General features: G+C 40.6%; 32 protein-coding genes. 11 read left to right on the top strand and 21 right to left on the bottom strand.

Annotation, left to right across the window (positions count from 1 at the left end):
- Both VK664_RS18840 and VK664_RS18835 read left to right on the top strand, forming a co-directional pair.
- Window positions 1–958, top strand: a 958-nt coding sequence (locus tag VK664_RS18840) for a M1 family aminopeptidase (RefSeq protein ID WP_461400245.1), incomplete at its 5' end; no start/stop codon positions are given.
- A gap of 209 nt (window positions 959–1,167) precedes the next feature.
- Complete coding sequence (locus VK664_RS18835) at window positions 1,168–2,709, top strand: YifB family Mg chelatase-like AAA ATPase (protein ID WP_461400244.1); 1,542 nt, start codon at window positions 1,168–1,170, stop codon at window positions 2,707–2,709.
- Here the strand turns inward: VK664_RS18835 and VK664_RS18830 are convergent, their stop codons facing one another.
- The 3 genes from VK664_RS18830 to VK664_RS18820 form a co-directional block, all read right to left on the bottom strand.
- On the bottom strand, window positions 2,710–3,444 hold the full coding sequence (locus VK664_RS18830; protein ID WP_461400243.1) for a sugar transferase: 735 nt from the start codon (window positions 3,442–3,444) through the stop codon (window positions 2,710–2,712).
- Window positions 3,445–3,648: 204 nt separating this feature from the next.
- Window positions 3,649–4,926, bottom strand: coding sequence for an O-antigen ligase family protein (locus VK664_RS18825; RefSeq protein ID WP_461400242.1), 1,278 nt, complete (start codon window positions 4,924–4,926; stop codon window positions 3,649–3,651).
- Between the two features lie 40 nt (window positions 4,927–4,966).
- Entirely contained in the window at window positions 4,967–5,812 is an 846-nt protein-coding gene (locus VK664_RS18820) for a Wzz/FepE/Etk N-terminal domain-containing protein (protein ID WP_461400241.1), read from the bottom strand.
- Window positions 5,813–6,138: 326 nt separating this feature from the next.
- Here VK664_RS18820 and VK664_RS18815 point away from each other — a divergent pair, with 326 nt between their 5' ends.
- The 3 genes from VK664_RS18815 to VK664_RS18805 are packed head-to-tail and all read left to right on the top strand — an operon-like array spanning window position 6,139 to window position 9,484.
- Window positions 6,139–7,095, top strand: coding sequence for a glycosyltransferase family 2 protein (locus VK664_RS18815; RefSeq protein ID WP_461400240.1), 957 nt, complete (start codon window positions 6,139–6,141; stop codon window positions 7,093–7,095).
- On the top strand, window positions 7,082–8,299 hold the full coding sequence (locus tag VK664_RS18810) for a hypothetical protein (protein WP_461400239.1): 1,218 nt from the start codon (window positions 7,082–7,084) through the stop codon (window positions 8,297–8,299). Before VK664_RS18815 ends, VK664_RS18810 begins: the two co-directional genes overlap by 14 nt.
- A gap of 54 nt (window positions 8,300–8,353) precedes the next feature.
- Window positions 8,354–9,484: a glycosyltransferase family 4 protein gene (locus VK664_RS18805; protein ID WP_461400238.1), complete on the top strand. Its 1,131-nt coding sequence runs from the start codon at window positions 8,354–8,356 to the stop codon at window positions 9,482–9,484.
- 1 nt (window position 9,485) lies between these two features.
- Here VK664_RS18805 and VK664_RS18800 read toward each other — a convergent pair whose 3' ends face one another.
- Window positions 9,486–10,595, bottom strand: coding sequence for a DUF1972 domain-containing protein (locus tag VK664_RS18800; RefSeq protein WP_461400237.1), 1,110 nt, complete (start codon window positions 10,593–10,595; stop codon window positions 9,486–9,488).
- Between the two features lie 177 nt (window positions 10,596–10,772).
- Between VK664_RS18800 and VK664_RS18795 the strand changes: the two genes are divergently transcribed.
- From VK664_RS18795 to VK664_RS18785, 3 genes are all read left to right on the top strand, one after another.
- Window positions 10,773–12,578, top strand: a complete 1,806-nt coding sequence (locus tag VK664_RS18795; RefSeq protein ID WP_461400236.1) for an ABC transporter ATP-binding protein — start codon at window positions 10,773–10,775, stop codon at window positions 12,576–12,578.
- 39 nt (window positions 12,579–12,617) lie between these two features.
- Complete coding sequence (locus VK664_RS18790; RefSeq protein ID WP_461400235.1) at window positions 12,618–13,388, top strand: glycosyltransferase family 2 protein; 771 nt, start codon at window positions 12,618–12,620, stop codon at window positions 13,386–13,388.
- Window positions 13,389–13,452: 64 nt separating this feature from the next.
- Window positions 13,453–13,917, top strand: a complete 465-nt coding sequence (locus VK664_RS18785; RefSeq protein ID WP_461400234.1) for a DUF983 domain-containing protein — start codon at window positions 13,453–13,455, stop codon at window positions 13,915–13,917.
- 692 nt (window positions 13,918–14,609) lie between these two features.
- Here VK664_RS18785 and VK664_RS18780 read toward each other — a convergent pair.
- From VK664_RS18780 to VK664_RS18710, 15 genes are all read right to left on the bottom strand, one after another.
- Complete coding sequence (locus VK664_RS18780) at window positions 14,610–15,257, bottom strand: CatB-related O-acetyltransferase (RefSeq protein WP_461400233.1); 648 nt, start codon at window positions 15,255–15,257, stop codon at window positions 14,610–14,612.
- 2 nt (window positions 15,258–15,259) lie between these two features.
- A complete protein-coding gene (gene wzx, locus VK664_RS18775; RefSeq protein WP_461400232.1) occupies window positions 15,260–16,642 on the bottom strand; it encodes an O-unit flippase-like protein in 1,383 nt (460 codons plus the stop codon).
- A gap of 592 nt (window positions 16,643–17,234) precedes the next feature.
- Complete coding sequence (locus tag VK664_RS18770) at window positions 17,235–17,555, bottom strand: hypothetical protein (protein WP_461400231.1); 321 nt, start codon at window positions 17,553–17,555, stop codon at window positions 17,235–17,237.
- A gap of 37 nt (window positions 17,556–17,592) precedes the next feature.
- Complete coding sequence (locus VK664_RS18765; protein WP_461400230.1) at window positions 17,593–18,531, bottom strand: glycosyltransferase family 2 protein; 939 nt, start codon at window positions 18,529–18,531, stop codon at window positions 17,593–17,595.
- A gap of 56 nt (window positions 18,532–18,587) precedes the next feature.
- Complete coding sequence (locus VK664_RS18760; protein ID WP_461400229.1) at window positions 18,588–19,250, bottom strand: class I SAM-dependent methyltransferase; 663 nt, start codon at window positions 19,248–19,250, stop codon at window positions 18,588–18,590.
- 638 nt (window positions 19,251–19,888) lie between these two features.
- A complete protein-coding gene (locus VK664_RS18755; RefSeq protein WP_461400228.1) occupies window positions 19,889–22,423 on the bottom strand; it encodes a DUF6311 domain-containing protein in 2,535 nt (844 codons plus the stop codon).
- Between the two features lie 2 nt (window positions 22,424–22,425).
- Window positions 22,426–23,136 carry a class I SAM-dependent methyltransferase gene (locus VK664_RS18750; RefSeq protein ID WP_461400227.1) on the bottom strand — a complete coding sequence of 237 codons (711 nt, stop codon included), beginning with the start codon at window positions 23,134–23,136 and terminating at the stop codon, window positions 22,426–22,428.
- 22 nt (window positions 23,137–23,158) lie between these two features.
- Window positions 23,159–24,073: a glycosyltransferase family 2 protein gene (locus tag VK664_RS18745; protein WP_461400226.1), complete on the bottom strand. Its 915-nt coding sequence runs from the start codon at window positions 24,071–24,073 to the stop codon at window positions 23,159–23,161.
- Between the two features lie 178 nt (window positions 24,074–24,251).
- A complete protein-coding gene (locus VK664_RS18740) occupies window positions 24,252–24,689 on the bottom strand; it encodes a DUF2721 domain-containing protein (RefSeq protein ID WP_461400225.1) in 438 nt (145 codons plus the stop codon).
- Between the two features lie 445 nt (window positions 24,690–25,134).
- Complete coding sequence (locus tag VK664_RS18735; protein WP_461400224.1) at window positions 25,135–26,967, bottom strand: tetratricopeptide repeat-containing sensor histidine kinase; 1,833 nt, start codon at window positions 26,965–26,967, stop codon at window positions 25,135–25,137.
- 303 nt (window positions 26,968–27,270) lie between these two features.
- The gene (locus tag VK664_RS18730) at window positions 27,271–27,915 is read right to left on the bottom strand and encodes a LuxR C-terminal-related transcriptional regulator (protein ID WP_461400223.1); all 645 of its coding nucleotides are present in this window, start codon (window positions 27,913–27,915) and stop codon (window positions 27,271–27,273) included.
- 120 nt (window positions 27,916–28,035) lie between these two features.
- The gene (locus VK664_RS18725) at window positions 28,036–29,625 is read right to left on the bottom strand and encodes a DUF1501 domain-containing protein (protein WP_461400222.1); all 1,590 of its coding nucleotides are present in this window, start codon (window positions 29,623–29,625) and stop codon (window positions 28,036–28,038) included.
- 16 nt (window positions 29,626–29,641) lie between these two features.
- A complete protein-coding gene (locus tag VK664_RS18720) occupies window positions 29,642–31,318 on the bottom strand; it encodes a DUF1800 domain-containing protein (RefSeq protein WP_461400221.1) in 1,677 nt (558 codons plus the stop codon).
- Window positions 31,319–31,598: 280 nt separating this feature from the next.
- Window positions 31,599–32,714 carry an acyltransferase family protein gene (locus VK664_RS18715; protein WP_461400220.1) on the bottom strand — a complete coding sequence of 372 codons (1,116 nt, stop codon included), beginning with the start codon at window positions 32,712–32,714 and terminating at the stop codon, window positions 31,599–31,601.
- A 231-nt stretch (window positions 32,715–32,945) separates the two neighbouring features.
- Window positions 32,946–34,124 (bottom strand): acetyl-CoA C-acyltransferase, encoded by a 1,179-nt coding sequence (locus tag VK664_RS18710; RefSeq protein ID WP_461400219.1) that lies wholly within the window; start codon window positions 34,122–34,124, stop codon window positions 32,946–32,948.
- 174 nt (window positions 34,125–34,298) lie between these two features.
- Here VK664_RS18710 and VK664_RS18705 point away from each other — a divergent pair, with 174 nt between their 5' ends.
- Both VK664_RS18705 and VK664_RS18700 read left to right on the top strand, forming a co-directional pair.
- The gene (locus VK664_RS18705) at window positions 34,299–35,348 is read left to right on the top strand and encodes a quinone-dependent dihydroorotate dehydrogenase (RefSeq protein WP_461400218.1); all 1,050 of its coding nucleotides are present in this window, start codon (window positions 34,299–34,301) and stop codon (window positions 35,346–35,348) included.
- A gap of 234 nt (window positions 35,349–35,582) precedes the next feature.
- Entirely contained in the window at window positions 35,583–36,350 is a 768-nt protein-coding gene (locus tag VK664_RS18700) for a TerC family protein (RefSeq protein WP_461400217.1), read from the top strand.
- 81 nt (window positions 36,351–36,431) lie between these two features.
- On the opposite strand, the gene VK664_RS18695 is transcribed toward VK664_RS18700, so the two are convergent.
- Together VK664_RS18695 and dnaB are read right to left on the bottom strand one after the other, a co-directional pair.
- Complete coding sequence (locus VK664_RS18695) at window positions 36,432–37,154, bottom strand: RsmE family RNA methyltransferase (RefSeq protein WP_461400246.1); 723 nt, start codon at window positions 37,152–37,154, stop codon at window positions 36,432–36,434.
- 233 nt (window positions 37,155–37,387) lie between these two features.
- A complete protein-coding gene (gene dnaB, locus VK664_RS18690) occupies window positions 37,388–38,953 on the bottom strand; it encodes a replicative DNA helicase (protein WP_461400216.1) in 1,566 nt (521 codons plus the stop codon).
- A gap of 639 nt (window positions 38,954–39,592) precedes the next feature.
- On the opposite strand from dnaB, the gene pheT reads away from it, so the two are divergent.
- Window positions 39,593–40,789: phenylalanine--tRNA ligase subunit beta (pheT, locus tag VK664_RS18685; protein WP_461400215.1), on the top strand; the 1,197-nt coding region annotated here is incomplete at its 3' end.

Raw genomic sequence — 40,789 nt, 5'->3', positions numbered from 1 at the left:
CAGCACCGGGGCAATAGATATCTCATCCTGGGTGTATCCTGAAGACCGGGACAAAGGGTTTTATGATTTTGCCTTAGCTAAAGAAATCATCCCTTTTTTTGAAAAACAGATAGCTCCCTTCCCATTTCGCAAGCTGGCTAATGTTCAATCAAAAACAACCTTTGGCGGACTTGAAAACGCTGGAGCCATATTCTATGCGGAACAAATGATTACCGGGGAAAGAACCGGTGAGTCAACCATTGTTCATGAGATCGCGCATCAATGGTTCGGAGACATGGCAACCGAATCGGATTTCTCACATCTATGGCTAAGCGAAGGTTTTGCCACCTATTTGACCATGTACTTCATGGAAAAGAAATATGGGGTTGACTCAGCTAACTCCCTGCTGATTGGTGACAGGCAGGAGGTGAAGGTTTTTACTGCAACTAAACTTCTGCCGGTAGTGGATTCGTCGGTTAAATCATACATGGAATTGTTAAATCCAAATTCATATCAAAAGGCGAGTTGGGTATTGCATATGCTAAGACAGGAAACAGGTGATGAAGCATTTTGGAAAGGAATACAATTATATTATAAAACCTATGCCGGAAAAAACGCAGTGACTGCTGATTTTCAGAAAATCATGGAAACTGTTTCCGGGAAAAACCTGAATCAATTCTTTTATCAATGGCTTTATGTTGCCGGACAACCAAAGCTTGATATCAGCTACAAATATAATCCACAGAAAAAACTAGTGACCGTCACAGTTGTTCAACAGCAACCGACCCTGTTTGTTTTTCCCTTAGAACTCACCGCTTATGGTGGTTCTGGAACGAATACGTCAAGGAGCATAAAGCTGAATGTGAAGGACAAAACCAGTTCAACCGACATCCCGGTTAATTTCGAACCAATCCGGATCCACGTTGATGAACACACGAAACTGCTATATGAGGGCGAATCGGTTGCCCGGAAACGGTGAGTCAAATTTCACAGGCTCAACTCCGTAAGAAGAGGCCGGAAGTTTAGTATGGGGTAATTATTTTAACCCCTTAATGCTTTGATTGCCTTGATTGTTTTCATTGCACTCAGATATCAATGGTGATTTTCTGCAATTCTAAGATTTTAATACTTCCTGCGCGTAAATAAGAAATGGTAAACTGCCGGTTCAATAACGAACCGGCTATTTTCATGCTTGTAAAAACTTTTGGATCTGCTGTGTATGGTATAGAGGCCATCACGATCACCATCGAAGTGAACGTATTGGATGGTGCACATGTTTTCATCGTGGGTCTTGCGGATAATGCCGTTCGCGAAAGCATCCGCCGGGTTGAAAGTGCTATCAAGTCGAATGGCTATCGAATGCCGCGCACTAAACTCGTGGTAAGCCTCTCTCCTGCCGATATAAAAAAAAGTGGATCTGCCTTTGATCTCGCAATCGCTATCGGAACACTGGCAGCTTCAAACCAGATAAAAAACGCTGAGCGACTAAAAGACTTTGTGATTATGGGAGAGCTTAATCTCGATGGAGCCATAAGGCCTATTAAAGGTGCTTTGCCAATCGCCATCACATCATCAAAGGAAGGTTTCAAAGGATTGATTCTTCCCCAACAAAACTCCCGCGAGGCAGGTATGGTTAATAATATCAAAGTCTATGGAGTCTCTCATATCGAACAGGTGATCAGGTTCTTCGAAGATCCAGGTTATCTGACAACTACAGTAGTTGACCTGAACGAAGCATTTATGCAATCACAACAGGATTTTGATGCAGACTTTTGTGATGTAAAAGGACAGGAAAATATAAAACGTTCATTGGAAATAGCAGCAGCCGGTGGGCATAATGCCATTCTTATCGGCCCGCCCGGTGCAGGAAAAACCATGCTGGCAAAGAGACTACCAACAATCCTGCCTCCCCTCACACTTCGGGAAGCCCTGGAGACGACAAAAATCCATTCCGTTGCGGGCCGGCTACCTGAAAATGCAACCCTGATTTCCAAACGTCCCTTTCGTGCGCCTCATCATACCATCAGTGATATCGCCATGGTTGGAGGCGGAATATTGCCACAGCCAGGTGAAATATCACTGGCGCATAACGGTGTTTTATTCCTTGATGAACTACCCGAGTTTAAAAGATCTGTATTGGAGGTCATGCGCCAGCCTATCGAGGAAAGAAAAGTTACCATCTCAAGGGCAAGTGTATCCGTAGATTTCCCGGCGGGTTTTATGTTGATAGCTTCGATGAATCCCTGCCCCTGCGGATTTTATAATCACCCTGACAAGTTATGCAGTTGTCCGCCGGGTTCTGTTCAACGATATCTAAACAAAATTTCAGGACCATTGCTCGATAGGATAGATCTGCATGTAGAAGTTACACCAGTCGCCTTTGCAGAACTGTCTCTTAATACAAAAAGCGAAACCTCCGCCACTATCCGCTCTAAGGTTATTAATGCAAGAAAAATACAAACAGATCGCTTTTCTGGTGATGAAGGAAATTATTGTAATGCCCAGATGTCGTCGAAAATGTTAAGGGATATCTGTACACTGGATAGGTCCTGTGCGGCGCTGATCAGATCAGCTATGACCAGGTTCAATTTATCTGCGAGGGCTTATGACCGTATACTTAAGGTATCGAGAACAATCGCTGACCTCGAAAGCAGTGCTTCTATCAGGCCGGAACATCTTGCTGAAGCCATTCAGTATCGCACCCTGGATCGCGAAGGCTGGGCAGGATGATTAGCTAAGAAAACTTCTGATTGCCATCACCCATCTGCGGTTAGTAAGGGGACCTGGCTGTGAATCGCCGCTTAATTTATTAATCAATGCAATAACGGTTTGACCTGCAGTTTTCCTGATAATTCTCATATCAAGCCAGAAATTGGCATTGCGTACATAGAACGCATCAAACTGGTAGCGGTGAAAAATACTTGCGAAATCTTTTGTCGGACCCCGGTATCCTTTCACCTGTGCCAAACCTGTAATACCCGGCTTTACCATATTTCTAAACTTATAACCATTTACCAGGGAAGAAAATTTAGAGCAATCAGAATGCATATGAGGACGTGGACCAACTATGCTCATATCTCCAATTAATACATTTAAAAATTGCGGAAATTCATCAAGATTTGAGATTCGCAGAAAATGTCCAACCCTCGTAATCCGGCGATCGTTTATCTGTGCCTGCCTGGTATTTGCATCTGAATTAACAACCATGGTACGGAATTTCAGGCAATGGAAAGTTCTTCCACCCATTCCAACCCTGCGTTGAATAAACAGCACTGGTCCACGTGACTCAAGGCGAATTAAAAACGCTATAAGTGGAAACAACCAGCTCAGGATGAAAACACTTACGAAAAGCGATGTAGTTATGTCAAATAGTCTCTTACCACGATAGAATGCCAGTTTGCTGTCAATATGCTGTCTCAAATGTTGGCTGGATGAGGAAGCCACAACGGCTAACTTTTGAATCATTGGGTCCATGGTTTGTTGAGGCATTCGATTAATTTGAATTGATTACGGCTACTGACTCAGAAACATTAACAGCTAAAAATATTTAATTCGGAAAACACTTTCGTCTCTTGGTCAACCAGATAAGGTGACATTTTGAATGTTCAAAACGTTGCTTTCTCCATTTTATTTTTCAGGGTGTATTAAAAATAATAAGATCTCTGATAATCAGCTTATTCGGATTGGTTTATCTGCTATTGTCCTGTAGTAGAAGAAAACTGGAAAAAACGTAAAAATAACCAGCCCGTATTGAGTCTCGAGGACGGATTCTGTTAGACAAAAAGCAAGCAGCATACCAACCACAAACCACAATTGGGTTGACTTTCCCTTTAGGCATAATAGTATTAATCCGGCGATCATAAAAAGAAAAACCGTGAGTCCGGTTATACCCAGGTGAAGCGTCGATTCAAGGAACTGATTATGGGTATTGTAACCAAGAAATCCACGCTCATGCCTTTCCACAGTACCGTAATACATGTCTTTGCTGATATATTTCTCATTTAACTTTTCCTGGGCATTACCAGGCGATAGTCCAAGAATCACCGCGTTATTTTCATCCAGGAGTTCCGCCACATTCTTCCATTGAATAAGCCTGAATTGGAGCCCATTAAAATAAGTACCCTGGCTGAATTTAGGCTGGGAGATCATTGACATATCACCCTCAACAATCTCGCGAAACCGGTTGCTTATTGGATTAACAGTGGCAAACAGGCCAACTATGGTGATAAATAAAACTGAAATTGAGAAAATGGTAATCGACCTGTTACGGACCACCCTGGTTATGAAGGCCAGGACATATAAGATAAATCCTGAAATAATAAGTTTCGAGGATAGCAGGAATAAAAAACCTATGAATAAGGTAAGTACTAAGCCATGAAACCAAAAGTTCACCAGGTATTCTTTCTGATGAAAACGGTCAACAATATCGGTTAATGCAAAAAATATCAGCATTGAGAACAAGACAGCATGTTGTTTGAAAGGACTTACAAGCGCATGGTAGAACCACCAATCACTGCCAGAAGCTTCCCTGAACATAGTTTTGTAGGTAGCGAAAAGAAGGCAGAAAACCACGGCAATCAACAAACTGAATATATAAACAGTGTTATAAAGTTCTAATTGCCTTCGGGAAGGCCGATATAATACAAGAAACAAAGGAACAAATACCAGCGAGCTTTTCAGCTGAAGTTGTCTCAATGTTTCAGCATAATTCGAAGTGTATAATAATGAAAGGATGTAAAGCAGGTAAAACAAAAAACAGCTTAGCCAAAACAGTCTTGTATTTTTCCGGATCTGTTTGTTCTCTTGAATACTAAAGCGGAACAATAATCCGATAAGTGCTAAAAATGCTATAGCAATACTGTTTAATGGGCGTACCGCAAAAACCAGGCTGATAAAAAACAGGGAATATCCTAACAGCAGTAAACTATCCAGGTGCTTTTTTTGCATTATTGGAAAGGAATTATGCACAGGACTAAATCATTGGGGTTTACTTGTTACGGCTTAATCTTACCGAAATGAGATTAAAAAATGCAAGCAGGTAACCCACTATAAAACCGCAGACCAAACCCAATACAACGCATTTTACAAGTTTGGGTTCAAAGGGTTTTTTGTATTTAATAAAATTCTGGAGCACTTTCAATGGACTGATAAACTTCAACTCTTCTTCATATTTCAGCAATTTCTCATTTAACGCAACCGTCTGTGTGTTCATATCCGAAAGATTCACTATTACCGATGAACCAGATTTGCCTTGCAAACTAAATTGTCTCTCGACTAACTTTTTGGTCGAATCCAATTGGGCGATCTGGGACTGCACTTCTCTGATTAATTTATGCAGATCCTGTGTCCTCGCATCCACGCGACTCTTAATGTACTCGCCGTTCTCAAGGCCATAAATTATTGAACGCTGCAATGTATCCAGGATCGTGGTGTCACTCACAAGTACATTGATCCTGAATCCGATGGAATTGTTCTCCACATACAATTTTAATATCTCAATTCCTTCAATCAGGCGAAGCTTACTAATAATACCGGTATTGGTATTAAGGAACCTGGCCAGAATTTCAAGCTCGTTTCTTTTCACCAGGTCATTCCAGTTCTTTAGCACCTCGATTTGTTCCGCATTTGTGAGGACTGTGGACTGAACAATCATCGTAGCCGTATACTTTTTTGGAGTAATATAATAATACAGGATCCCGGCAAGAAGACCAATCAAAATACCCCCAAGGATAAATTTTAGGTTTGTCCTGAAAAACCGGACGATTTTTTCTACGAATTTCAGGAGATCTATTTCATCGTTATTTGAAGAATTATGCTCAGGATAAATGGACATAGGAACGATTCAGATTTTTCGGTTGTGTTAATATGAAGCACTAAAATAATAAACTGAACTCATAATAATATAATTTAAATGCAATGGAACTAAATTATATATCCTTTCCGTTCATACATTTGGTATTAATTTACAGATCAGTAAAACCAATTTGAGATCGATCGTTTAACAAATTCATTATTCCTTGAACTTACGAATGCCAGATTCTTCAACCGGGAAATGCCTGGAACCTTCCTCAATTACCCAGGTATTTATTCGATTCGCTTTGGTGAATAATAGAAAACACTTACCCTTTCTTTGTCTTTTAAACCCAACTGCATTATAATTTGAACAAGCTTGTTTACATAGTTATTCTTAATTATAAGAACTGGTCAGATGTGAAAGAATGCGTCTTATCTATACTTGATTCAACGTATTCCAACTACAAGATCGTGGTGCTGGACAATGCCTCCGGAGACCAATCTATTCAAAAGCTGGAGAACTGGACTACTACAGAAAAATTGTGGGAAAAGATTCATACACCAGAATTGGGTTTTCTTTCAACGCAAAACGAAAATGAGTTGCGACCGGAACTCATTGTTAAGTTTGGTAAGCTTAATCTGATTCAGAATTTACAAAATGACGGTTTTGCTGCGGGTAATAACGTAATACTGAAGTATCTCAAAGATCAAGATGCCTGGATATGGTTGCTGAATCCCGATACGATCGTCGCGCCTGATACTTTGCAGGAACTTGTATCGTACACAAGTCAACAGCCTTTTCGTTCCATCACCGGGGCTACACTTAAAAAATATGATAACCCCTCTGAAATTTATTCGTACGGAGGGGGCCAGATAAACTGGCCTACTGCGACTATCAGGTTTATAACAGAAATTGATGAACTGGGTAACCTAGATTATTTAAACGGCAGCTGCATATTTTTACATGCATCACATTTCGAAACACTCGGTCTTTTGCCTGTCAAATATTTTCTCTACTGGGAAGAGACAGCCTGGTGTTATAATGCGAAAAGAGCAGGTTATAAATTAAATGTTTGTCTTAAGGCCATCTGTTATGATAAGATTAGTGCAACAATCGGAAAAAGTTATCTTTCGGATTTTTACTATACCCGGAATGGCCTGCTTTTCGTGCAGGAATATTCAAAATCAAATCTGAAATATGCCAAATTTTCTACTTTATTAAGGATAGGAAGAAGGTTAATAGCAGGTCAGTTTGATCGTGCCAAAGGCAGCTTATCCGGGCTCAGGGCATTTAATAAAATGAAGCAAAATGAAGATCAGTAAATACCTGCCCTTTGCTATCGTATATTTTTTCTTCAATTCCTTTGGGTTACCCTTTGGGCTGACCTTCACTACCCTGCTCGCTCCGTTATTCTATTATTACATTCTAATCACACGTAAAAAAGACGTCTATCTTCCTTTTCTTTTTTGTTTTATCGTGTACTATCTGATCCAGTCGCACTATGGAGTAGACGATACAGCATACCTGGTGTCTTTTTTAAACCTTTCCGGTGTTTATATATTCGGACAAGCCTTTTATACTTTTCTCAAAGAGGTCAAAGATCCTGAGTTCATATTTACCAAACTCCTGAGAATAAATTTTATTTTATGTCTTGTAGCTATCCCGGTGTATTTCACATCTTTCCAGGATTTGCTCTGGATCAAACAGGATCTTACTGAAGGCATCGATGATTTTCGCCGGCTTAAAATGTTTACTTATGAAGCATCGTATTATGCTACTGTGATGGTGCCCTTGTTTTTTTTCTTTTTGTTGCAGATAATTTTAAAACAAAACAGGATAAATACCATTTTATTACTGGCGATGATCGCGTTACCTTATGTGTTATCTTTCTCCCTTGGTGTAATGAGTTGTATTGCTTTATCACTGATGATCACTTATGTTGCACATTTCAGAAGCCTGACAAGAAAGAGAATGGTGCTTAATATTATTACCACGGCCGCTATTCTAAGCGTAATAATCTTCCTTATAGCAATTATTTTCTTTCCTGAAAATCCATTGTTTGTGAGGATTGAGAATATTCTAAGCGATAAAGATTCTTCGGGGCGGGGCCGGACTTATGAAGCATTTAAACTCGCCCTGATGATTCTCGACCAGAGAGAGGAATTCTGGGGCATAGGACCGGGACAGATCAAATTTCTCGGGGCCGAAATCATCCGTGACTTTTATCTCTATCCGCTTAATCTGACCGGCATGTCAATCCCAAATGCAACGGCAGAGACATTGGTCATCTTTGGATATTTTGGATTATTTCTTCGGATTGCCATTGAGCTATGCCTGTTTTTTGCAACAAAGGTCTGGAACAATTATTTCCAGCTTCTTTTATTTTGCTTTATTTTCATTTACCAGTTTACGGGAAGTTTTACAACCAATACGGCGGAATACGTTATTTGGATCCTCGCATTTACTCATGCATTCCCCCAGTTCGATATTAAAGCGGGTAGCAGGCTAACTCAGAACCAGCAGTAACAATTGACAGTGGGGAAAAACACTACCAGCAGATATCAAATAACAAAAGGAAAATTGAAACCAGCTAATAAAACCAGGATTTTTGTTGATGCCCATGTTTTCGATTCCGAATACCAGGGCACAAGAACTTTTATAAGAGAAATTTACCTCCTACTTGCCGGCAAACCGGATCTTGAGTTATACCTGGCTGCCTTTGACATTCAAAATTTAAAAAAAGAGTTCAAAGACAATGACAGCATTGTGTTTGTACCATACAGGAATAAATCGTCAGTATCCAGGCTTTTATTCGAGTTACCGCGGCTATTAACAAAACTCGAAATAGATATAGCACATTTTCAATACATCGTACCACCAATAAAAAACGCCAGGTACCTGGTGACAACTCACGATGTTATCTTCAACGAGTTTCCCGAAGAATTCTCCCTGAAATACCGGTATTCAAAAAATTTCCTTTTCGGTTATTCCGCAAAACGATCGGATATTCTGACTACCGTTTCGCACTATTCCGAAAGGTCAATCCGGAAGTTTTTAAAAATCCGCAATAAGCCGATCTCCGTAATCCCCAATGGCGTGAGTAAGCGCTTTTTTGAATCATTTGACAAAACTGCGGCTGAAGAATATATTCTGAATAATTACGGAGTTTCACGGTTTGTTCTTTATGTAAGCAGATTCGAGCCAAGAAAAAATCATGTATTAGTGTTGCAATCATTCTTAGACCTGGGCCTGTTTGCTAAAGGTTTTCAATTGGTGTTGCTGGGGCATCGGAGCCTTGAAGTACCGGGATTTGATACCCTCTATAACTCCTTACCTCCCACTGTTCAAAGTTGCATTTTTATAAACAGCCGCATTAATGATAAGGACCTTTTAGAATTTTATCGTGCTGCGCAGGTCTTTGTTTATCCTTCAAAAGCTGAAGGATTCGGAATACCCCCATTGGAAGCCGGGGCGTTAAAGATTCCCGTTCTCTGTTCAAACGCATCTGCAATGAGCGACTTCACTTTTTTTGGCGAAAATCATTTTGACCCCACAAACCAGGCCGAATTCAATAATAAACTGGCAAGGGCAATCGATGCGGGGACAACCGATCCGAACCTGGAATCTATTTCCAATACAATCAGGGAACAGTATTCATGGCAAAGCTCAGCACAGAAACTGTACGAGTTGATTAAACAAGCATCTGTCTGAATTATTTCGAAACCAGTTCCCTTGACTTCAGGGCCTCAATAAACAGACTTTCATATTTATCGATTATAATCTGCCAGCGATATTCCTGGGTGATCTTCTCTACGTTTTTATCGCCGTTTTTTTTGCGGAGTTCAGGATCATGCCCGATATCGATCGCGCGATTGACATCTTCTTCGTTCAAAAAGTAATTGGCATTTTCACCTAATATTGCCCTGTTAAAGATATTGTCGTGGGCAACTATATAACAATGACAACCCATCGCTTCCAGCAAAGAGGGATTTGTACCTCCCACCGAATGGCCATGAAAATAAATACTGGAAAAATACCGGAGATTATTCAGCAGCTCAAAGTCGTAAATAGATCCAACAAACCTGATATCGGGGCTCTTATATCTTTTCTGCAATAATTTCCCGAATTTATTATTTTGGTTTCCGATAATAATCAGCGGCTCAGGACTTGAAGATAGTATGTGGCCCCTGATAATGGTTTCGATATTATTTTCCGGTTCCATCCTGGCTATCAGAAGATGATATCCATAGGGTTCAAGTCCGAAAGCGGTGACCTTCGATTCATCCTGCTGGGTAAACACTTCGGCACCGTAAGGTATATAAGTTGAACTACGACCATATTTATCCTGGATATATTGCTGAATGCCTAACGAATCTGAAATAAGCATATCCCCGTTTCTTACCGCAAGTTTTTCTGCAACCTGCAGGAACTTCTGGGTCTGTTTACTATACTTACTTCTCTTCCATTCCAGCCCGTCAAGATTAATAATATTGATTGCTTTTTTCGGCCACAGATTATGCCATATTGAATTACTGGTATAGCCCAGTTGTAACAGAATGTCAAACCCCCTTCTCCTGGCATCCTGGATACAATTGAAATCAAAAATAAACTGCCCGGTTGTTCCGATGTTCTCTTCCCAATCTTTACAATGAATAATTCTGACCCCCTGCCATTCACTTTTCTTATATGGATGATTTGTGGAATTATACACTGAAACGTGGTGGCCTTTTAACTGCAATCCCTGAGCGAGATACTGGGCAAATTGTTCAAAGCCCCCGTATGCATTTGGGATTCCCCGAGTACCTAATATACCAATCTTCATAATTCTGACTGTAGGATGAGGTGTTGCAAAACAAAAAAGCGAATGCTTCGCAGTTCTGCAGTGATTCAAAATATAAACCTTCAAAATTAAATGATATTCATCGAAATCGTAGAAATTTTGATGAATGATACATTGACTATCATCAATCTATTTCTATTATCTTCATATCTTCATTCCATGAAAATCCTATTTCAATATCTCAGGCCACATAAATGGCTGGTTGGTTTAACATTGTTGCTGGCTGCAATAAACACCGGTTTTTCACTTCTTGATCCTATTATATTTGGTAAACTTGTTAACCTGGCGCTGGATTACAAAGTAAATTCTACTAATTATACAACCGAGGAGTTTTTTACAAAGCCCTATAACAGTGTGATGTGGCTGCTGCTGGCTTCCATAGGGGTTGCGATGATAAGTCGACTTGCAAAAAATTTCCAGGATTATTTTCTCAATGTGATAGTTCAAAAGTTCGGGGCTAAGGTGTTTACCGATGGGCTTAAGCACGCTATGAAACTTCCTTACCAGGAGTTTGAGGACCAGCGCAGTGGTGAAACCCTGAGCGTTCTTGCTAAGGTGCGCACTGACACTGAACGTTTCATGAACTATTTTATTAACATTCTTTTTGGAGTATTAGTGGGCGTTCTTTTCGTGTGTGTATACGCGGGACTCTTTATACACTGGTCAGTACCGGTTGCTTATTTTACCGGTATTCTGTTACTGACAACCATTACGAACCTGCTCAGTAAAAAAATAAAGGTTATTCAAAAGAACATTGTTTCGCAAACAACATCTCTTGCAGGTTCAACCACAGAATCCCTGCGTAATATAGAACTTGTTAAAAGCCTTGGGCTAACTGACCAGGAAGTCAACCGTCTTAACAAAAACACTTATAAAATTCTCGGTCTTGAACTTACTAAAGTGAAGCGGATCCGGAGCATCAGTTTCATCCAGGGCACTTTTGTTAATACACTAAGACAGGTTATCCTGTTTATCCTGATGTGGCTGATCTTTCGTCATACTATGGATGCAGGACAATTGGTAACTATGCAGATTTATTCGTTTTTTGTATTCGGCCCCTTACAGGAAATAGGAAATATTATCCTCTCTTACAGGGAAGCGGAGGCATCTTTAAACAATTTTAACACGTTGATGAGGAAATCGCCCGAACCTCAGCCAGTTAATCCAAAACATCTGGGGGATGTGGCGACGCTGCAATTTCAGAAAGTTGGATTTAAGCACCAGACTGCCCAGCAAAGGGCGATTGAAAATATAAACTTCGCTGTGCAAAAAGGCGAAACCATCGCTTTTGTGGGGCCTTCCGGTTCGGGAAAAACTACCCTGATGAAATTGCTGGTGGGCTTGTACCGGCCTCAGGAGGGCAAGATACTCTACAATGGCATCGATGAAACCTCCATACATTTTGACGACCTTCGCAACCAGATTGGATTTGTTACACAGGATACACAGCTATTTTCCGGCACAATCCGGGAAAATCTGCTTTTTGTAAACCCTTCAGCCTCAGAAGATGACATTTTGGATGCCCTGAATAAAGCTTCCTGCTATAACCTGCTGTCGAGGGCAGATAAAGGCTTGGAAACCATGATCGGAGAAGGGGGTCTGAAATTATCAGGGGGCGAAAAGCAACGTATTTCCATTGCACGCGCTCTATTACGGAAACCGAAGGTCCTGATCTTTGACGAGGCCACTTCATCCCTGGATTCGATCACAGAAGAAGAGATTACAAGTACTATAAGGAAAGTTTCTTCGTTAAGGAATCAGATAACCATTTTGATTGCTCACCGGCTGTCGACCATTATGCACGCAGACAGGATCTATGTTCTTGAAAAAGGCCTGATTATTGAAACAGGTACACATGAGCAACTACTGGCTGAAACTGGGCTTTACTATGCCATGTGGCGCCAACAGATCGGTGAACGCAAAACGGAAGTCAAAGCCGTGCCAGAACATGCTAAACTAAATTAACAAAGTTTATAGCATTAAAAATCTACCGGAATTGCGCCAATGCAACATTTATCAGTAGTCATTATCACGTATAATGAGGAAGCACATATCAGTAATTGTATAGAATCAGTAAAGCCTGTTGCTGATGAGATTATTGTATTGGACTGCTATTCCACTGATAAAACGGTTGAAATAGCCCGTTCAAAAGGTGCCGTTATACATGAATCAAAATTCCGCGGATATATAGAACAGAAAAACCTGGCGCTCAAATATGCCAGTCATAATTTTGTGTTGAGCCTTGATGCAGACGAAATGCTTGATGGTTCACTACTTGAAGCCGTTGCGAAAGAAAAGGCAGCCCCCACAGGAAAAGCATATTCAATGAATCGCTGCACCCGTTATGGAGGTCGTTTTATCCGTCACGGGCAGTGGTACCCCGACAAGAAACTTCGTCTTTTTGATAAAAGGATTGCTTCCTGGGGAGGAATGAATCCCCACGATAAAATCGTACTTTCTTCACCCGTTCCGGTAACCCATTTGCCCGGCGATATCTTACATTTTTCATACGATTCAATTGAAGAACATGTTGCACATGGTAACAAGTTCAGCACCATTGCCGCTGAATCAATGTATAAGCGAGGCAGACGAGCCTACTGGTTTAATTTCATTATAAATCCTTTCTGGACCTTTATTCAGGGGTATGTGTTAAGACTTGGCATGTTGGATGGAGCAGAGGGCTTCATCATTGCCCGAATTTCTGCACACCATACGTTTCTCAAATATATCAAGCTGTATCGGCTCTGGCATCCCCGTAAACGGCGATTTGACTGATCAAAATTCGGCCCGGCTCTCCCATAATATAGCATAAATTTGCAGCTCAAGAATTGTCTCAGAGATGCCAGAACAAAAGCCTAGTTACCTGTGGAGTATGTTAACGATGAAGTGTCCCCGTTGCCGCAAGGGACCTATGTTTACAAACGATAATCCCTGGTTTCTCAAAAAAGTTTTGTCGATGCATGACAGATGCCCAGTCTGTGGTCAGAAGTATGAAATGGAGGTCGGTTTCTGGTATGGCACCGGCTATGTAAGTTATGCACTTTCTGTCGCCTTTTGCGTTGCCAGCTTCGTAGCCTGGTACGTCCTGATCGGTATGTCTACCAGCGACAACCGCGTCTTCTGGTGGATGGGCATCAACATTACTATGCTCGTAGTATTGCAACCCTGGTTGATGAGGATCAGCCGCGTTATCTACCTTTATTTTTTTGTGAACTTTGATCCGGATTATGAAAAAACCGAAGCGGTCAAGTTTGACTATGAGACCGATTCATACAATCGTCCTGAAGGCGGTAACCACCAATAGTATAACAGATACAGCAGTGTGACTGCTCACTGGTTGAGTTTGCGCAGACGAATCACACACGCGGACGAATCACATATTCCAAACTGGTACTTGCGGACGAAATCCCTTGCGACTCTGTGGAGGCAATCTCTCAATGGGCTCTAATTCGAGATTTGCCAGACTGGCAGTATTTGCTACACTGATTCAAAAAAGTATAGCTGCCACTTGCATAGGCACAATCCCGAGTACGAGCTTGTATAGCACTAGAAGGTGTATCCTAGTCCGATACTTAGCAAAGCTGATACTTTCGCATCATGTTCCAGAAATCATCAGATGGGGGATCAAGCAAGATAAGCGGTGCCACCAGCGACATAACGTACAGCCTACCATTAGATTTCTGAAAACGGTATCCAATACACGAGGCTATGTACAGGTATTTGTCCGAAACATTCCCTTTTCTGAACAGGTAATTAACGCGCTTAACATACGGTATGAACGTAAGGCTTAATTCCGCATGATGGTTTTGTTTGCCGGTAAAAAAACTAATTCCGAGTGGAACACCAACTTCGTCATTCAACCAGTGCAAACCGATCTGGTATGTATATGCAACCCTTTCGCGCTAATGAAATATGCGGTCGTAGTTGACAGTATATACCGCGCCGCTGGTACTTATGTCTGCCTACACCGAATGTTTCCGTAGTTGCTTTCTTTCATCAATTTGATTCCTTAAAAAGTGATTCAATTGAGTCTAAAACTCCGTTTAATTCTATTGGTCGGTAAAACAGTTCAATATTGTCTTTTAAGGTTTTCGAGTCTAGATTGACTAAGTGCAAGTTTAACAAACGCTGGGTTATCTCAAATGAAAATCTGTTTCTAATTACTTTTGCAGGAACGCCTCCAGCCAGGGTATAGGGTGGGATATCACTTACCACCACCGCTCCCGTTGCTATGATTGCTCCCTTTCCAATTTTAACTCCTGAAAGTATTGACACACCGTATCCTATCCAAACCTCATCCTCTATTATTGTTTCGCCTTTACTCAAGGCGTCACTTGCATCTTGCTCGTTATTTAGGAAGGATTTTATCGGAAATGTTGTAAAAGTCCGCGTCTGATGATTTTCTGTTAAATGGAAGGTCACATTATCAGCTATCGATACATAGCTGCCAATCCTTAATTGACAACCAGTCTTTAAAATATGACGAAACGAAATATTAAGGAATCCATATGTGTTGCGACCTATTTTGACGACCTCGCTGGGAAATATTGAGTTAGGGATCGTTTGATTATGTTTATTTTCCTTACGCCATTGTCTTATGAAAAGACTTTTCTTTATTTTAATTTTTATAGAGTTGAGCATCATCTTTACTTTTTAATACCTATAAGATTGGCGTAAATATCTTTTATATTAATATCTAGATCTCGAATTACTTCTAGTGGCCATTTCCAAGCTTGATAGCTTAAGTTAATAATCAGAGGGACGAGCAAAAGTGTAAGTAACCCTAGATTCATATATTCAAAGCTTAAAAACAATCCTAGAACAATCATAACGCCGGAGATTATGGCGGCTTTGAAGTAAGGGACTTCATTTTTTGTGACTAGGATAGTGCCTGCTATTATTAGATTTGTTTCGATGAATGCAAGTACTAACGCAATTGTAATTAAGTCGGTCCGCATCAACCTGGTTTGACTTCCAATCAAATTTAAGATATAAGCACCAGCACTTAAAAGACCAATGCCTCCCAAAAGGAAAGTTATAAACATTAGCTTTTGCCCATTTAGGTAAAGCTGCTTTATTGTTGCCATATCATTGACAACCCGGAGTTGTACTATTCTTGGTTGATAAGTAGCTATGTATATGGTTGCAAATCCAGAAAGTACGGTGATCATTTGCATTGTTATGGCATACTCTGCAATGTCAGTTAATGACAAATATATAGAACCAATGACCAATGCCGAGCGTTGAACCATGAATCCACCGAATGCAGTTATTCCAATTTTCAGGGAATTCGGATAAATCGCGACCAGGATATCTCGGCTGGCCTCTGCGGTTGCAGATTGTAAAGCCGTTTTTGTAAAACTATCAAAAAAGGCACGGTATGAAAAAAATCGAACAATGATTATTGATGATATTTGAGCTGTAACAATAGCGATCAGACCGAATTCAAACCAAATGAGAAGTGCTGCTATTATTAAATAGGCCCCCTGGCCTGCAATTAAAATCTGCTTAGATTTTCGAACTAATCCCTTGCCATGAAGAAGTGCCTCGTAATAGAGGGTAAATAAATTATAGGTGTTCAGCAGACATAATAATAGCCATGCATAATAAACTTCCTTTTGATTTCCGGGATAATTTTTAAGTAAACTCGAGATGTAATAAGTTCCAAAAGTGACTAGTAAGATAAATAGTACGGCGGCCATTCGGAAATAGAACCACCTCATTGCCTTTATTGTTGCTTTGAGCAAATCATAATTGATAGATTTCGCGGCCTGATCTAATGGGTCCACTCCTCTTGATTTTAAGCTTTGCACGCCTGAGAAAATGTAAGTCACGTTTCTTGCAAAAGAAGCACTAAAACCTAGATCTAAAAGGCCGGCAAATGATGTCACTGACACAAATATGGACCACAATCCAATGGTTTCCGAAGGCATTTTGCGTAAAATGAACGGTAGCAGCAGGACTGATGAAGTAAGTTTTAGAAATGTGGCGGTGTAATTCCACAGCAGGTCACTTTTTCCTATTTCCATTTTACAAGCTCGATGTGGGGAAGCATTCAGGCTTAACTTTTATACAAATTCACGGCTGTTTTAAAACTATGATTCGCTTGTTTGTGCTTAGATTCTACTCTGAGGTATATTTTAGTATCGCCCACGATCTGCATATTTACCCCAACTAAAGCCTCTCCTTGCAATTCCATTAAATACCACACTTGCATTTCTGAGGTTATTGATACGGTTTTTTTTAGCAAGCTTCCAACTACAACGATGGATAATGACTGATAGTCGTTAGAAAGTTGTGAGATCGGTAAAATCAGGCACACAACAACGCCTTGCCGATTAAGGTTGGTTTTCCGGAAGGATAATGGATTAGACGTGGCTTTGTTGTTTTACGGAGCCAAGATAAACCAAAAAACAAAAACAGGAAAATTAAAATTCAGCAAATATCATATAGAATAAATTATTATAAATAGGTGGCCCTCAATGATACATAGGTAGAGTAAACATAGAGATAATACTTTCGAGACTGTAAATGGATGTCACCATAACAATGCAAAGACTAAAATTTATACACGAGGTAATGTTGTTCCTCAGATTTTAATTTGTTAACACTTCGCCACCTTCACAATATCGGCATCTGTGCAAAGGCAGCCTGAATACCAGCCTCCGGATGATGGTTTTGTTTGCCGGTAATAAGACTGACTCCGGGTGGAATACCAACTTCGTCATTCAACCAGTGAAAACCGATCCTGTATGTATATGCAATCCTTTCGCGCTGATGAAATATGCAGCCGTAGTTGACAGCATATACCGGGCCGCTGGTACGGATGTCTGCATCCACTGAATGTTTACGAAGTTGCTGGCCATAAGCGTTGCTGACCGCTATCAGATACATCAGAATAGTTGAGGCCTTTATTTGCCAGGCGCGAAGTCTTATTTCCATCAAGAAACACTGTGATGTTTAATTTGAAAAAAGAAAATTAAAATCTCGCTAAAATATTGAGTGTCCTTTTTAAAGTATTTCCGAAAAAACGGTATTTAAGAATGATAAATTTTCTTTGAAAAAAACCAGCATGCTTACAAGCTATAAAGCTGCTTAATATATCCTTTTGTTTTGAGTGATTGTTTAATAGATAAAAATATTTTGTTTTGAAAGCTTGTGCTTGTTTCAATTCATTTGAAAAAAAATAATAATCAGGCTGATTTATGTTATAAAGGAATTTTTGCAAACGCTTCCATATAGCTGGCTTTTTAATTCCAATCGTATTGTTTGAATGCTGTCTGTATAATACCGTAGTTTCAGGTACATAACTTATATGCCCAAAATAAGAGGAAACTAATCCCAGCCAAACATCATGCATGATAACTTCGCCTGGAGCCGGGAATGCTAATTTTGCAAGAGTTTGGTTCATTAAGATGGTACAACCTGTAATTACATTTTCTACCAGTAGTCGATTAAACATCATGTTTTGGGGTGCAATTTTTTGATGTTTCCAAAGAGAAGGATGTAAAATGTGAAGTCGGTCATCAACTACTGTGAGGTCTGTAAAAATAAGTAAAGGAACATGTGCTCCGTATTGCAATTCAAGCTCTAAGATTTTTTTTAAGCTCTTTTCAATCTTTCCGGGCAGCCATACATCATCCTGGTCTGACAAGGCGATATAGGGAGCCGTACATTGTAAGATTGCTTTTTCGAAATTCTTAACAACTTTTAGGTTGCTTTCGTTGACATTATAGCTAAGTCCATGCTTTTGTTTATACTCTTCCAGGATAGATGCCGTATTATCTACAGAACCATCATCACAAACTATTACTTCAAGCTTTTGATGAGTCTGTGCATAAATTGAGTCTAATTGCTCCCGTAAATACTTGTCTCCATTATACGTTGCCATGGCTACAGATACCACTATATTTTCCACTTGCTATCTATTATTTTAATACTCTCCATTATAGTTAAAGTACTAAACTGAAGTATCTATACTTTACGTGCAATTACATAAAACTGGGTAACAAAAAAATCATGTAATAAATTAAAAGTTACCAAATTAAATATTTTTGTTTTAGTTGTAGCCGGATAAGAATCTATATTGGAAGCAACCTTTATTATTTTCAGCTCAGGTATACTTAAAAGTTCTACCAAATTTTTTTTACAAAAAAACCTTAAGTGCGTTTTATCCATTATTCCTGCATCCCTGTAGGAAAAATCTCCCTTAAAAACAATTTTAGAAAGCGTTCGGTATTCACGCAAATTTGGAGCACTTATAATGATAATGCCATCTTTTTTAAGAAATCTGGTAATTTTCTTAACAGTTAACCATGGGTCTATCAGATGTTCTAATACATCACCACAAATGATTACATCAAAATAATTCTCTGGTAAATCAGGTTGAATTTCTTCAATATTTCCGATAATTAGCTTATCTATAGAAGGGTGCTTCTGATTAGAATTGGGCATATCAAATAACTCAATACCCACAACTTCAGAAGCCAGCTTCAATTCTTTTATTTTAACCAATGAATCTCCACCACCAGCTCCCAGTTCTAACACTCTGTTGTTTTGATTTGCAGGAATGAACTGGATTAAATCTAACCTGGCACTAGAGAAATAATCCTGGCTTTTATTTTCGTATATCTTCATAAGCGGTGTGAGAAGAATTAATAATTAAAGAGAATCGGGAATGTCTGACTTCAAGAACTAGGTAAAGTCCGGCTGTAATAAATATTTCTGTAATGGTTATAGCTACAGCGGTTCCTGTAGTCGAAAAGGTATAGGATAAAATGAAATTGAGTATGATATTCAATACAGAACCTATGGTTAAAATAGCACTATAACTTTGTTTAAAATTATAGGCAAGCAAAGTCTGATATGCCGGCATATTTAGCAGAATGATAAAAGGTATGAAACTAAGTATTTTAATAAGGAAGGATATTTCCGCTACTAAAGTTCCAGCGAGAACCACCACAACCTGTTCTGAACAAACGAATAGTAAGACACAAATGATAAAAATGAATATTGCGAAAGGAATATAAACCAATTTCAAGAACCGCTGTATTTTGGTGTGTGATTTCAAGGTTAGGTTACAAATGTAGGGGTAAATGTAAGAGAGTTTTAACTAGTTTATACAAGTATTGATATATAGAAAATCAGACAATCAAAAATACCTAAATTTCATTAACAAAAGAATGTTACTTGGTTCCGTTTGGTCTTAAAGTATATTTGATACAAGTAGTTTAAGCCAGCGGTGAGGGTATCGCGGCAGTAAACCCTTGTTCCCTTTATGGCGAATTAGAAATGACGGATTTATTGATAAATATGATCCCTTTCTTATGTTCCCTATTATCTTCAATCATGATCGCCAGCCTGTATTTACCTGCCGGCAGCAATTTCTTGGAAACAGTTACATTGAAACCACAACTGTCTAGATCAAACCGGCCGGAGCGACTTTCAGTAACATCGCGGCGGATTACGGCCTCTACTGGTACCATATAAGAACCTGCTTCATTCTTCAACACGAGAGATGAAACAGACTGAATGTATGACTGATTTTCGAATGCAGCCCATCCGCCAAGATGAAGTAGATCGCCATCATCTTTGTATGTGTCCAGTCCGTACGCAATACTTGATTCCCGTGGCAGGTTCCCGACCTTAAGCGGCAACCTCGGCTCGTCCTGACCAACCCTCACCTTTGACCCCGTTTCCTGATAATAAGTATTGCCTCTGCGGTCTTTGATAATAATCCCGAGTTTGTAATTGCCTTTCGCCATGCTGTCCTTAAAAATTATTGAATTAAACCCAGCGTTATCAAGGAATTCTTTTTTGAAATGGTTGGTCAAGTCGGGCCTTTTAGTCCGCTGAGCCGAAGCCACGTATGAGTTATCGTTGTTGCTTAGTGTTAGAAAAATCGAATCCTTGCTATTATTTGTTGTGCTATCTATAAATGCCCAGCCATCTGTAAAGACCGCATTAGCGTTCCCGGTAAGATGTTCAATATTGAAATTTATCTTGATTTTCTCTAGCGTGTTGGGAAACGTTGCCTGCAAAAATAACACTTTTTCACCTATGATTTTTAAGGCAATCTTGTAACCGGTGCTATCGATTAACCGTAGTCGGTTCGCAAGATTTAAATTGTTTTTCTGTTTACTGAATAAGTAAAAGTAATTGTCGATTAAACCAACCTCAGCAAGCTCATTTTGTAAGGCAAAGGAAAACCTATCAAGATGAGCACTATCTGTTATATATAGTTTGTCTGGAATTAGTTCGCCTGCTGCAAGTGCATTATTCAAACTATCACGATACCTGTCCATCGCTTTATTATCTAGCCTTGCCACATATCCAGTATTAATTGGCTTACCCGCCTTAGCTGCCAAAAAACAAAAGTCTTGATAATCCATCGATCTTACATAGCTCGCTACAAACGGTGGATAAAAAACCACCCCATTAAAGCGCGCGATCATGGATTTCCATTTCTCGCTAATTGGTACATTGTATGGGCCATAAGTCATATGTCTCGATGTTAATAATGGCCGGGTATCCAACCACTGAACAATCAGAGCAACAAAAAGAATGGCTGCCTTGGTGACTTTTTTAAAACCAGTCCGATCTATCCAAATAAAACATAAAAACAACAGCAGATAATACGGAAGCCAGAAAAAACGCGCGCTGGCGCGAAATATTTCACCCAGACTCTTCATGAACCTAGGAATGGGAAGAGTAAAGAGCACCTTATCATTAACTGAAATAACATTTGTTATAGCAAACAGACTGTAACCCAAAACCAACAAAATCAACGGCAGTAATGAGGGCCTGGTAAACATTACAAATCTGTTGGAATTTACCGCACCAGGCTTTCTGCGGATAGAAGCGTAAGAATAATATATGCCCGAAAATACCAGGAGAAAAAAAACTCCGATCCCAGGATACATGAAAGCCTCGTACTGATGCCAGCTTACTATGGTCAATGGATTTATTAAAGAGGACCATCCCCAGGTATTAAACAGTGAGTTCAGATTAAGACTATACAATCCATATCCTCCCTGAACGCCAAATTCCGGGCTGCTATTGATTGTAAACATACCCACCAGGTACCACAGAAACAGGAGCGACAAAATGGAGATAGCCTGGTAAATAAAAAATGTGGCTTTCCCTGATGCTTTATCTATGAATGACAATTTCAATGAGGTAATAAAACTAAAACCTAACACCATAAAACAGAGATACGGGTTCACAAGGGCCGAAACTGCAAGTATCATCCACTGATACAGTAAGATTTTATTTATTCTCGTTTTAGCGGGATCTGTAAGATAAATATAAACAGAGGCAATTATCAGCCAATGAGCACAAAGCGCAGGATGTAACCCCCGGTAAACCAATACAGGATTGGCTGCGATGAAGAGTACCGCAAGGAATGTATTCAGATCATTTACCTTTAACCGCTTTAGTAAGAGAATGGATGCATATGCAGTTAACAGGTGGCACAACAACAACCAGATACCGAAGTACTGGAAATCCGGCGGTAATACTGACCTGAAGAGTTTAAAAAATAGCGCGAATAGAGGTATTGAATCCGTAAATCCAACATTTGTTCCTATCGGGTAAAAATAGTCTGTTACCTGGCCAAGTGGAAATTGCCAGGGTTCATTCTTAAAAAACAACCAACCAAGATAGTGTGTACCCCAGTCATGTCTGGCTTCCATCAACCAGCTTACGTTTGGAGGCCATAATGATCTTAAGTCATAACAGGTATGATAAATCAGCACAACGCTGATTGTAGTTGCAACCCATAAGGCAATTTTATTTCGGGAGTTTTCCAAGGCTAAGATTGTTTTTTCCAGATTGCCACCACGGTTTTACCGAGTGAATAATTGAAAATTATGTCGGTCAGTTTGGAAACCGGCACAATTACATTATTCCAGAATTTAATCTGTTTAATGGTGGGATATTGTTGCTTTAAAAAATACTTATTTGAAAGTGAAGCAAAGAGTCCGCACGAGTCCAGGTATCTGATCTTTTCCAGTCCGAGAGCCAGAGGTGCCGCCTTTTTAAGCATGGCCTTATTATATCTCCTGTAATGTCCTATTGCCTTGTCAAACTCATTATAGAGATATTGATGAGCCGGAACCAATACAATCAGGTGGCCGCCATCTGCTAAAAGTTTATAAGCTTGCTCCAATTCTGCAGCATCGTTTTCAATATGCTCAATAACGTCTATATACATAATTGCATCAAAGCGCGACTTTACGGGAAGATCTGATGTTGTCCCTTTTATCGCCTTGCAACAGGCGGGTAGTTCTCCCGCTATAACTTTTTGTTCAAGTTTGTCAAATAATAGCGGATCCGGTTCAACACAAAGCCACTCTTTCTGACTTCCATCACAAAGCGATGACGTAGTACTTCCAATACCAGCGCCCACTTCAAGAACATTTCCTTTCAAATAAGGCCGGATAAGTTTGCCATAGTAATTTTTCCAGACGGAGGCATGCTGGAACAACTCTAACTCATTCCCTATATAATTAATCTCCTGCATTGCTGATTTGAGTTGTTAGATTTTATTCAATAAATTTATTAACCAGAAAAACCGGCCGGTTCTGGGTCTCCTTATAAATTCGGAATACATACTCCCCGAGAATGCCTATAGACAACAATTGCACAGATCCAATAAAATAAATACTGATAATCACCGAAGACCAACCCAGCGGAGCAAGACCGGAGATCTTTCCAATCAGTATATATAATACAGCAAAAAATATCAGTATAATTCCGAAGAGGCCAGAATAAAGACAAATTTTAACCGGTATGTTTGAAAAAGAAAAGATGGCATCAAAGGCAAGCAAAACCAGTTTATTTGCGCTCATTTTTGCTTCTCCGTGCGCCCTGTCGGGTCTTGAATATTCAACAAATCCCTGTTTAAATCCTATAAATGATCTTAATCCCGGTAAGTACCGGTTTTTCTCATTCAGGGAGAGAAAAGCAGATAATGCTTTTTTAGACATCAGGGAAAAATTACCGACCTGGTCGATATTTTTGAGATTGGAAAGCTTCCGGAAAATCTTGTGAAATAATTTAATTAGCATACGCTTGAAAAATTTTTCCTTTCTTTCAGTGCGTTTGCCAAATACCACTTCCACGTCTTCGCTCACTATTTTTTCGAACATCGCTTTTATCAATTCAGGAGGATCCTGCAGATCACCATCCATCATGGCTATATATTCACCTTTGGCATGGCTGAGCCCGGCGGTATATGCAGCCTGGTGGCCAAAGTTCCTCGAAAGTGATAAAACCTTTGCCCTCCTGTCCCGTTGATTACAATCAATAAGTTTTGCAAGTGTGCGATCAGTGCTGCCATCGTCAATAAAAATAATTTCAAAGTTTTCACCGATTGAGATCATGGACGAAATGGCCCTATCAAAGAGTTCAGAAATTAAATCCTCCTCATTATAAACAGGTATAACAAGACTAATCATAATAAAAAGGATTTATTATTTTACTGTAATGGAGGTATAAAAAGAGAGACTGTTGTTGATGTAACAGGAATAGCTAACCGGGAAGAAATGCAGCATAAGGATGTTTTTATTCAAAAGGATATGATCGTCAGGTTGCAAAATTAACTGCTTTTAAGAATGTAGCCTAATTTGTATGCAATTATGGCGTTCTGTTGATAATATCCTTGAATAAACTGGTCTTTGTCAGTTCCTCCATATCTCCCAGTTCAACCTCAAGTGCACGCATACTCAAAAAGATCTCTGTCAGAGAGAAGACAAGCGATATACCAAAACTCAACAGACTGGCTGCAAAAATGATATAGCTGGCCATTTCCCACCTGTTGAAAATACTAAACATGCAGATAATGCAAAAAATGAAACTCAGCACTCCGAATCCTTGCATTGATCTGATCAAACGAATCCGGGCACGAAGGTTTCTAATTTGTTCTACAAGGTGTTTTTCTGCGGGCTCTTTTTTGTATTGTGCATGAAGGTTCCTTATTAGGTTGGCAAGAGCAAGAAACCGGTTTGTATAGGCAAGCATCATTAATGAGATCGCCGGAAATAATAATGCAGGGGTGGTGATTGACAGCTCCATGAACAGGTTTGTTCAAAAATACATTTAAAAGTCAATGGCAGACATCAAAAATCAGATGTAAATTGCTAAAAGGTCAAATGGAAAATCTTATAGTCAAAAGAAAAAATCTCAAAAGTTAATGGGCATAACTCTCAAAAGTCAAACTTCAATACCTCAAAAGTCAATCGTCATCCATAAAAAATAAAGCCAGAATGCATTTATCACTCCGGCTCTATCTGGTATACAATTGGGTTAGTATGCAAACATAAACGCAATTTTCTCCTTCCTATTGCCCGTGCAAAAATTTTTTGCAGAAACCAATTATAAAAATGAAGAATCGTAGCTAAATGATATCCCACTCATAACTTCTTTCATAACTCATAACTCATAACTCATAATTCTCTTCTGATATCCCACTCATAACTTCTTTCATAACTCATAACTCATAACTCATAATTCTCTTCAATCATTTCTTTAGCATTACTGTAAACACAGACCCCTTCTCCGGTTCACTCTCACAGGATATCTGGCCGTTCAGTTCTTCAACGATTCGTTTTACTATCGATAATCCCAGGCCAGTGCTATGCTCGCCATCAGTGGGTTGTGACGATATTTTACTATACTTCGAAAAAAGATGCGGCAACTCGCTTTCATCAATTCCCACACCTTCATCACTTACTGAAATTACAACCGCATCGCCTTCTTCCCTGATGCTGAACCATACATGTTTTTCGCGTGGTGTATACTTAATTGCATTGGATACAAGGTTGCTGCAAATACGCTGAACCAGCTGTTCATCGCTGAGAAGAAAAACTTCTTTTGCAGAAAATTCAGCATGAAGTTCAATTCCCTTATTGGTTGCCTGGGGAATAAAATTTTCAATAATCTCCTTTGACATAGCAACCAGGTCAAACAATCTAAGTTGCACGCGATGATTAACAATATCCGTTTTTTCAATATCCAGGATACGATTGATCAGGTTATCACCATATTTACTTGCTTGTATTATTCTGCTTACTGCTTTCTGTTGCTCTCCATCCAGTTTTCCATTTGCGCTTTGTAAAACCTGGCCCCATAGCTGGATGGTGGCAAATGGCGTACTCAGATCGTGAGAGACTATACCGATCAAAGAATTCTTTTCGTAATTAAGCTCTGCCAGTTTCTGATTTTGTCTCGTTATCATTTCATTGGTTGTACTCAGGCGTTTGTTGGCATTTCGTTTTGTGATAAAAGCAACAAAGGCCAGCACGCCGGTTAATGCAAAGGCCATCACCAGTACGGTAAGACCACGTGACCAGATCCGTTGTTTATCTATCTCATATTGCAATAACTTGTTTTGAACTTCGCGGTCTCTCGCATTAAATTTTTCCTGGAGTTCTGCTATGGTTCTGTAGGTATCGCTGTTCACGATGGCCGTGTCGAGACTATACCATTTTCTGAGGTATTCGTGTGCTTGTTTATAATCCCCTCTTGCTTCAGACAATTTTGCAAGTAAGGCATAACTATCGGCTTCCTTACTTTTCGATTCAAGTTGCGTGGATAACCTCAGGGCTTTGCTTGCATACAAAAGCGCAGAGTCATAACGTTTCTGCTCAACAAAAACATCGGCCATGTTCAGGTTATCGGCCCAGAACCCGGAAAGGTTGCCCTCGTCCTGGTGCTGGTTATAGTTATCGCGAAAAAGCTGTAGCGCCTGCTCGTATTGTTTCTTCTTGAAATAAACATTTCCGAGATTATTGTACAAACTGCTTAGGTCTATTTTTGCTTCAACCGGTTTTCCAAGTCTTAATGCTTCATTTAATACATACATTGCAGAGTCGTACATTTCAAGCTGTGTGAATATTACACCAAGGTTGATATAGGTTCCTATAACGGAACCCAATTCACCCCTTTGCCTGACCAGTTCCGCGGCCTGTTGGTAGAATTTTTTCGCCTCATGAGGTTCTTTCACAGCAGTATATACTATGGCCAGATCGCTGAGCGCAGAAATCTCATATTCAACCGCCTTGATCCTCCTGGCTTCAGCCAGCGCCTGCAAATAAAATGATAAAGCTTCCTCGTAAAAATTTGACAACTCAGCATAATACCCATTCAGCCTTAATGTGAGCACATCACCTTTTTCAAAATCGAGACGGACCGCATGTTTCCGGATAAATTCACTGTAATATTTTACAGAGTCTTTTTTTGACTCATCAAGATCTATGCAATGATCATACAAAGCCTTCAGGTAGTTGGTATCAACCTGCGAGAAGCAGGCGAAGGTCGCCAATGAAAATATGAAAGTGAAAATATATCTCAAAGCCCTATTGGATTACAAGGGCAAGTTAAACTGTTTTTTGAATATGAAACGGGCATGGATTTTTTGAAAGCCAGGGGATGGTTCCCGGCATTTCATCGTCCCGGACAGAAAGGCTACCAGGTTTGCCTGCGATAGGCAAACGACAGCCGGTTTACCTGACAGTCAGCCCCCTCAGCAGGATCATCTCACTCATTTTTTCGAGACAGGCTCGCCTGCCATAGTCAAACAACGAAGGGTAAAAATTGAAATTAATGGTTAATTGCCTTATTTCAGGCTACAAACGACACCGGTTTCAGTCACCAATTATTCGATCAGCTTATTTTTGAGCGCATATTTTACAAGCCCCACAGTGTTATTTACCCCCAGCTTGGCTATCAGATTTTTGCGATGTGTTTCCACAGTACTGATGCTTAAAAAAAGTTTAGCCGCGATCTCAGCATTGCTGAATTCCTTGCAGATAAGAGTGAGGATTTCTATCTCGCGTTTTGAAAGAATTTCGTCAACTTTTTTATCGTCAACTGTAATAGTTAAACGGAAGTCCTGGTCCGCATCCGTGATATTTATTTCTTTGCTGAAATACTCGCCCCCTTCATAAACCATACGGATTGCCTCCTTCAATTCGTCGATGGACGCATTCTTCAATACATAACCCTGGATGCGGTGTTTGGTTAACTTATGAATGAAGCGGGTGCCACGCATCATGGTAAGATATATAATCTTCAGGTTGGGGTTTTGGGACCTGATCCTGATTATCAGTTCCTCTTCATTGATATCATTCAGATGTACATCAAGTAATAAAATATCTGCATCCAGTTCTGGCAATTTTTCCAGCAAAGCAAGTCCGGAAAGGGAAGTGCCCGTTACTGACATTCCCTCCTGCTTATTCAGCAATAACGTAAGTCCCTCCAGGTAAAGTTCCTGGTCATCGGTAATGTAAAGTTTTATCATAAACCTTTTAAGATCAGTATTAAAGGCAAGAAAAGTTACCGGCAATATAAAACTTATTAGCAGATTACAAAGAAAAAGCGCTTAAAATAAGCGCTTGAGCAAAGTGTTGTGGTTTTGCCACTATCTTACTTTCAGCATCGATCTCACCTGCTGAACAGATCCATTTTGAAACCTTGCATAATATACACCATTCTGGTGGCCATAAGAATCAAATGTGACTGAGAACACTCCTGGCAGATATTCCTTATCTGTCAGCACCTTTATAACGCGGCCCAGTTGATCCATCACCTGGATCAGCGTATGTCCGCCTTTTGTTCGAAACGTTATAGTAGTTTTGTCGATAAAAGGATTTGGATAATTTGTTATTAGTTCTTCCCCTGAACCCCGGATTATATCCTCCAGTCCGGTAGTTTTGCATGCGCCATTTATACATAACTGTAATTCCTGGAAGTTCTTAAGCATGATGGTCTGCAAATCCGTTTCATTAACACAAAACCATTGTTTAAGTATTGATGCATAAATACTGCGGAAATCGTATTGAAACGGGATGTTATCATTAACACTCGCCGTCACCGGGATAGCAGGATTATTCCCGGTGATACCTGATCTCACATTTTTACCAAACACAAACACCGGGGCGGCAGCACCATGATCTGTACCCAAACTTGAATTCGATTTTATTCTTCTTCCGAATTCGGAAAAAGTCATTCCAATTACACGGTCCTCAACACCTAAACCTTTAAGATCATCCATAAATGCCTTTATAGCATCCGACACCCTTGACATGAGTACTGCATGGGTTCCTGTAGTTGTATCTGTAGAATTTACCTGGCTTGCATGGGTATCAAAACCACCGGTGCTAACCATATATATTCTTGTTTTCAATCCCCCTTTTACCAGTCTTGCAACAATCTTCAACTGCTCTCCGAGAGAATTTGTGCCTGGGTAACTGCCCTGGGTGGGAACTTTAGCAGCGGCATCACGAATCACCGCAGAGTAAATCTGTGTTTGCTCAGTAACCAGCCGGATATATTTAAGCTCTTTACCCCAGGGTGTATCGGGAACCGGATCTTCCACGCCATCAAGAAAATTATAGAACCCTGTTGGGTCACTAATACTCATGCCCATATTTACTGATGGTCCCTGTAAAGTAACTGAAGTGACTGAACCAATCTGGATTGCCACAGGATCCGGCATCTGCGTATTTGGGTAACCGTTAGGAAAGTTTGGATATTCAACACCCAGGTAGCGACCTGCCCAGCCCGAGGTCAGAATCTGGTCCGTATCGGAAGCTGTCATCCAGATATCTGTTGCCCTGAAATGTGAAAAATTAGGGCTGGGATAACCAACTGCCTGCACGATATTCAGCTTGCCTTCATTGTACAGGGTTTGTAAGCCGGTCATGCCCGGATGCAGGCCGGTTTTGGCCGTGCCATTCAGTGCCAGGACTTTGTTTTGCGGGATCGCTATGTTCTGCCTGGCATTGAAATAGTTACCGTAAAACTCAATCGGAATTACCATATTAAGCCCATCATTACCACCGTTCAGCTGAATCAGTACAAGAACCTTATCAGTATCTGTGGTTGTTCCCATTAGTGCACGAACCAGGGGAGACTGAGCAGTGAAAGCTTTTACCGATAAACCATTCAGCAATGCTGGCATGGTGATAGAAGCCGGCAATGCCTGTTTTAGGAAATTTCTACGCTGCATAGGGAAGGGTTTAATATTAGGACAATTGATATTCAGCCAGGTTCATCAGGTATTTATATAGATCACGCAGCCTGGTATATACTGTCTGGTACACTGCATTATCATTTGGTGTTGCCAGGTATGCATTCCAGGCATTGCTCCAGTAATAGTCCTGGTCCTGGCCACTCAGCAGCAACTGCTTTTTGATAATTCCTTTCGAGTTTTCGGATATGGGTACCCGGTATAGTATGTTCAGCGAATCATTGATCAGCATGTTCGGGTCTACCGGGTTTGATAAACTTTTTGCAAAAGCAATGGGATCGATTTGTATCTTTTTTCCATTCCTGCTATAACCGTTTCCGATCAACTGGTCTGTAAACCTGTTTCGTTTGGGCAGTGTATCAGAATTGATCCAGATTTCGTAAAACTGCGGAACCTGGTAATATGGTGGCCATCCCGCAACACTGGGTGGATCCCCAATATTTTGTTGCATCGTTGATGCCTGCGACCTCACATATTCATACATGAAATATGCATTTACATAATCAGTTTCCGGGGGAAACAAAACATTAAATTCCCTGATAGCCGTTATCGTTAAATCTACCGGGCTTTTTATAATACAACCCTGGTTCAGCACATCATAAAAATGCTCACTTTTAAGCAAAGCTTCAAGAACGGGTTTTATTTCCCAGTTGCTGTCCCGAAGCAGTTTTGCCAAAGGTTTTATAACTGTGGCAACCGTATTTGCATCAATGGTATAATAACAAAACCAGCCGTATAAACGCTTAACCATATACTCTGAAACTTCCACATCTTTACTAAAGACCAGGTTCAGCAATTCATCCAGTTCTACATCACCAGCGGTAGCGTCTGTCCGGCCGGCGATGACCTTATTACCGTAAAAAGATGAAAAAGTCTTACTGCTTTTATCATGCCTGTTTATATCGAAAAACAAAGTATCATTTGCATTGTTTATACGCCATCCGGTCAGGACCCTTGCGGCAGCCTTTACATCATCTTCAGTATAGTTCGGATTGTTTTCTTTTCCAAGTGTGAATAATTCCTGCAGCTCACGCGAATAATTTTCATCGGGGGCGGTATTGGTGTTGAGATAACCATTCAGATAACGCATCATTGCAAGATCAACAGTTACTCCACGAACCAGCGTTTTGAAATTGCCGACTGCCATCTCCCTGAGTAAGGCGTTGTGACGGTATCCATATATACCCCGGTTATATTCGTTCGATTCTGTAGCAAAGTGATTATGCCAGAAAAGAACCATTTTTTCGCGAATCGTTCTTGTCTGATTAATCATCAGACCAGTCCACCAGCTTTTCCATGAAGCAGTGCGGAGGTTATTTACTGTACCATCTGCAGACCAGGTATTAACCCAGGTAGAACCTGGTGCAATAACATAATCAGGATCAGCCGCTGGAATATTTGTGTTATCGTAAGTTTTTAATGGAGGAGGTGGAGCTACACTCCCTATATTCAGTATCTCATCAACTGCCTGGGTCATCGACAAGTTCTTGAAATAATTGATGTCCGCAGTGGTGGCACCAAACATGGTTCGTTTCAGAAGATGGATAACCTCTGTTGCTGACCAGGTTCCTGTATAAATATTCAATCCTGAATAGATCTGCCTGATACCAGCATAAAGGGTGGGCAGGGGTTGCGAAGGTTTTGTCCCTGTGAGAAAATCTCGTCTGTCCATAAGGGTTATTTAGGGTTGGTTGGTCAATGCAGACCTTGTTAGGACCGCAATAACGTTCATAGGTTTAACGGAACTTAAACAAATATGTTGCCATTAAGCCACCAGTTCAGAATTAGAGTAAATTTCCCTGATCTGCTTCATAAGCGCAGAGTAAATTTCCCTGATCTGCTTCGTAAGCGGAGAGTAGATTTCCAGCCTTATGTTTCGTAAGTATACGGAACAGGTAAACTAACAGGGTGAAATCCGCGCAGCATTGATTTGTGTAGGTTCTGAATTCAGATTAGCGGGTGCCGAGAAAGGAATTATCAGCCGTAACAATTTCTTTATGCTCAAGCCATTTTTCAACTTCCGGTATGATTTGACCTTTGCGTTTTATTGACCCTTTAAAAGCAAGCGCCTTCTTTTCAATCAGGTGCCAGGAAAGTATAGACAATACCAAAGTGATACCAGTAGCTATAAGAAAATTCACATAAACGTTCCAATGCAGAAAATGCAATGCCAGGATCTGCTGTACCGGGAAAGCCCAGATATACAGACCATAAGAATAATCACCATATTTTGCGAAGTTTTCCACCGGGCTGTTCCTGACAAATCCAAGAAACATTATGAGGTATGAAAAAGATATTCCTCCAACTACCATGTAGCCCAGACCCTCGGTTACACGTGTACTTAATATAAATAATAACAACATCAACACACCCGTCATGGTGCTTATAACTATCCTGTTTCTAAATATGTAAAAGCACCCACCGATAAAGAAATAGAAAATGTTAGAATAGTACTGGTCATCAAAAATATGATGAGGATGAAAATAAAGATAAACCGCAACTGCAGCCGATAAAAGCAATGCAAATTTCATTTTCCGTTTTATGAACAAACCAGTAATCGCAACCAAAACATAACATAGCATCTCAACCGGCAGCGACCATAAACTACCATTAATGAAATCAGGAAAAGGATTAAGATGGAAGACACCCGGCAAACTGTTTTGAATTCTTAACGCAAAAATATTAGTCAGATATTTATACGTTTTGATATTCGTGAAATAACCTGCTAATGAATCAGTAGTAAACAACGGGCCCAATACCAAAGCTGATAACACAATTACAGCAAACAATGCCGGATAAATCCTTAATGCTCTTGCCACAAAATAATCTTTGAGAGAAGTCGTCCTGCTGAAACTTCGTGTGATCAAAAATCCGCTGATTACAAAAAAAGTCATAACAGCCAATCCCCCCAGCGTAAAATGATAATTAGACAGAAAAGTAACGGGATCGTCTCCGTTATCTGTCAGATGAAATGAGTGAGAAAAGATCACACCGACCGATGCAACCAGCCTGATAAAATCAAAGTTATTTTTCCTGCTGAGCAGGCATTCATTAACGGTGGGATACATTATAGGCAGGCGTTTGGGGTTACCAACAAACATTTATGCATAAATAAATATATATTATATTTCCGATAATACTCCCGCTTTAAAAAAAGTCTTGTGCCAACAAAAAAATCCGCACCTGATTTGCGGAATTAAAAGTGCAGTATGTTTTAAAAGCCGGGTCCTGGTTTATTCAGGACTGTAACTATACGTTTTGTGTGAAGCATCAGTCAGCTTCAATTGAAATTTTCAGCTTCAATTGATATTTTCAATAATACCGGCGATGCCCTGGCCACCACCGACACAAGCTGTAACAATGCCATATTTTTTGTTGAGCCTTTTCATATCATTCGTAATCTGTATCGTAAGTTTTGCGCCGGTACAACCCAATGGATGCCCCAATGCAATAGCACCACCGTTAATATTTACAATTGAAGGGTCCATATCAAGCTTCCTGATTACTGCCAATGCCTGCGAAGCAAATGCTTCATTCAGTTCTAGCAGGTCGATATTTTCCAGTTTCATGCCTGCCTGTTTCAGTACTTTGGGCACTGCTTCAACAGGTCCTATACCCATCACACGAGGATGCACACCAGCAGAAGTGCAGGCTACCAATCTTGCTATAGGTTTCAACCCCAGCTCATTCACCATCTTCTCGCCCATTACCACCACGAACGCAGCACCATCGGAAGTTTGAGAAGAATTACCCGCAGTAACTGTCCCGTTTAAAGCAAAAGCGGGTTTCAATTTATTGAGCGCTGAGATATTTGTATCCTTTCGGGGTCCTTCATCAGTATCTACTACATAGGACCTTGTTTTTTTCTTCCCGTTTTCGTCAAGATAAACTTCATCTACTGTAACAGGCAGAATTCCCGACTTAAAATACCCGTTCTGTATAGCATTGATAGCCTTGACATGTGATTGATAAGAAAACTCGTCCTGGTCTTCACGGGAAACAGCGTATTCTTTTGCCACAGCCTCGGCCGTTAGCCCCATACTTAGATAGTAATCAGGTTCTTCTGAAGCAATGCTATAAGCTGGTACAGTCTTCCAACCCGCCGTTGGTACCAGGCTCATGCTTTCAGTTCCGCCGGCAATTATACATTCAGCCTGGCCTGTCCTTATCTTTGCAGTGGCAATGGCTATGGTTTCAAGGCCTGAAGCACAATACCTGTTAACCGTCATTCCAGGAACTTCAAAGCCAAGTGCACGTGCCGCAATAATACGGCCCACCTGCAGGCCCTGTTCCGCTTCCGGCACTGCGTTTCCGACTATCAGATCATCCACTCTTTTTGGATCCAGCTGCGGTACAGAGGCCAAAAGCCCACGAATCACATCAACTGCGAGGTCGTCCGGACGGTAAAAACGGAACCCTCCTCTTTTTGCTTTTCCAACGGCTGACCGGAAACCGGCCACTATATAAGCTTCCTGCATATTGCTGATTTTTTATTGTTAAACTGCCGGCCTTAAGAATCTTCAGGCTTGTGGTAGTTGTTTATGCAACCTTCTATACCAAATGTAAGAGAATATTGTCAGAAATACCAGCGGCCGCCGTGTCAAAATCCGGCTTTAGCACTTCATTGGCACACCTTATCTTCGCACCCAACTATGTACAAACTGATCAGAAAATTTCTTTTTCTTTTTCCAACGGAATCTGTCCACTATTTTTCAATGAACACCCTCAAACTTCTTAAGGAAGTGGGTTTCATCAGACGCTGGATCTCTCAAAAATTTACTTTGCACGATAAATCGCTTGCAACCCAGTCTTTTGGTATTCGTTTTCCAAACCCGGTGGGCTTAGGCGCCGGTTTTGATAAAAACGCAAGGTATCTTGAAGAACTTGAAATGCTCGGCTTCGGTTTTGTTGAGATCGGCACAGTTACCCCAAAACCCCAGGGCGGCAATGAAAAGCCGAGACTCTTCCGCCTGCCCGAAGATAAAGCGCTGATAAACCGAATGGGATTTAACAATGATGGGGTTAAAATTATTGCTGCCCGTTTAAAGGATTGGAAGCTCAGATCTGAGAAGAGAAACCTCCAGATTATCATAGGGGGTAACATTGGCAAAAACAAAATGACCCCGAATGAAGAAGCCTGGAAAGATTATGAAATCTGCTTTCAGCAATTGATTGGACTAGTGGATTATTTTGTGGTGAATGTCAGCTCACCAAATACTCCGGGTTTGCGTGAGTTACAGGAAAAGGATTCATTACGGAAAATTCTATCCCATCTCCAAACCATCAATGCTCAACAGTTAACGCCTACGCCTTTGTTGCTGAAAATTGCACCAGATCTCACAGACGAACAACTCAATGATGTGATAGAACTTGCCATGGAAATAGATCTGGATGGCATTGTTGCTTCCAACACAACTATAAACAGGCAAGGGTTAAATACGCCGCAGAGCCAACTAGAAAACATAGGCGCGGGGGGCTTAAGTGGCAAGCCGGTTAGAAATCGGGCAACCGAGGTAGTTAGATATATAAGTACCAGTTCGGGCAAGCGATTGCCAATCATTGCTTCGGGTGGCATATTTACCGGCGAGGATGCTGTAGAAAAACTTAATGCGGGAGCTTCACTTATACAGGTATGGACCGGCTTTGTTTACCAGGGGCCTTCCATCACCAAAAATATCTGTCAAAAACTATTGAAGACTTAAGACCGTCTTATAAGTCTTATAGAAAAAATCGTGACTCTCTTCTGACAGAATTGAAAATACTTTCGGCACATTGAAAATATTCGAAATGAACTTTTCATTCAGACAATTTTCCATTCAACAAAACTATCGGTGACAGCTATTTGAAACAAGCTTCCGCTGGCAGCTATTTGAAACAAGCTAGCGATAGCAGCTATTTGAAACAATCATTATTTTTGTCCATAAATTAACAATCTTATGCAGGAACTATTGACGCTGGACTCACTGATAAGCCTCATAACACTTTCTTTGCTTGAAATTGTTCTTGGTATTGACAACGTAATCTTCGTTTCGATTCTGTTAGGAAGGGTTCCACAGGAAAACCGCCTGAAAGCAAGAAAAATATGGATGATCGCCGGTATTTTAGTCAGAATCCTGCTGTTAATGGGTCTTGGCTGGATCGTAAAAAACGGAACCAATGAATTATTTGGTTTCAACTGGGGTGCAAGTCACTATGCTTTCAACCTTCGTAACGTTATTATGTTTGTTGGTGGACTTTTCCTTTTGTATAAAACGGTGAAAGAAATACATCATAAACTGGAAGGGGAAGATCCTGCAGTTGAAGTTAACAATGCTAAAGCTGCATCGTTTATTTCTGTCATCGGCCAGATCATACTGGTGGATATGATATTTTCTTTCGATTCAATTATCACTGCCGTTGGTCTTGCCAAACATGTGGAAATTATGATGATAGCTGTGGTGATCGCCATGATCATCATGTTTCTTTTCTCTGAAAGAATCAGCAACTTCATTCACAAACATCCAACTTTGAAAATGCTGGCTTTATCATTCCTGCTTATGGTAGGTTTCAGCTTATTTTTTGAAGGCCTTGAACCAATACATCATAAAGAGATTCCAAAAGGATATATCTATTTTGCCATGGCTTTCTCATTTGGTGTTGAGCTGATGAATATGTGGATGCGTAAGAAAACTTCTCCGCCGGTTCAGTTAAGAGAACCGCACTGAAAAGAATTATGAATTATGAGTTATGAGTGAGTGATGTAGTTATGAGTGAATTGACAACTCTTTATTTCACTCATAATTCATTCATAATTCACTCATTACTTGCAACAACGTCGCGGCAACCACTCCTGCTGTTTCGGTTCGTAACCTTGTTTTGCCGAGTTCAACCGGTGCATAACCGAGGTCGGTGGCCAGCTTAATTTCTTCGGGAGTGAAGTCGCCTTCAGGGCCAATTAAGACCAGTTTTGGTTTGATGTTTTGATATTTTGGGGAAGACAATGGTTCTTTAAGGGTTTCCTCACAATGTGCGATGAAACGTTGCACATCTTCTGATGTTTCCTTTTCGGATGTTTCCTTTTCGGATGTTTCCTTCGCAATAAATTCTTTAAAACTTATCGGTTCTGATAATTCAGTTAACCATGGCTGTTGTGATTGCAACATGGCACTGACAAGGATTGATTTCATGCGGTCATAACGAAAGTGTTGTTTTTCGGTTCGGGAGCAAAGCAGTGGAACAATTTTGCTGATACCAAGCTCGGCAGCTTTTTCAAGAAACCATTCAAGACGAGTACTATTCTTCAACAGGGAAATAGCAATAACATTCCGGGGAGATGGCTGTGGAGCTATACTGACATCCTTAATCAGTACTTCTGTTTTTTTCTTATGATCCTCTGTAATTACAGCATCCGCCATCTTGCCGTTGCCATCAGTGAGTCTTAGCCCATCCCCTGTCTTCATCCTCAACACCTGCACAATATGCTTTGAGCTTTCTTCCGACAGCGTTTGGGAAGAACCTTTGGCACTTATAGCTTCTACAAAAAAGAAAGAAAGACTGTTCAGAGTGATGAGTTATGAGTGATGAGTGATGAGTTAGTTAAGAGTTATGAATAATGAATTATAATTGAGATGAAAGTTTTGAATTTGAATAATTATAAAGTACAACATCAAACAACACTGACCTTATCATTAAAATAACTCATCACTCACTCATCACTCATCACTCATAAATCATAACTCATAACTAGAATAACATAACTTTCTTAAAATTCGTCATCGTCAAAAGGAATATCCTTCATCTTGCTGCCTGTTTGAACATAAAGGCGGGCATTGTCGCCACCACCTCCGGAAGCATCTGGTGTAACTGGTTTCCAGCTGCCGCCCCCAAGACCAAGATTATTGAAATTGTCTTCTTCCATGTCATTAAATTTCTGGATATGAAGAAGCGCCCTGAGCTTGATGGTTTCCAGCGTACCATTCCGATGTTTCGCAATACGCACATGGGTTTCACCTTTATTACTTTCACCCATTTCATTGGATGTAATATCATAATATTCCGGGCGATAAAGGAACATTACCATGTCAGCATCCTGTTCAATCGCACCCGATTCACGAAGATCACTCAACTGCGGCATCTTAGCTCCGTCCTTCCTTTTTTCAACTTCACGGCTTAACTGCGACAATGCAATGATAGGTACCTGCAACTCCTTGGCAAGACCTTTAAGATCACGCGAGATCTTACTGATCTCCTGCTCACGATTACTTTGCCTGTCGGAAGTTCCACTCATCAGCTGCAGGTAGTCAATGATGATTAATCCAATATTATGTTTATTCTTGAGACGGCGGCATTTTGCACGAAGTTCAAAAATGTTGAGGGCAGCAGAATCGTCAATAAATATGGGAGCCTGGGCAAGCCTTTGTATTCCCTTGGCATAAAGCTGTTTCATCTCATGTTCTTCCAGCTTACCCCTGCTGATCTTTTCAAGCCAGATCTCGGATTCAGCACTCAGGATACGCTGAACCAGCTGGCTCGCACTCATTTCAAGACTGAAAAACGCTACCGGTGTTGATTTTTTTGGATGAAGGGCCGCATTCCTGGCAAGGTTAAGTGCGAATGCTGTTTTACCCACTGCAGGCCTGGCTGCAAGAATAATAAGATCCGTTGCCTGCCACCCATAAGTGACTCGGTCAAGTGATACAAATCCGCTGGGAACACCTGTGATGTCTTCCTGGCGGTTACGCATATCCTCAATACGCTGCACCGTTTTAACCAGCACCTGGTCGATACTGTCGAAGTTTTTTCGAAGGTGATTGTTTGTTATTTCAAAAAGTTTGGATTCCGCGTCATCAAGCAAATCAAATACATCCGTGCTGTCTTCATATGCATCCCCGATAATTTCACCACTGATCCTTATCAGCTCCCGCTGGATAAACTTCTGAAGGATGATACGTGAATGCGTTTCTATATTCGCCGAAGAAACAACTGAATTTGTGAGTTTGGTTACATAATAGGGACCTCCAACCACTTCGAGCTCCTCCCTGGTTTTGAGTTCTTCAACCACGGTAAGAATGTCGATGGGCTGGTTTTTTTGCTGAAGACCCTGCATTGCCTTGTATATACGTTGATGCGCATCTACATAAAAACATTCGGGTTTAAGTATTTCAATAACAGCATCAAATGCACTTTTCTCAAGCATGATGGCACCGAGTACAGCCTCCTCAAGATCCTTTGCCTGGGGCGGCACTTTACCATACACCATCGTGCTTAGATCAATCGAGCTCTTGCGCCGGCTCTTCCGGTCCTTATTATTCAGGTTTGTAATATCCATTTGGTTGTTGAGCGTAATAGGTTAAAGCAAAAGTTTAGCCTGAATTAAGCAGGCAGGCGCCGCCCTGTGTTTTACAAGTTCCGGGTAACCTGGTTCTAATTAGGAAGACGGTGAAAAAATGCCATTTGGATTTTATTGCCTCCACAACGCCTGATAACCATTTTCAATGTTAACTGAATGTTACCAGCGTACTGGGGAGGGCGAATATAAAGCCCCAGACAACAGCGAAAAAAAAAATCGTAAATCAAAATTTTGTACCACTGAATTCCCATCACTATGCACATGAATCAGGGGCTTATCCACAGCAACCATCCAATCTTTCCACAAAATACAAAAGTTTTCCGGCGCCAGGGGTTGGTAATTCACATTCGTTGTGCGAAATAAAAAAGCCGGTTTTATTTGGCTAGCAAACTTATTGCATAAGATGCCCAGCCATAGGCAGTATGGGGGCTTTCCTTCCAATTAACATGATGCTTCACGGTACTTTCAGAAGCATCCAAACGATATAATCAAACATCAACAAAGGTTTCCGCTTTCAAAAAACCATTAGTTGTTATTGCTGCTTTGTTTCACGGATCGATATTTACATTTCAGCTTCCGCTCAATCATTATCTTTGTTTATCAGCATAAGTATTATACATGACAATCTCATATAATTGGCTACAGGAATATTTACCTGTAACATTGGAACCGGAAAGACTTAGCAAAATTCTAACATCAATTGGCCTGGAAGTAGAAAGCTTCGAAAAATATGAAAGCCTGAAAGGTGGGTTAAAGGGACTGATTGTCGGAGAAGTAATATCAAAAGAAAAACATCCCAATGCAGATAAACTTTCTGTAACAAAAGTAGATACCGGTGGTGCTGAGCTTTTACAGATTGTATGTGGTGCTTCCAATGTGGCGGTGGGACAAAAAGTTGTGGTTGCTCCCATTGGCACCACTATATTTCCGAAATCAGGCGATCCATTAACTATGAAACTTGCCAGGATCCGAGGCATCGAAAGCCAGGGTATGATCTGTGCGGAAGATGAAATTGGCCTGGGCGAAGATCATAACGGTATCATGGTTTTACCCCCGGAAACCAAAACCGGTTCGGAAGTAGCAGCCTTATTTGAAACTTATTCAGATTTTATTTTTGAGATCGGGCTTACACCAAACCGCATGGATGCAATGAGTCATCTCGGTGTTTCCCGTGATGTGTGTGCTTATCTCAGCCATCATGACGGAATGGATCTTAAGGTAAAACAACCATACCCTGATCAATTCCGGGAAGGCGTGGAAGATCCGCTTAAAGTAACTATTGAAAATACAAATGCGTGTCAGCGTTATGCCGGGATAAGCATCAAAAACATTCAGGTAAAAGACTCACCCCTTTGGCTACAGCAAAAATTGAGGGCGATCGGACAGCGACCGATTAACAATATAGTAGACATCACAAACTTTATTCTGCATGAAACCGGGCAGCCGCTTCATGCTTTCGATATTACAGCGATTGCCGGCAACCAGATAATTGTTACCAATCCTGCTGAAGGAACTTTGTTCAGGACGCTTGATGACAAAGAAAGGAAACTCAGTTCAGCCGATCTGTTGATTTGTGATGGCAACCGTGAACCTATGTGTATAGCGGGTGTTTTTGGCGGACTCAACAGTGGTGTAAATCCGGGAACCACAGCGATCTTTTTGGAAAGTGCCTGGTTTAACCCGATTGATATCAGGAAAACATCGTTTCGCCATGGTCTCCGCACAGACGCAGCCACTCATTTCGAAAAAAATATTGATATCTCAAACACGGTCAACGTTCTTAAGAGAGCCGCCCTGCTTATTCAAAACATAACC

Origin of the sequence: Flavitalea sp. (assembly GCF_035489435.1) — a bacterium.
Taxonomy (GTDB): Bacteria; Bacteroidota; Bacteroidia; order Chitinophagales; family Chitinophagaceae; genus DATHKG01.
The sequence above is the reverse complement of the archived record's forward strand: the minus strand, read 5'-3'. Positions and strand labels throughout refer to the sequence as shown.

Excerpts from the sequence above, each read along its gene's own strand:
- VK664_RS18835 (WP_461400244.1), top strand. The coding sequence starts at position 1,168 with ATGCTTGTAAAAACTTTTGGATCTGCTGTGTATGGTATAGAGGCCATC.
- VK664_RS18830 (WP_461400243.1), bottom strand. The coding sequence starts at position 3,444 with ATGATTCAAAAGTTAGCCGTTGTGGCTTCCTCATCCAGCCAACATTTG.
- VK664_RS18825 (WP_461400242.1), bottom strand. The coding sequence starts at position 4,926 with ATGCAAAAAAAGCACCTGGATAGTTTACTGCTGTTAGGATATTCCCTG.
- VK664_RS18820 (WP_461400241.1), bottom strand. The coding sequence starts at position 5,812 with ATGTCCATTTATCCTGAGCATAATTCTTCAAATAACGATGAAATAGAT.
- VK664_RS18810 (WP_461400239.1), top strand. The coding sequence starts at position 7,082 with ATGAAGATCAGTAAATACCTGCCCTTTGCTATCGTATATTTTTTCTTC.
- VK664_RS18800 (WP_461400237.1), bottom strand. The coding sequence starts at position 10,595 with ATGAAGATTGGTATATTAGGTACTCGGGGAATCCCAAATGCATACGGG.
- VK664_RS18795 (WP_461400236.1), top strand. The coding sequence starts at position 10,773 with ATGAAAATCCTATTTCAATATCTCAGGCCACATAAATGGCTGGTTGGT.
- VK664_RS18790 (WP_461400235.1), top strand. The coding sequence starts at position 12,618 with ATGCAACATTTATCAGTAGTCATTATCACGTATAATGAGGAAGCACAT.
- VK664_RS18785 (WP_461400234.1), top strand. The coding sequence starts at position 13,453 with ATGCCAGAACAAAAGCCTAGTTACCTGTGGAGTATGTTAACGATGAAG.
- VK664_RS18780 (WP_461400233.1), bottom strand. The coding sequence starts at position 15,257 with ATGATGCTCAACTCTATAAAAATTAAAATAAAGAAAAGTCTTTTCATA.
- wzx (WP_461400232.1), bottom strand. The coding sequence starts at position 16,642 with ATGGAAATAGGAAAAAGTGACCTGCTGTGGAATTACACCGCCACATTT.
- VK664_RS18770 (WP_461400231.1), bottom strand. The coding sequence starts at position 17,555 with ATGGAAATAAGACTTCGCGCCTGGCAAATAAAGGCCTCAACTATTCTG.
- VK664_RS18760 (WP_461400229.1), bottom strand. The coding sequence starts at position 19,250 with ATGAAGATATACGAAAATAAAAGCCAGGATTATTTCTCTAGTGCCAGG.
- VK664_RS18750 (WP_461400227.1), bottom strand. The coding sequence starts at position 23,136 with ATGCAGGAGATTAATTATATAGGGAATGAGTTAGAGTTGTTCCAGCAT.
- VK664_RS18745 (WP_461400226.1), bottom strand. The coding sequence starts at position 24,073 with ATGATTAGTCTTGTTATACCTGTTTATAATGAGGAGGATTTAATTTCT.
- VK664_RS18740 (WP_461400225.1), bottom strand. The coding sequence starts at position 24,689 with ATGGAGCTGTCAATCACCACCCCTGCATTATTATTTCCGGCGATCTCA.
- VK664_RS18730 (WP_461400223.1), bottom strand. The coding sequence starts at position 27,915 with ATGATAAAACTTTACATTACCGATGACCAGGAACTTTACCTGGAGGGA.
- VK664_RS18725 (WP_461400222.1), bottom strand. The coding sequence starts at position 29,625 with ATGCAGCGTAGAAATTTCCTAAAACAGGCATTGCCGGCTTCTATCACC.
- VK664_RS18720 (WP_461400221.1), bottom strand. The coding sequence starts at position 31,318 with ATGGACAGACGAGATTTTCTCACAGGGACAAAACCTTCGCAACCCCTG.
- VK664_RS18715 (WP_461400220.1), bottom strand. The coding sequence starts at position 32,714 with ATGTATCCCACCGTTAATGAATGCCTGCTCAGCAGGAAAAATAACTTT.
- VK664_RS18710 (WP_461400219.1), bottom strand. The coding sequence starts at position 34,124 with ATGCAGGAAGCTTATATAGTGGCCGGTTTCCGGTCAGCCGTTGGAAAA.
- VK664_RS18705 (WP_461400218.1), top strand. The coding sequence starts at position 34,299 with ATGTACAAACTGATCAGAAAATTTCTTTTTCTTTTTCCAACGGAATCT.
- VK664_RS18700 (WP_461400217.1), top strand. The coding sequence starts at position 35,583 with ATGCAGGAACTATTGACGCTGGACTCACTGATAAGCCTCATAACACTT.
- dnaB (WP_461400216.1), bottom strand. The coding sequence starts at position 38,953 with ATGGATATTACAAACCTGAATAATAAGGACCGGAAGAGCCGGCGCAAG.